This window comes from Saccharopolyspora sp. 7B (assembly GCF_020177435.1).
In the GTDB taxonomy this organism is placed as follows: domain Bacteria; phylum Actinomycetota; class Actinomycetes; order Mycobacteriales; family Pseudonocardiaceae; genus Saccharopolyspora_C; species Saccharopolyspora_C gregorii.
The window spans coordinates 1-56,646 of sequence record NZ_JAIUKC010000070.1 but is presented as its reverse complement, the minus strand read 5'-3'; the positions used below and the strand labels follow the sequence as shown (position 1 = coordinate 56,646).

Annotated in this window: 51 protein-coding genes (1 of these 51 only partly in view); 36 read left to right on the top strand and 15 right to left on the bottom strand. The window is 73.5% G+C overall.

What is annotated here, in order from left to right:
* The 5 genes in view from LCD33_RS13065 to LCD33_RS13045 are tightly spaced (at most 35 nt apart) and all read left to right on the top strand, a layout consistent with a single transcriptional unit that may run on beyond the window.
* Window positions 1–429, top strand: partial view of a ParA family protein gene (locus LCD33_RS13065; protein ID WP_224958163.1) — the final stretch only. It extends 513 nt beyond the left edge of the window; the window shows 429 of its 942 coding nt (coding positions 514–942); its start codon lies off the left edge, out of view; it ends in the stop codon at window positions 427–429.
* Between the two features lie 34 nt (window positions 430–463).
* Complete coding sequence (locus tag LCD33_RS13060; RefSeq protein WP_224958164.1) at window positions 464–850, top strand: hypothetical protein; 387 nt, start codon at window positions 464–466, stop codon at window positions 848–850.
* Window positions 851–885: 35 nt separating this feature from the next.
* Complete coding sequence (locus LCD33_RS13055) at window positions 886–1,746, top strand: ScpA family protein (RefSeq protein ID WP_374108079.1); 861 nt, start codon at window positions 886–888, stop codon at window positions 1,744–1,746.
* Window positions 1,743–2,963: an SMC-Scp complex subunit ScpB gene (gene scpB / locus LCD33_RS13050; protein ID WP_374201773.1), complete on the top strand. Its 1,221-nt coding sequence runs from the start codon at window positions 1,743–1,745 to the stop codon at window positions 2,961–2,963. The genes LCD33_RS13055 and scpB overlap by 4 nt, the downstream gene beginning before the upstream one ends.
* The gene (locus tag LCD33_RS13045; protein ID WP_224958165.1) at window positions 2,956–3,729 is read left to right on the top strand and encodes a pseudouridine synthase; all 774 of its coding nucleotides are present in this window, start codon (window positions 2,956–2,958) and stop codon (window positions 3,727–3,729) included. The genes scpB and LCD33_RS13045 overlap by 8 nt, the downstream gene beginning before the upstream one ends.
* Before the next feature lie 241 nt (window positions 3,730–3,970).
* Here the strand turns inward: LCD33_RS13045 and LCD33_RS13040 are convergent, their stop codons facing one another.
* Window positions 3,971–5,149 carry a cation:proton antiporter gene (locus tag LCD33_RS13040; protein ID WP_224958167.1) on the bottom strand — a complete coding sequence of 393 codons (1,179 nt, stop codon included), beginning with the start codon at window positions 5,147–5,149 and terminating at the stop codon, window positions 3,971–3,973.
* Between the two features lie 135 nt (window positions 5,150–5,284).
* Window positions 5,285–5,767 carry a cation:proton antiporter regulatory subunit gene (locus LCD33_RS13035; protein ID WP_224958169.1) on the bottom strand — a complete coding sequence of 161 codons (483 nt, stop codon included), beginning with the start codon at window positions 5,765–5,767 and terminating at the stop codon, window positions 5,285–5,287.
* Between the two features lie 199 nt (window positions 5,768–5,966).
* On the opposite strand from LCD33_RS13035, the gene cmk reads away from it, so the two are divergent.
* From cmk to LCD33_RS13010, 5 genes are all read left to right on the top strand, one after another.
* The gene (gene cmk / locus LCD33_RS13030; protein ID WP_224968397.1) at window positions 5,967–6,689 is read left to right on the top strand and encodes a (d)CMP kinase; all 723 of its coding nucleotides are present in this window, start codon (window positions 5,967–5,969) and stop codon (window positions 6,687–6,689) included.
* The gene (locus LCD33_RS13025; protein ID WP_224977899.1) at window positions 6,686–7,375 is read left to right on the top strand and encodes a 1-acyl-sn-glycerol-3-phosphate acyltransferase; all 690 of its coding nucleotides are present in this window, start codon (window positions 6,686–6,688) and stop codon (window positions 7,373–7,375) included. The genes cmk and LCD33_RS13025 overlap by 4 nt, the downstream gene beginning before the upstream one ends.
* Complete coding sequence (der, locus tag LCD33_RS13020) at window positions 7,372–8,838, top strand: ribosome biogenesis GTPase Der (RefSeq protein WP_224958175.1); 1,467 nt, start codon at window positions 7,372–7,374, stop codon at window positions 8,836–8,838. The genes LCD33_RS13025 and der overlap by 4 nt, the downstream gene beginning before the upstream one ends.
* A 144-nt stretch (window positions 8,839–8,982) precedes the next feature.
* Window positions 8,983–9,627: a response regulator transcription factor gene (locus LCD33_RS13015; RefSeq protein WP_255614961.1), complete on the top strand. Its 645-nt coding sequence runs from the start codon at window positions 8,983–8,985 to the stop codon at window positions 9,625–9,627.
* The gene (locus LCD33_RS13010; protein ID WP_224977898.1) at window positions 9,624–10,772 is read left to right on the top strand and encodes a sensor histidine kinase; all 1,149 of its coding nucleotides are present in this window, start codon (window positions 9,624–9,626) and stop codon (window positions 10,770–10,772) included. Before LCD33_RS13015 ends, LCD33_RS13010 begins: the two co-directional genes overlap by 4 nt.
* A gap of 166 nt (window positions 10,773–10,938) precedes the next feature.
* Here LCD33_RS13010 and LCD33_RS13005 read toward each other — a convergent pair whose 3' ends face one another.
* Both LCD33_RS13005 and LCD33_RS13000 read right to left on the bottom strand, forming a co-directional pair.
* Window positions 10,939–11,580, bottom strand: coding sequence for a class I SAM-dependent methyltransferase (locus LCD33_RS13005; protein ID WP_308011272.1), 642 nt, complete (start codon window positions 11,578–11,580; stop codon window positions 10,939–10,941).
* Window positions 11,581–11,988: 408 nt separating this feature from the next.
* Window positions 11,989–14,085: a prolyl oligopeptidase family serine peptidase gene (locus tag LCD33_RS13000; protein ID WP_224958181.1), complete on the bottom strand. Its 2,097-nt coding sequence runs from the start codon at window positions 14,083–14,085 to the stop codon at window positions 11,989–11,991.
* Window positions 14,086–14,223: 138 nt separating this feature from the next.
* On the opposite strand from LCD33_RS13000, the gene LCD33_RS12995 reads away from it, so the two are divergent.
* Window positions 14,224–16,290, top strand: coding sequence for a glycoside hydrolase family 43 protein (locus LCD33_RS12995; RefSeq protein WP_224977897.1), 2,067 nt, complete (start codon window positions 14,224–14,226; stop codon window positions 16,288–16,290).
* Window positions 16,291–16,365: 75 nt separating this feature from the next.
* On the opposite strand, the gene LCD33_RS12990 is transcribed toward LCD33_RS12995, so the two are convergent.
* Window positions 16,366–17,154 carry a DeoR/GlpR family DNA-binding transcription regulator gene (locus LCD33_RS12990; RefSeq protein ID WP_224958185.1) on the bottom strand — a complete coding sequence of 263 codons (789 nt, stop codon included), beginning with the start codon at window positions 17,152–17,154 and terminating at the stop codon, window positions 16,366–16,368.
* A 140-nt stretch (window positions 17,155–17,294) separates the two neighbouring features.
* Between LCD33_RS12990 and LCD33_RS12985 the strand changes: the two genes are divergently transcribed.
* The 6 genes from LCD33_RS12985 to LCD33_RS12960 are packed head-to-tail and all read left to right on the top strand — an operon-like array spanning window position 17,295 to window position 23,410.
* On the top strand, window positions 17,295–17,993 hold the full coding sequence (locus tag LCD33_RS12985) for an HAD family phosphatase (RefSeq protein WP_224958188.1): 699 nt from the start codon (window positions 17,295–17,297) through the stop codon (window positions 17,991–17,993).
* 27 nt (window positions 17,994–18,020) lie between these two features.
* Window positions 18,021–19,079 (top strand): NAD(P)-dependent oxidoreductase, encoded by a 1,059-nt coding sequence (locus tag LCD33_RS12980; RefSeq protein WP_224958189.1) that lies wholly within the window; start codon window positions 18,021–18,023, stop codon window positions 19,077–19,079.
* Window positions 19,076–20,542, top strand: a complete 1,467-nt coding sequence (locus tag LCD33_RS12975; RefSeq protein ID WP_224958190.1) for an FGGY-family carbohydrate kinase — start codon at window positions 19,076–19,078, stop codon at window positions 20,540–20,542. Before LCD33_RS12980 ends, LCD33_RS12975 begins: the two co-directional genes overlap by 4 nt.
* On the top strand, window positions 20,539–22,293 hold the full coding sequence (locus LCD33_RS12970) for a dihydroxyacetone kinase family protein (protein WP_224977896.1): 1,755 nt from the start codon (window positions 20,539–20,541) through the stop codon (window positions 22,291–22,293). Before LCD33_RS12975 ends, LCD33_RS12970 begins: the two co-directional genes overlap by 4 nt.
* Window positions 22,294–22,295: 2 nt before the next feature.
* Complete coding sequence (locus LCD33_RS12965) at window positions 22,296–22,775, top strand: ribose-5-phosphate isomerase (protein WP_224958192.1); 480 nt, start codon at window positions 22,296–22,298, stop codon at window positions 22,773–22,775.
* A complete protein-coding gene (locus LCD33_RS12960) occupies window positions 22,769–23,410 on the top strand; it encodes a class II aldolase/adducin family protein (RefSeq protein ID WP_224958193.1) in 642 nt (213 codons plus the stop codon). Before LCD33_RS12965 ends, LCD33_RS12960 begins: the two co-directional genes overlap by 7 nt.
* Window positions 23,411–23,477: 67 nt before the next feature.
* On the opposite strand, the gene LCD33_RS12955 is transcribed toward LCD33_RS12960, so the two are convergent.
* Window positions 23,478–24,332, bottom strand: coding sequence for an NAD(P)-dependent oxidoreductase (locus tag LCD33_RS12955; protein ID WP_224958194.1), 855 nt, complete (start codon window positions 24,330–24,332; stop codon window positions 23,478–23,480).
* A 210-nt stretch (window positions 24,333–24,542) separates the two neighbouring features.
* Between LCD33_RS12955 and LCD33_RS12950 the strand changes: the two genes are divergently transcribed.
* Window positions 24,543–24,740, top strand: a complete 198-nt coding sequence (locus LCD33_RS12950) for a hypothetical protein (RefSeq protein WP_224967234.1) — start codon at window positions 24,543–24,545, stop codon at window positions 24,738–24,740.
* Between the two features lie 250 nt (window positions 24,741–24,990).
* Window positions 24,991–25,824: an alpha/beta fold hydrolase gene (locus LCD33_RS12945; RefSeq protein WP_224958196.1), complete on the top strand. Its 834-nt coding sequence runs from the start codon at window positions 24,991–24,993 to the stop codon at window positions 25,822–25,824.
* A 19-nt stretch (window positions 25,825–25,843) separates the two neighbouring features.
* On the opposite strand, the gene LCD33_RS12940 is transcribed toward LCD33_RS12945, so the two are convergent.
* The gene (locus LCD33_RS12940) at window positions 25,844–26,857 is read right to left on the bottom strand and encodes a helix-turn-helix domain-containing protein (RefSeq protein WP_224967232.1); all 1,014 of its coding nucleotides are present in this window, start codon (window positions 26,855–26,857) and stop codon (window positions 25,844–25,846) included.
* 106 nt (window positions 26,858–26,963) lie between these two features.
* Here LCD33_RS12940 and LCD33_RS12935 point away from each other — a divergent pair, with 106 nt between their 5' ends.
* Window positions 26,964–28,268, top strand: coding sequence for a GNAT family N-acetyltransferase (locus LCD33_RS12935; protein WP_224977895.1), 1,305 nt, complete (start codon window positions 26,964–26,966; stop codon window positions 28,266–28,268).
* 113 nt (window positions 28,269–28,381) lie between these two features.
* Window positions 28,382–28,714, top strand: coding sequence for a glyoxalase superfamily protein (locus LCD33_RS12930; RefSeq protein WP_224958202.1), 333 nt, complete (start codon window positions 28,382–28,384; stop codon window positions 28,712–28,714).
* A gap of 129 nt (window positions 28,715–28,843) precedes the next feature.
* Here LCD33_RS12930 and LCD33_RS12925 read toward each other — a convergent pair whose 3' ends face one another.
* Together LCD33_RS12925 and LCD33_RS12920 are read right to left on the bottom strand one after the other, a co-directional pair.
* The gene (locus LCD33_RS12925) at window positions 28,844–29,950 is read right to left on the bottom strand and encodes a polyprenyl synthetase family protein (protein ID WP_224958204.1); all 1,107 of its coding nucleotides are present in this window, start codon (window positions 29,948–29,950) and stop codon (window positions 28,844–28,846) included.
* 159 nt (window positions 29,951–30,109) lie between these two features.
* Window positions 30,110–30,811: a TetR/AcrR family transcriptional regulator gene (locus tag LCD33_RS12920; protein ID WP_224958206.1), complete on the bottom strand. Its 702-nt coding sequence runs from the start codon at window positions 30,809–30,811 to the stop codon at window positions 30,110–30,112.
* 77 nt (window positions 30,812–30,888) lie between these two features.
* On the opposite strand from LCD33_RS12920, the gene LCD33_RS12915 reads away from it, so the two are divergent.
* Complete coding sequence (locus tag LCD33_RS12915) at window positions 30,889–32,370, top strand: FAD-dependent monooxygenase (protein ID WP_224958209.1); 1,482 nt, start codon at window positions 30,889–30,891, stop codon at window positions 32,368–32,370.
* Here LCD33_RS12915 and LCD33_RS12910 read toward each other — a convergent pair.
* Window positions 32,367–33,743, bottom strand: coding sequence for a NupC/NupG family nucleoside CNT transporter (locus LCD33_RS12910; protein WP_224977894.1), 1,377 nt, complete (start codon window positions 33,741–33,743; stop codon window positions 32,367–32,369). The genes LCD33_RS12915 and LCD33_RS12910 overlap by 4 nt on opposite strands.
* Before the next feature lie 764 nt (window positions 33,744–34,507).
* Window positions 34,508–34,825 carry a hypothetical protein gene (locus tag LCD33_RS12905; protein WP_224958213.1) on the bottom strand — a complete coding sequence of 106 codons (318 nt, stop codon included), beginning with the start codon at window positions 34,823–34,825 and terminating at the stop codon, window positions 34,508–34,510.
* A 164-nt stretch (window positions 34,826–34,989) separates the two neighbouring features.
* On the opposite strand from LCD33_RS12905, the gene LCD33_RS12900 reads away from it, so the two are divergent.
* From LCD33_RS12900 to LCD33_RS12880, 5 genes are all read left to right on the top strand, one after another.
* Window positions 34,990–36,192, top strand: coding sequence for a helix-turn-helix domain-containing protein (locus tag LCD33_RS12900; RefSeq protein WP_224977893.1), 1,203 nt, complete (start codon window positions 34,990–34,992; stop codon window positions 36,190–36,192).
* Between the two features lie 98 nt (window positions 36,193–36,290).
* Entirely contained in the window at window positions 36,291–37,022 is a 732-nt protein-coding gene (locus LCD33_RS12895) for an SDR family oxidoreductase (RefSeq protein WP_224958217.1), read from the top strand.
* A 152-nt stretch (window positions 37,023–37,174) separates the two neighbouring features.
* Complete coding sequence (locus LCD33_RS12890) at window positions 37,175–38,185, top strand: LacI family DNA-binding transcriptional regulator (protein WP_224967229.1); 1,011 nt, start codon at window positions 37,175–37,177, stop codon at window positions 38,183–38,185.
* A gap of 347 nt (window positions 38,186–38,532) precedes the next feature.
* A complete protein-coding gene (locus tag LCD33_RS12885) occupies window positions 38,533–39,879 on the top strand; it encodes an MFS transporter (RefSeq protein ID WP_224958221.1) in 1,347 nt (448 codons plus the stop codon).
* 187 nt (window positions 39,880–40,066) lie between these two features.
* On the top strand, window positions 40,067–40,867 hold the full coding sequence (locus LCD33_RS12880; protein WP_224958223.1) for an SGNH/GDSL hydrolase family protein: 801 nt from the start codon (window positions 40,067–40,069) through the stop codon (window positions 40,865–40,867).
* Between the two features lie 187 nt (window positions 40,868–41,054).
* Here the strand turns inward: LCD33_RS12880 and LCD33_RS12875 are convergent, their stop codons facing one another.
* The 3 genes from LCD33_RS12875 to LCD33_RS12865 all read right to left on the bottom strand — a co-directional run bounded on the left by LCD33_RS12875 (window position 41,055) and on the right by LCD33_RS12865 (window position 45,224).
* Window positions 41,055–42,896, bottom strand: a complete 1,842-nt coding sequence (locus LCD33_RS12875; protein WP_224958225.1) for an alkaline phosphatase D family protein — start codon at window positions 42,894–42,896, stop codon at window positions 41,055–41,057.
* A 147-nt stretch (window positions 42,897–43,043) separates the two neighbouring features.
* Entirely contained in the window at window positions 43,044–44,444 is a 1,401-nt protein-coding gene (locus LCD33_RS12870; RefSeq protein WP_224958228.1) for a sugar porter family MFS transporter, read from the bottom strand.
* A 597-nt stretch (window positions 44,445–45,041) separates the two neighbouring features.
* A complete protein-coding gene (locus LCD33_RS12865; RefSeq protein WP_224958229.1) occupies window positions 45,042–45,224 on the bottom strand; it encodes a PspC domain-containing protein in 183 nt (60 codons plus the stop codon).
* Window positions 45,225–45,305: 81 nt separating this feature from the next.
* On the opposite strand from LCD33_RS12865, the gene LCD33_RS12860 reads away from it, so the two are divergent.
* From LCD33_RS12860 to LCD33_RS12835, 6 genes are all read left to right on the top strand, one after another.
* Window positions 45,306–46,799, top strand: coding sequence for a hypothetical protein (locus tag LCD33_RS12860; protein WP_224977892.1), 1,494 nt, complete (start codon window positions 45,306–45,308; stop codon window positions 46,797–46,799).
* A 214-nt stretch (window positions 46,800–47,013) separates the two neighbouring features.
* Window positions 47,014–48,018: a lysylphosphatidylglycerol synthase transmembrane domain-containing protein gene (locus tag LCD33_RS12855; RefSeq protein WP_224977891.1), complete on the top strand. Its 1,005-nt coding sequence runs from the start codon at window positions 47,014–47,016 to the stop codon at window positions 48,016–48,018.
* A 118-nt stretch (window positions 48,019–48,136) separates the two neighbouring features.
* A complete protein-coding gene (locus LCD33_RS12850) occupies window positions 48,137–49,267 on the top strand; it encodes a DnaJ domain-containing protein (protein ID WP_224958232.1) in 1,131 nt (376 codons plus the stop codon).
* A gap of 136 nt (window positions 49,268–49,403) precedes the next feature.
* Window positions 49,404–50,348, top strand: coding sequence for an acyl-CoA desaturase (locus LCD33_RS12845; RefSeq protein ID WP_224958233.1), 945 nt, complete (start codon window positions 49,404–49,406; stop codon window positions 50,346–50,348).
* 296 nt (window positions 50,349–50,644) lie between these two features.
* A complete protein-coding gene (gene ssuE / locus LCD33_RS12840; protein WP_224958234.1) occupies window positions 50,645–51,205 on the top strand; it encodes an NADPH-dependent FMN reductase in 561 nt (186 codons plus the stop codon).
* 76 nt (window positions 51,206–51,281) lie between these two features.
* Complete coding sequence (locus tag LCD33_RS12835) at window positions 51,282–52,919, top strand: ABC-F family ATP-binding cassette domain-containing protein (protein WP_224958235.1); 1,638 nt, start codon at window positions 51,282–51,284, stop codon at window positions 52,917–52,919.
* A 236-nt stretch (window positions 52,920–53,155) separates the two neighbouring features.
* On the opposite strand, the gene LCD33_RS12830 is transcribed toward LCD33_RS12835, so the two are convergent.
* On the bottom strand, window positions 53,156–53,767 hold the full coding sequence (locus LCD33_RS12830) for a TetR/AcrR family transcriptional regulator (protein ID WP_224958236.1): 612 nt from the start codon (window positions 53,765–53,767) through the stop codon (window positions 53,156–53,158).
* Between the two features lie 193 nt (window positions 53,768–53,960).
* Here LCD33_RS12830 and LCD33_RS12825 point away from each other — a divergent pair, with 193 nt between their 5' ends.
* From LCD33_RS12825 to LCD33_RS12815, 3 genes are read left to right on the top strand one after another with little or no spacing between them, the layout of a single operon-like run.
* The gene (locus LCD33_RS12825) at window positions 53,961–54,560 is read left to right on the top strand and encodes an NADPH-dependent F420 reductase (protein ID WP_224958237.1); all 600 of its coding nucleotides are present in this window, start codon (window positions 53,961–53,963) and stop codon (window positions 54,558–54,560) included.
* Between the two features lie 10 nt (window positions 54,561–54,570).
* Window positions 54,571–55,560: an alcohol dehydrogenase catalytic domain-containing protein gene (locus LCD33_RS12820; protein ID WP_224967953.1), complete on the top strand. Its 990-nt coding sequence runs from the start codon at window positions 54,571–54,573 to the stop codon at window positions 55,558–55,560.
* A 60-nt stretch (window positions 55,561–55,620) separates the two neighbouring features.
* Window positions 55,621–56,526, top strand: coding sequence for an SDR family oxidoreductase (locus LCD33_RS12815; protein WP_224967952.1), 906 nt, complete (start codon window positions 55,621–55,623; stop codon window positions 56,524–56,526).
* Window positions 56,527–56,646 lie beyond the last annotated feature (120 nt).

Below are 56,646 nucleotides of genomic sequence, written 5' to 3'. Positions count from 1 at the left end.
GTGCTGTTCCCGGCGATGAAGGAGTACGACTTCATCCTGGTGGACTGCCAGCCGTCGCTGGGCCTGCTGACGGTGAACGCGCTCGCCGCCGCGGACGGCGTGATCATCCCGTTGGAGTGCGAGTTCTTCAGCCTGCGCGGGGTGGCCCTGCTGATCGACACGATCGAGAAGGTGCAGGAGCGGCTGAACCCGAAGCTGGAGATCAGCGGCATCCTGGCGACCATGTTCGACCCGCGGACGTTGCACTCCCGCGAGGTGATGGCGCGCGTGGTCGAGGCGTTCGGCGACGTCGTCTTCGACAGCGTGATCAACCGGACGGTGCGCTTCCCGGAGACGACGGTCGCCGGGGAGCCGATCACCCGCTGGGCGCCGCGTTCCGCAGGCGCGCAGGCCTACCGCTCGCTGGCGCGCGAGGTGATCGCGCGGTGACGGTTCCCGTGCGATCCGCTGTCGGGGAGGGCGCGTGAGGCGTCGTGCCGAGCTGCCCGGTGCGTCCGAGCTGTTCCGGACCACGGCGCGCGCCTCCGAACCGCCGGAACCACCTGCCGAGCCCCGGGTCGAGCCCGCCCCCGGCGCCGGTGCACGTGCGGCCGAGCCGGGCTCCGGCGGATCGCGGGGCAGGTCGGGGTCGGGACGCCGCAAGCACGATGCGAAAATCACCGTGTACGTCTCCGATGAGGAGTTGCTGGCGTTGGAACAGGCCCGGCTCGCGCTGCGCGCTGAGCACGGCATCGCGGTGGATCGCGGCAGGGTCGTGCGTGAAGGGGTGGCGATGCTGCTCGCTGATCTTGAGGCGCGGGGTGCGGATTCGGTGCTGGTGCGCGAATTGCGGCGGGAGCCCGGCGAGTGACCGACTCCGTTCCCGGCGGGGTCGATGCTGTTGAGGTGCAGGACGAGGCCGACGCCGAGGCTCCGGGCGTGGCCGCCGCGGAGGAAACCACCTCGACCGGGCGGTTCACGGTGCGGCTGGACAACTTCGAGGGCCCGTTCGACCTCTTGCTGCAGTTGATCTCGCAGCACCAGCTGGACGTCACCGAGGTGGCGCTGCACAAGGTCACCGACGAGTTCATCGCCTACACCAAGGCGTTGGGCGAGCACTGGAACCTCGACGAGACGACCGAGTTCCTGGTCGTGGCCGCGACGCTGCTGGATCTGAAGGCGGCCCGGTTGCTGCCCGCCGCCGACGTGGAGGACGAGGACGACCTGGCGCTGCTGGAGGCGCGGGACCTGCTGTTCGCGCGGTTGCTGCAGTACCGCGCGTACAAGCAGGTCGCGGCGCTGTTCAGCGAGCTGGAAGCGGGGGCGCTGCGCCGCTACCCGCGGTCGGTGGCGGTGGAGCCGCGCTACGAGAACCTGCTGCCCGAGGTGATGATCGGGGTCGGACCGCAGCGGCTCGCGGAGATCGCGGCCGCGGTGTTCCGGCCGAAGCCGCCGCCGTCGGTGTCGCTGGACCACATCCACCAGCACCAGGTGTCGGTGCGCGAGCACGCCGCGCTGCTGCGGGTGCGGCTGGCCGAGTGGGGCGCGGCGGACTTCTCGGCGCTGGTCGCGGACTGCGAGCACACGGTGGAGATCGTCGCCCGCTTCCTGGCGCTGCTGGAGCTGTTCCGGGAGAAGGTGCTGGCGTTCGAGCAGGAGGATCCGCTGGGCGACCTGGTGGTGCGCTGGGTCGGCGGCAGCCTGGAGGACGCGCGGCTGGCGGCCGAGGCCGACCGGCGCAGCGCGAACGAAGAGGAATACGGGTGAGCGCAGTGCACGACGAAGCTTCCGGTGCGGACGAGGCCGAGCAGGCCGCGGATGCGGCGGTGGCGCCGGAGACCGTGCCGGGGGGACGGGCTCGGCCCGCCGAGCCGGGTGACGGCCGGGCCGGTGCCGAGCCGTCGACCGGATCCCGCGTGGTGAGCGGTGAACCGGACGCGGGCACGTCCGTCGGCGGCTCGCCCATCGACGGTGAACCCGTCGGCGACGAGCTCCTCGCGGCCGAGCCCGCCGGTGCCGAGTCCGCTGCGGACGAGATCTCCGCCGCCGAGCCGGGCGCGGAACCGGCCGCCGACACCGACGACGCCGAGCCGGGCACTGCTGGACCGAGGGCTGCCGGATCGAGGGCTGCTGAGCCGGGGGCTGCCGAGTCGGACGACGCCGGACTGGACACGGCTGAGCCGGCAGCCGCCGAGCCGGACGACGCCGAGCCGACCACCGCCGACGAGTCCGCGACCGGAGGGCCGTCCGCCGACGAGCAGTCCGGAACCGACGCCATCGACACCCCGCCCACCGGAGCCGACGGCCCGGCGGCAGACCCGGCCGAGCTAGCGCCCGGAACCGGCCAGGCCGAGGACGGGCGCCCCGCGGGCTCCGAACCCGAGGACGACGCCCCGGCCCGGTCCGACGCGGCCGTCGCGGTGTCCCGCACCCCGCCGGACCTGACCGAGGACGACGCCCTCGACTCCGCGCTGGAGGCCCTGCTGCTGGTGGTCGACGTCCCGGCGGGGGAGGCGTTGCTGGCCGACACCCTGGACCAGCCCGTCGCCCGCATCCGCACCGCGCTGCAGCGGCTGGCCAGCGGCTACGAGGAGGCCGGGCGGGGCATCGACCTGCGCCGGGTCGGCGAGGGATGGCGGTTCTACACCAGGGAGACCTACGCGCCGTACGTGGAGCGCTACCTGCTCGACGGGCAGCGCGCGAAGCTGACCAGGGCCGCGTTGGAGACGCTCGCGGTCATCTCCTACCGGCAGCCGGTGACCCGGGCGCGGGTGGCGGCGGTACGCGGTGTCAACGTCGATGGCGTCATCCGTACCCTGGTGGGGCGCGGCCTTGTCGAGGAGGCCGGTACCGACCCGGAGACCGGCGGGTTCCTGTACTGCACGACGGAGCTGTTCCTGGAACGGCTCGGCCTGTCGTCGCTGAAGGACCTTCCGCCGCTGGCTCCCCTGCTGCCTGAAGTGGATACGATCGACGATGTCTGAACACCGTGCCCCGGCTTCTTCCTCCGCCGCGGATGCGCAGCCGGAGGGAATCCGCCTGCAGAAGGTGCTGTCCCGAGCGGGGGTGGCTTCGCGCCGCGCCGCCGAGGGGATGATCACCGAGGGCCGCATCGAGGTGGACGGCGAGGTCGTCACCGAGCTCGGCAGGCGGGTGGACCCGGAGAACTCGGTGATCCACGTGGACGGCACCCGGGTCGTCGTGAACGAGGACGTGCAGCACCTGCTGCTGAACAAGCCCAAGGGCATCCTCTGCTCGATGTCCGACGACCAGGGGCGGCCGTGCATCGGCGACTACCTGCGGGAGCGGGACGGCAAGCTGTTCCACGTGGGGCGGCTGGACGTGGACACCGAAGGCCTGCTCCTGATCACGAACGACGGTGAGCTGGCGCACCGGTTGATGCACCCGTCGTACCAGGTCCTCAAGACCTACCTGGCCGAGGTGCCGGGGCCGATCGCGAAGGACCTGGGCAAGCGGTTGCGCGCCGGGGTCACCCTGGACGACGGTCCGGTGAAGCTGGACAAGTTCCGGCTGGTCGACGTGAACGAGGGGCGCGCGCTGGTCGAGGTCGTGCTGCACGAGGGCCGCAAGCACGTCGTCCGCCGGGTGCTGGAGCACGTGGGCCACCCGGTGAAGCGGCTGGTGCGCACCGCGATCGACGAGGTCCGGCTGGGCAACGAGCGTCCCGGCGCGATCCGCAAGCTGGACCGCAAGGAGGTCGGCGCGCTCTACCGGGCCGTCGGCATGTGATCTTCCCGGAGGACCCGCCCCGCTCGGCGAGGCGGGTTCTTCTTCGCCTGACGCGTTCGGAATCTGCGATCGTCTCAGTGTCGGGTGAAATCAATCCGCCGGAGACCCGGAAACGAAGCAGGCCGGGGAGGCGCGGCGACCTGGTGGTCGTCCGGCGTCCCCGGCCTGGACCGGTCCGGCGGCGCTCGGCCGCGCGGGAGACCTCAGCGGGTAGGTGGAAGATCCTCGTCGTGCCGCGGGTTCACGCCTTCGCGGCCTGCTTCCGCGAGACCAGCCTGCGCGCCACCGGCTCCACCACGCGCGCCGCGACCGGCCCGAGGATCGCCATCAGCAGCACGTAAGCGGTGGCCAGCGCGGCCAGCTCGCCCGAGACGGCGCCCGAGGCGACCGCGAGGCCGGCGATGACGATGGAGAACTCACCACGGGCCACCAGCGCCGCACCGGCGCGCGCCCGGCCCATCTTGCCGATTCCCTGGGAATGGGCGGCGAACCAGCCCGTGCCGATCTTCGTGATCGCGGTGACCACCGCCAGCAGCAGCGCGAAGCCCAGCACCGGCGGGATCTTCGAAGGATCCGTGTTCAAGCCGAACACCACGAAGAACACCGCGGCGAACAGGTCGCGCAGCGGCTCCAGCATCCGCGTCGCGTTCTGCGCCGTGGAACCGGAGATCGCGATGCCCAGCAGGAACGATCCCACCGCCGCCGAAACCTGCAGCTCCGAGGCGATCCCGGCGACCAGCAGGGCCGAACCCAGCAGCCGCAGCAGGAACACCTCGGGGTCGGGGCTGTCGATCAGCGCCGAGACGTAGCGCCCGAACTTCAGCGCCACCACCAGCACGACCGAGATGACGATCAGCGAGACGCCGACGGCGGTCAACCCGCCCAGCAGGCTCACCCCGCCGAGCACCGCGGTGAGGATCGGCAAGTACAGCGCCATCGCCAGGTCTTCGAAGACCAGGATCGACAGCACCACCGGTGTTTCGCGGTTGCCGAGCCTGCCCAGGTCACCGAGGACCTTCGCGATGATGCCGGAGGAGGAGATGTAGGTGACGCCTGCCATCGTCAGCGCGCCGATCGGGCCCCACCCCAGCAGCAGCGCGACGATCGCGCCGGGGGCCGCGTTGAGCACCAGGTCCACCAGACCTGCCAGCCAGGAACGCCGGAGCCCCGTGACGAGTTCGCCAGCCGAGTACTCCAGCCCGAGTAGGAGCAAGAGCAGCACCACGCCTATTTCGGAGGCTAGATGCGTGAACGGCTCGATACCGTGCAGCGGTATTAAGCCGCCGGTTCCGAAAGCGATTCCGCCGATGAGGTAAAGCGGGATCGGTGAGATGCCGATCTTCCAGGCGAGGCGGCCGAGAACTCCGAGACCGAAGAACACCGCTCCCAGTTCGATGAGGGAGATCGCCGTGTCGTGCACCAGTGTTTCCTCTCGCCCTGTCCGAGTACCTGTTCAGTTGTCCCGTGCCCAGAGCGCACGGGGTTCCCGCCCGAGAGCGCGGTGCTCCCGGGCGGTGCGGACGACCATCACCTCGCGGCGTTCGGCGCGGAGCGCCTAGCCGCGTTCGAGGATCTCGCCTGCGGCCCGCAGGCCGTCGGCGGTGCCGACCACGACCACGAGGTCGCCGGCACTGAATTCGAAATCGGGACGCGGTGACGGGTGCACGGTTCCGCCGCGCACCACGGCGACGATCGACGCCGAGGTGCGGGTGCGCATCTCGGTCTCGCCGAGAGTGCGCCCGTCGTAGGGAGAGCCTTGATCGACAGGGAGCTGCCAGGTGTTGATCCCGGCCACCTCGCGCTGCTGCTCGCTCAGGCGGGCCACCAGCTGGGGGGCGCCGAGCAAGTTGGCGAGGGTGTTGGTCTCCTCGGCGGTCAGACCTGCCGAGGCGGCTACCTTGTCCGGGTCGTCGTGACCGGAGACGATCAGCTCGAAGCGTCCGTCGCGATACGTGATCACACCGATCCTGTGCCCGGAACGAGTAACGAAGTCCTGCTGGGTCCCGAGTCCCGGAAGCGGGGTCACTGTGACGTCCACGTGTTCGATCCTAGTACAGGAACCCGAGCGCACGTGCGTGCCCCGCGCGGAACCGGGGCGGAACGGGCAGCGCGAACGGGTGGTGGGGGCGGCGCGCGCCGGATCCGGACGCGAGTGGGGAACCGCTCGGACCAGCGGGCACAATGGGCTGTTGGTCCGGCGTTTCCTCGGCCGGCGGTGATGAAGGAGGAGACTCGACGTGGCACACGCCGAGCTTCGTGGGGTGGTGGCCCTCGACGGTCCCTCGGGCACTGGGAAATCCACGGTGGCCCGGAAGCTGGCCGCGGCGCTGTCGGCGTCGTACCTCGACACGGGCGCGATGTACCGGGCGGTGACGCTCGCCGTGCTGCGCGCCGGGGTCCCGGTCGCGGACGCGGACGCGGTGGCGGAGGTCGCGGCGGCCTCGCTGCCCGAGATGGGCTCCGACCCCCGGGACCCGGCGGTCTCGATGGCCGGGGAGGACGTGGCGCTGGAGATCCGGGGGCCGGAGGTCACCGGTGCGGTCTCCGCGGTGTCGGCGGTGGCGCGGGTGCGCGAGCTGCTGGTCGCCGAGCAGCGCCGGATCATCGCCGATGCGCTGGCCTCGCCGGGCGGCGTGGTCGTGGAAGGCCGCGACATCGGCACGGTGGTCGCGCGGGACGCGGGGCTGAAGGTGTACCTCACCGCGTCCGCGCAGGCGCGGGCGCGCCGCCGCAGCGACCAGGACGTGGCGGCCGGGCGGCTCGCCGACCTGGAGCGCACCCACGCGGACGTGCAGCGGCGGGACGCGTTCGACTCCGGGCGCGCGGTGTCGCCGCTGCGGATGGCCGAGGACGCGGTGGAGCTGGACACGACGGACCTGGACGTGGCCGGGGTGCTGGACCGGCTGCTGGGGTTGGCGGAGGCCCGCGGGCTGTTCGCCGGAGTGGGGACGATCCGATGAGCGAGCCCGGCGAAGGCGATCTGCCGGAAGGCGCGTCGCGTCGCATGCACCGGTTCGGGCGATGGATCGGCCGGACCTTCGTGCGGTTGCCGTACCGCACGCACGTCCACCACCTGGACCGGGTGCCGCGGACGGGGCCGCTGGTGCTGGTGGCGAACCACAGCTCGCTGATCGACGGTCCGCTGCTGTTCGGAATGCTGCCGCGCGAAGCGGTGTTCCTGGTCAAGCACGAGATGTTCAAGGGCCCGCTGGGCTGGTTCCTCCGCCGCATCGGGCAGATCCCGGTGCGCCGCGGAGAACCGGACCGCACCCCGCTGCTGGCGGCGGTGCGGGTGCTGCGCGCGGGCGGGCTCGTCGCGGTGTTCCCGGAGGGGACCCGCAGCGGCGGTGGCGACGTGGCCAAAGCCGAGCACGGGGCGGCGTGGCTGGCGCGGACCTCCGGGGCGCGGATGCTGCCGGTGGCCTGCCGGGGCACGCGCCGTCCGGAGGGACGGGGCCGTAGGCTGCTGCCCAGGGTGGATGTGCTGTTCGGCGAGCCGGTGACGTTGCCGGTCGCCAAGGGGCGCGCCGGGTTGACGGCTGCGACCGAGCAGGTCCGCGACGAACTGGTCGGGCTGATCGCCGAATTGGACGGGCTGATCGCCGGGACCTCCGAAAGCGACGATGCGAGAGGGAAACAAGCGTGACCGAAGAGTCGGTGGGCGGCCCGGAAGACGTGGGTGCGCCGCTCGACGGCGGCCTGGACGGGACGTGGTCGGACGAGGCCGAGTGGGCCGAGTTCGACGGTGTCGAAGGCGCCGAGGAGGACGCCGAAGGTGGTCCGCAGCCGGTGCTGGCGGTGGTCGGCAGGCCCAACGTGGGCAAGTCGACGCTGGTGAACCGGTTGCTGGGCCGCCGCGAGGCGGTGGTGCAGGACAAGCCGGGCGTGACCAGGGACCGGGTGGCCTACGACGCGTTGTGGAACGGCAGGCGCTTCACCGTGGTCGACACGGGCGGCTGGGAGCCGGGCGCGAAGGGCTTGCAGGCCGCGGTGGCCCAGCAGGCCGAGATGGCGATGTCCACGGCGGACGCGGTGCTGCTCGTGGTGGACGCCCAGGTCGGGGCGACCGCGACGGAGGAGGCGGTGGCGCGGGTGCTGCGCCGCTCGAAGCGTCCGGTGCTGGTGGCTGCGAACAAGGTCGACGACGAGCGGACCGCGGCGGACGCCGCGGCGCTGTGGTCGCTGGGCCTGGGTGAGCCGCGGCCGATCAGCGGGTTGCACGGGCGCGGTTCCGGTGACCTGCTGGACGCGATCCTGGACGTGTTCCCGGAGGTGCCGCACGAGCAGTTCGGCGCCAGCGGTGGTCCGCGCCGGGTCGCGCTGGTGGGCAAGCCGAACGTGGGCAAGTCGAGCCTGCTGAACCGGCTCACCGGTGAGCAGCGCGCGGTCGTCGACGACGTCGCGGGCACCACGGTGGACCCGGTGGACTCGCTGGTGCAGCTGGACGGCGAGGTGTGGCGGTTCGTCGATACCGCCGGGCTGCGCAAGCGGGTCCGCACCGCCAGCGGCACCGAGTACTACGCGTCGCTGCGCACCAAGGCCGCGATCGAGGCGGCGGAGGTGGCGGTCGTGCTGATCGACGCCTCGGAGCCGCTGACCGAGCAGGACCTGCGGGTGATCGGCATGGTCATCGAGGCAGGCCGGGCGCTGGTGCTGGTGTGCAACAAGTGGGACCTGGTCGACGAGGACCGCAGGCATCGGCTGGACAAGGAGCTGGACCGCGAGATGGTGCGCGCCCGCTGGGCGGAGCGCGTGAACGTCTCGGCGGAGACGGGGCGTTCGGTGGCGAAGCTGGCGCCGGCGCTGCGCACGGCGCTGGAGTCCTGGGACACCCGGATCCCGACCGGGCGGCTCAACTCGTGGCTGTCGGACCTGGTGGCGGCGAGCCCGCCGCCGGTGCGCGGTGGCAAGCAGCCGAAGATCCTGTTCGCGACGCAGGCGCACCCGCGCCCGCCGACACTGGTGCTGTTCACCACCGGCTTCTTGGAGGCCGGTTACCGCCGGTTCGTGGAGCGCAGGTTCCGCGAGGAGTTCGGGTTCACCGGCAGTCCCGTCCGGATCTCGGTGCGGGTGCGCGAGCGCAAGGACGGGCGCAAGGCACGCGGCTGATCGGACCAACGGCCGGGTACTGCACGCAGACCAAGATTGCCTTGCCGATAACCTTCGGTCGGCCCTTTGTACAGGGGGAGGTGACCCAGGGTGCGTGCTGACTCCGCTGCGGAAGGTTCCGCGGTGCGGCCGATCCGCTTGGTCTTGGCCGATGACGAGGTGATGCTGCGGCGCGGCCTGCGGGTCCTGCTGGAGCACGACGGCCTGATCCGGGTCGTCGCCGAGGCCGGTACCGGTGAGGAGCTGCTGTCGGTGGTGCGCACGCACCAGCCGGACGTGGCGCTGATCGACGTGCAGATGCCGGGCAAGGACGGGCTGGCGGCGTTGCGGGAGCTGCGTGGCCTGCCCCGTCCTCCGGTGTGTGCGATGTTGACCACCTTCGACCTGGACGACTACGTGTCGGAGGCGTTGCGCCTGGGGGCGCACGGGTTCCTGCTCAAGGACGCGGAACCGGGCGCGCTGGTGCGGGCGGTGCAGGACCTGGCCGCGGGTGGTGCGGTGCTGGATCCGCGGATCGTGGTGCGGTTGCTGCCGCGGTTCCGCTCGATGGGCGATTCGACGCACGAGGTGCGGTTGGTGCGGAGCCTGTCCGCGCGGGAGCGGCAGGTGCTGGAGCTGCTCGGCGCCGGTCGGTCCAACGCGCACATCGGTGACCGGTTGGGGTTGACCGAGGCGACGGTGAAGAGCTACGTCTCGACGGTGTTGAGCAAGCTGGGTGCGGAGAACCGGGTGCAGGCGGCGTTGATCGCGCAGCGCGTCGCGGGGACGGGTGAGGGCGAGCTGCGTTGAGCGGGCCGGCCGGGTTCGGTCGCGAGCGCCTGCTGCTGGACGTGCTCGCGGTGCTGGTGCCGGTGGTGGTGGTGCTGCTGTCGGAGACCGACCAGGCGTGGGCCCTGCCCGCGGCGCTGGTCGCGTGCGCCGGTCTGGTGCTGCGGCACCGGTGTCCGCTGTTGTCGTTGCTGCTGTGCCTGCCCGGCTTGGTCGGTGGGCTCGCGTGGGCGCCGACGTGCGTGGCGCTGTTCCGGTTGGGCCGGGCGTGGTCGAACACGTGGTGGCTGCTCTGCTGGGCGCTGCTGGCGGCGTCGTCCGCGTTCCTGCCGGTGGCGGTCCAGCAGTGGCGGCTGTTGTCCGCGGCGAGCCTGACGATGGCGGCGGTGACGGCGCTGGTCTGCGCGGGCGTGCCGACGGCGATGGGCACGCTGCTGGCGACGCGGGCGCAGTTGACGGCGAGCCTGGACCGGTTGCGGGCGGCGACCGAGTCGGAGCTGCTCGCGAAGGAGGGTGCTGCGCGCGCGGAGGAGCGGTCCCGGATCGCCCGCGAGATCCACGATGCGGTCGGGCACCACGTCACGTTGATCGCGGTGGAGGCGGCGGCGCTGCACGCGAGCAGCGAGCAGGCCGAGGTTCGCGCCTCGGCGACCCGGGTGCGGGAGCTGGCGAAGGAGGCGTTGGGCGAGATGCGTTCGACGCTGGGCCTGGCGGCCGATCAGTGGGACTCGACGAGCGCGCGGGCCATTCCGGAGCTGGTGGCGCGGGCCCGGCGGTCGGGGATCCGGGTGACGCTCAGCGATGAGTGCTCGCAGGCGGTGCAGTTGTCGCCCGGGGTGAGCCGGGCCGTGTACCGGGTGGTGCAGGAGGCGCTGACGAACGTCTCGAAGCACGCGCCGGGCGCGGCGGTCGTGGTGGAGCTGACCGGGGACGACGAGCTGCTGCGGGTCGTGGTGCGCAACGGTGCTCCGGTGCTGGGCGCTCGCGCGGGGGTGCTGGGCGCTCGCGCGGGGGCGGTGGGCGACGCGCCGGACGTGGGGTGCGGCGGTTCGGGGCTGGCCGGGTTGTCGGAGCGGGTGCGGATGCTGGGCGGCACGCTGGACGCGGTGCCTTCGGACGAGGGGTTCGAACTGCGGGCGGAGATTCCGCTCTCGCCGGCGGCGTGAGCTGCTCCGGTTCGATGTCCGGAGCTCGTGGTGCCGCGTCGTTCCGCCCGTTGCGGGGCCGCCGGCGGGCGGTCGTCGTCGTGGGAGGAGCGCTGCGGACGCGCCGGTGATCATGTGCCCGGGCGGGTCCGGCTCGTCGCGTTCCGGTTGGTCGTGCCGGGATCGTTCAATTCTTGCGCGCTCGCGATTCGATCGCGCTGGGGAACCGGATCAGCGCCGCGGTGGAACGGTCGCCCCCGTGATCCAGCTCCCGGGTTTCGACGAGCTGTGCGCCCGGCATCAGTGCGAGGTAGTCGTCGGCGGAACGCAGTCGGGACCATTCGCTGACCGGGATCGCCGCCTCCGCGTATTCCACGAGCACGAAGTAGTGGCAGGATCGCGAGATCGATCGGCAGATCCGGGTCAGCGCCTCTTCGTCGAGCACGTGCATGAGAACCCACACGGAAACGGCGACGTCGAACTTCCGGCCGTTCCACGGGAGGTTCTCGGCCCGGGCCAGCTCGAAATCCACGTTGGTCAGATCGGCGCACGATTCGCGTGCCGCCTCCAGCATTCCGGGGGTCATGTCGAGCGCGGTGATGTGGTCCGCGTGCGCGGCCAACGTCGGGGTCAGGCGGCCGATGCCGCAGCCGACCTCCAATGCGGTGGCGAGCGGGCGGCTCAGCTCTCGGGCCGCGGTCCGCAGGCCCTCCGCCACCGCTTTCCGGGTCCGTTCCGTCGTGTCCGCGTTGTGCTCGGCGGGCTGGGAGGCGCGCATGACGCGGGCCAGCCCGTCCCGGCGGGCCCGCTGCCGCCACTCCTCCGTCACTTCGTCGGTGGAAGCGAGGTGCGTGTTGTTCTGCACGGGAGGATCCCCTCGGGGTCGGAGTTCGCCGCGGATTCCGCTTCGGCCCGGCGCACGGCCGGCGGGCGTGCGGTGCCGAATGGTGGAGTGCGGTGCCGGTGGTCGCGATGGAGTGCGACCCGATTCGTGGCCGGGACTCTAACCGGGGAGGGAACGGGAGCGGAAGTCATCGATAATCGGGGAGGATCATGTTCACTCATTCTGATGAAGCGTGAAATGGTGCCGTTCGTCGGCGGTGGTCGAGAACCGGATCCGCGACGGAAACCAATTCGTCGGCAGCCGGAAGCGGCAACGCGGAAGAATTGTTGAGTTCGCAAAAAGGGCCTTCGCGGGACAGCCCGCGAAGCCCCTTTCCGGACGACCGGTTCGGGGTCAGGGTTGGGCGCGGCGATCTCCGCCGAGAGCGGCGCGGAGGAATTCGACCTGGATGAGCAGCAGGTTCTCCGAGGTGGTCTCGTCGGTCGGCATGTGGCTGACGCCGGGCAGCGACAGCATGGTGTGCGGTCGGGCCGCTGCCTGCAGCGCCGCGGACAGCCGCAGCGAGTGCGCGGGGAACACGTTGTCGTCGACGGTGCCGTGCAGCAGCAGCAGGGGCCTGCGCAGGCCGGCGGCGTCGTCGGCGAGCGAGCTCGCCGCGTAGGCCTCCGGGTTGCGCGCCGGGTCGCCGAGGTACCGCTCGGTGTAGTGGGTGTCGTACAACCGCCAGTCGGTGACGGGTGCGCCGGCGATGGCGGCGTGGAACACGTCGGGGCGGCGGAGCACCGCGAGCGCGGCGAGGTAGCCGCCGAAGGACCAGCCGCGGATCGCGACGCGGCCCAGGTCGATCTCGGGGTGCTGCTCGGCGAGCGCGTGCAGCGCGTCCACCTGGTCCTGCAGCGGTGGCTCGGCGAGGTCGCCGCTGATCGCGCGGTCCCAGGACGGGCCGCGGCCGGTCATGCCGCGGCCGTCGACGACGACCACCGCGTACCCCTGGTCGGCGAACCACTGCGAGGTGAGGAAGCCCTGGCGCCGGGCGAGGACGCGCTGCGCCTGCGGGCCGCCGTAGGGGTCGAGCAGCACCGGCAGCGGGCCGTCGTCGGGGGTGTGGTCGCGGGGGAGCAGCAGCGCGGTGCGCAACCGGCGTTCGCCGAGCCGCAGCAGCCGCACGTTCGGCACGATCGACGGGTCCTCCGGGTGGGAGGAGATCTCGCCGAGGGCGCGGTGGCCGTCGGTGACCTGGAACCGGGTGTGCTGGGAGTCGAGTCCGGAGTGCGCGTGCAGCAGGGTGCCGCCGGCGCGGGTGGCGCCGTGCACGCCGGGTTCGGTGCTGAGGCGTTCGGCGCCGTCGGCGTCGCACCGGTAGAGGTGGATCTCGGCGGGGTCGTCGGCGGAGGCGGTGATGAGCACGTCCTCGCCGATGTCGACGATGGAACGCACCTGCAGGCCCTCGGGGGTCCACGGGGCGTCGCCGACGAACAGCCGGTAGCTGTCGCCGTCGACGCCGATGCGCACCAGGTCGCCGCCGGGGTGCCAGGCGGGCCAGCCGGGCTTGATCTCGATCCAGTGCTCGTCGGTGTCGCGGTGCACTTCGCGGGTGCCGCCGGTGGCGGGGTCGACGGCGAGCACCAGCTGTTCGCGCTGGTCCCGGCTCTGCACCGCGATCAGCGGCGGACCGTGGTGCGTCCAGTGCGCGGTGACCAGGTAGGGGTGGCTGCCGCGGTCCCACCGGACTTCGACGGGTGCGGTGTCGACGCCGAGCACGGCGAGCCCGACCTCGGCGTTCGCGGTGCCCGCGGCGGGGTAGCGCAGTTCGCGCGGTGGTCTCGCCGGGTCGGCGGGGTCGGCGAGGTACCAGTGCTGAACGGGTTCTTCGTCGACGTGGGCGGCGAGCACGGCGGTGCCTTCGGGCGACCACCAGTAGCCGCGGTAGCGGGCCATCTCCTCGGCGGCGATGAATTCGGCGGCGCCCCAGGTGGTGGTGGCGTTGCCGGGTTCGGCGAGCGCCCGGTCCCCGCTGCCGTCGGTACCGATCAGCCGCAGCGCGCCGCCGGAGAGGTAGGCGATCCAGCGCCCGTGCGGGTCGGGTCGAGGGTCGGCGGCGGGTTCGCGCGCGGGCAGCTGCTGGACGGCGCCGGTGCCGAGGTCGGCGTGGAAGAGCTTGCCGGAGAGGGTGAACGCGAGGTGGGTGCCGGTGGCGTCGGTGGCGTAGCCGGTGATGCCGGTGGCGCGTTCCCGGGACCGCTCCCGCCGGGCCTGCTCCTCGTCGGAGACCTCGTCGTCGACCAGCAGCGCGCCCGGGTCGGCGACCTGGGTCTCGGCGCCGGTCGTGACGTCCCAGCGCCACAGGGCGTTGCTGCGGTCGGTTCCGCTGGCGGAACGCAGGAACAGCACGGTCCGGCCATCGGGGGTGATGGTGAACGTGCGCGGCACGCCGAGGGTGAAGCCCTGGGTGCGCGCGCTGTGGCGGGGGAACGAGGGAACGGTGGGCATACCTGCACTTTGCCAGCTTTCGGGGCGTGCTCGGCAGCCAGGTGGTGCGGGCGTGTCGGCCCTTGACAACTCGTGTTGATCAGGGGAAGTGTCACCGCTGGTGCCCGGCTGGGTTCGGTGCGTGACGAGGAGGACCGAGTGTCGGTCAGGTGGTCGCGAGTGCGCGGGGTCCTGTTCGCGTTGCCGATCCTGCTGGCGTCGGCGGCGCACGGCGCGGTCGCCCAGCCGCGCCCGGCGAGCGATGCGACCTACTTCAACGATGCGGCGTTGCCTGCGGCCGATCCGTTCGTGCTGCGCGATCCGGGCAGCGGCGACTACTTCGCCTACTCCACCGACGGCGCCGACCCGGGGTACGCGTTCGCGATCTACCGCTCGCCGGATCTCGTGACGTGGCAGCGGATTCCGGGCGGGGCGCTGGACATGGGCGACGGGACGCAGTGGGGCCGGGACTGGTTCTGGGCGCCGGAGGTCTACCACAACCCGGCAACGGGCCGGTACTTCCTGTTCTACTCGGCGCGGTTGCGGGACGGGATCGCCGAGCAGTTCGGGTACGCGGACTTCGAGGAACCGAGCAAGGTCGGGGTGGCGGTGTCGGATTCGCCCGCCGGGCCGTTCCGCAACATCCAACCGGGTCCGATCGACTACCACCCGTACGACCCGGACTACCACGACGTGAACCTGCTGATGGACGCCGAGCAGAAGAAGCCGCCGGAGACGTTGGAGGAGGGGATGACGGCGCCGCTGGGCACCTACATCCCGTTCATCGATCCGAACGTGTTCTTCGACGACGGGCGGATCGTCCTGTACTTCTCCCGCAACGCCTACCGGAACTGGGTGTGGGACCACGGCCTCGGCAAGTACGTGGAGGAGTCGAACGTCCTCGCGGTGGAGCTGACCTCGGAGTGGTGGGACGACCCGGCGGGAGCCACGATGCCGCGGATCGCGCCGGAGCACGTCGACGCCAACCGGGATCCGGCCGATCCGCCGGGGGTGCGCAAGGACGGCTACGTCCCGATCATCGATTACGCCTCCGACCCGCAGCAGTGGGAGAACGCGCACGTAGACGACTACGCGGAGACCGGTGGCGCGGAGAAGGACCGGCGGTGGTCGGAGGGGTCGACGGTGGTGCGCGCGACGGCCCGGGACGGTCGGGCGCGGTACTTCCTGACGTACTCGGCGAACAACTTCGCGAACTCGTTCTACGGGGTCGGTTACGCGGTGGCGGACGATCCGCTGGGGCCGTGGCGCAAGAGCCCGGCGAACCCGGTGCTCGCGCAGGACGCGGGGCAGGGGTTGTACTCGACCGGGCACGGCAGCGTGATCGCGTCGCCGGATTCGACCGAGCTGTACTACGTGCACCACGGGCGGCCGTCGGCGGAGGTCGACCGCAGGCTCTACACCTCGCGGCTGCGCATCGACCCGGACCGGGACGAGCTGCGCATCGACGGGACCACCGAGGACCGGCCGGTGCCGTCCGGGGTGGCGCCGTACGCGGTGCGCGCGGACCGGCCGGTGGTGGAGGTGCGCGACGGCGAGGGGGAGGTCGGCTGGCGGGTCGGCACCGCGTCGGGTTCGCCGATGCCGTTGGGGAATCCGCTGAACCGGGTGCTGCCGCGGCTGGATCCGGGCAGCGCGCTGGAGGTGGTGGCTGCCGCCGACGGCGCGGTGCTGCGCGGGACGCCGCGCGGGGTGGAGGCGCTGCGGCTGACCTACCAGCGGGCGCGTTCCGGCGGGGGCCAGGTGGACGTGCACCAGGGCGGTGCTCCGGTGGAGGTGGTGCTGCCGGTGGCGGCGTGCGGTTCCGCGGTGACGGGGCGGCACGACGAGCTGGTGGTGCCGGAGGGCGTGACCTGCCTGCGGGGCGCGGAGGTGCGCGGTTCGGTGCGGGTCGAGCCCGGGGCCTCGCTGCTGGTGCTGGATTCGACCGTCGGGGGTTCGGTGCTGGCGGACTCGCCGGGTTCGGTGTGGGTGTCCGGCGGCCGGATCGGCGGTTCGGTGCGGGTGCGCGGCGCGACCGGTCCGGTGCGGCTGGACGGGACCGAGGCCGGCGCGTCGGTGGTGCTGGTCGACGGCGACTCGCCGGTGGTGGCGGGGCCGTCGCTCGGTGGCGGGGTGCGGTGCCGGGGGAACGCGTCGGCGCCGGTGGACGAGGGGCGGCCGAACTCGGTCGCCGGGTCGCGGGCGGGGGAGTGCGGCGCGGTGTAGCCCAGGTCGGCAGCACCGGTGTTATCAGCTCTGGTGTTAAACCGACCAGGGAGCGTGTGATGCCCGCCGGGGTGGTCAGCCGACCGGGACCAGCCGCACCTCGGAGTGCTCCCGCATGGAGTCGACGAGCGCGGCGTCGAGCTCTCCGGCCAGCAGCGCGTGGTCGAAGTCGGCGACCGGGGCCAGCCGGTGCAGCGCGGCGCGCCCGACCTTGCTGGCGTCCATCATGAGCACCCGGGTCGTCGCGCAGCGGATCATCGCGCGCTTCACCAGCACGATCTCCTGCTCCTGGTGGAAGGTCATCTGCGCGTTCATCGCCGAGGTGGACAGGAACATCAGGTCCACCGACAGCCCGCTGATCATCTCCTGGCAGGGCAGGCCGATGTAGGAGTCGTGGGTGCGGGAGTACTCGCCGCCGATGCTGATCAGCCGCACGTCCGGCGCCTCGCGCAGCACCTCGTGCACCTGCCGGTAGTTGCTGACCACGGTCAGCGGTCCGACGTCGGGCAGCAGCCGGGCGAGGGCGAGCGCGGTGGTCGAGTCGTCGAGCAGCACCGACATGCCGGGGCTGATCAGCGGCAGCGCGGCGGCGGCCAGCGCCTCCTTCTCCCGGGTGTGGGTGTGCAGCCGGAAGTCGGAGCTGCTCTCGAACACTGTGGACGGTTGTGCGGAGACGCCGCCGTGGAACTTGCGCAGCAGTCCGCGCCCGGCGAGGTCGTCGATGTCGCGGTGCACCGTCATGAGGCTGACGCCGGTGAGCGTGGCGAGTTCCGCTGCGCTGGCGAAGCCGCCCTGCACGACGTGGTCGATGATCCGCTGCTGGCGCAGGAGCCGGGGGGACTGCTTCTTCGGTGCGGACGCCATGGCCGACATCTTGCCTCCTGGAGGTGCGCGCCCGAGCGCGGCGGGGCCGGAACGGAGCACTTCATATCACCGCGCTGGTGACATTTAACTATCTCACTGTTAATTTGAACGTCAACGTTGAGCGGGTGGGAGGTAGGCCGATGACGCAGCCCGACGGTTCGCCGGGGGTGCACCGCGCCGTCGTGTTCGACATGGACGGGGTCCTGGTCGAGAGCGAACACCTGTGGGAGCGGATGTGGGCGCGGTTCGCGGCCGCCCGCGGCCGCGGCTGGACCGCGGCGGAGACCGCCCAGGTGCAGGGCATGAGCGCCCCCGAGTGGGCCGCGTTCCTCGCCGCGCACACCGGCGGCCCGGAACCGGTCGCCGAGGTCGAGCGGATCGTCGTCGACGACATGATCGCCGCCCTCGACGCGGACGAGGTCGCGATGCTGCCCGGCGCCGAGCGGATGGTGCTGGAGGTCTCGGCCCGCGCCCCCATCGCGCTGGCCTCCTCCGCGCCGCGCCGGGTCATCGACGCCGTGCTCGACCGGCACGCGCTCGTCGAGCACTTCTCCGCCACCGTCTCCAGCGCCGAGGTGCCGCGCGGCAAGCCCGGCCCGGACGTGTACCTGGCGGCAGCGCGCGGGCTGGCGGTCGACCCGGTGGCCTGCCTGGCGGTGGAGGACTCCAGCAACGGCCTGCGCGCCGCGGCGGCCGCCGGGATGACCGTGCTGGCCATCCCCAGCCCCGACTACCCGCCGGCCGCGGACGCGCTGGCCGCGGCGTCCTTCGTGGCATCGGACCTCGACGAGGTGCGGGTCCGGCTGCTCGAATCGTTGACGACGCCCGTAGCGGGCTGATCGCATCGGACAAAGGAGTCTGCAGCAATGACCGAGGTCCTGGCCGCGGGGGACCGCTTCGTCGGCCCGCAGCTGTTCGTCGACGCGCTGACCGAGCAGGCGCCCGGGCACGAGTTGAGCTTCCGGACCCTGGCCACCGGCTGGCCGGTGGAACCGTTCGGCCCGGTCGGCGGGGTGCGGGAGGCCAGCGGGACCGAGCAGCAGCTGCTCGACGCCCTCGGCGGCGCCGAGGTCCTGCTGACCCAGATGGCGCCGGTGACGGCCGGCGTGCTGGCGAAGAGCCCCGGCCTGCGGTTCGTCGGCGTCGCCCGCGGCGGCCCGGTGAACGTCGACTTGGCCGCCGCCACCGAGGCCGGGGTGGTCGTCGGCTTCACCCCGGCCCGCAACGCGGCCGCCGCCGCCGAGTTCGCCGTCGGGCTGGTCCTGGCTTCGCTGCGCCGCATCGTCGACTCGGACGCCGAGCTGAAGGGCGGCCACTGGCGCGGCGACTACTACGCCCACGAGAACGCGGGGCTCGAACTGGAGGGGGCGACCGCGGGCCTGGTCGGCTACGGCGCGATCGGGCGCAGGGTGGCGCGGGTGCTGTCCGCGTTCGGCGCGGAGGTGCTGGTCGCCGATCCGTTCGCGGACCCGGAGCAGGTGGCCGCGGACGGCGTGCGGCTCGTCGAGCTCGACGAGCTGCTGCGCGCCAGCTCGGTGGTGAGCCTGCACGCCCGGCTCACCCCGGAGACCGAGCACCTGCTCAACGCGGAGAACCTGGCGCTGCTGCCGAAGGGCGCGGTGCTGGTGAACTCGGCGCGCGGCGGGTTGCTGGACTACGCGCCGCTGCCGGAGATGCTGCGCTCGGGGCACCTGGGCGGACTGGCGCTGGACGTCTACGACGTGGAGCCGCCGCCGCGCGACTGGCCGCTGTTCGACGCCCCCAACGTGATCACCACGCCGCACCTGGCCGGGGCGACCCGGCAGACCGCGGACCGCGCGGCGGCGATCGTGGCCGCCGACGCGGCGCGCTACCTCGCGGGCAGGCGGCCGCGGCACGTGGCGAACCCGGAGGTGCTGGGGCGGCTGGAGGACCTGCGACCATGATCGTCGGAGTCGATGTCGGCACCTCGGTGACGAAGGCGTCGCTGCTGGGCCGGGACGGCTCCGCGCGAGTCACCCGCAGCACGCGCAGCACCCTGCACCGCTCGCCCGGCGGGCGGGTGGAGCAGGACCTCGACGAGGTCGTGGATTCGGTGATCAGCGTGGTGCGCTCGGTCGCCGCCGAAGCGGACGTCCCGGTGCAAGCGCTGGCGATCACCGGGCAGGGCGACGGGTTGTGGCTGCGCGACGCGGCCGGGCGGCAGGTCGGGCCGGGACTGTCCTGGTTGGACGCGCGGGCGGCGCCGGTGCTGGACCGCTGGGAAGCGCGGGGCGTGCTGCGCGAGGTGCACGCCCTGACCGGTTCGGGCATGTTCCCGGGTTCGGCGGCGCCGCTGCTGGCGCACGTGGCCGAGCACGAGCCGGAGCGGCTGGCCCGCGCGGAGGTCGCCGGCTACTGCGTGGACGCGATAGTGCAACGGCTCACCGGGCGGATCACGGTGGACGCCTCGGACGCTTCGCAACCGTTCTTGGACGTGCCGACCCGCACCTACAGCACGGCGGCGCTGCGGGCGTGCGGCCTCGCCGAGTTCCGCGGGCTGCTGGCCGAACCGGCGCCGCCGGGTGAGCTGTTCGCGCTGGACGCGCGCAGCGCCGCGCAGCTCGGCCTGCCCGCGGGCCTGCCGGTGTCGGCGGGCCCGTTCGACCTGCCCGCCTGCGCCTTCGGGTCCGGCACGCGCGACCTGGGCGACGGGGCGCTGGTGATCGGCACGACGCTGGGCTGCCAGGTGCTGGGCGACCAGGTCACGATCGACCCGGCCGGGGACGCCGCGGGCATGTGGCTCGCCACGCCCAGCCCGGACCGGGTGCTGCGGGTGATGCCGGCGATGGTGGGCACCGCGAACCTGGACTGGGGGCTGCGGATGGTCGGGGCGAGCGTCGCCGACCTGGAGGGCCTGCTGGCGGCGAGCCCGCCGGGTGCCGGTGGGGTCGCCGCGCTGTCCTTCCTGTCGTCCTCCGGCGAGCGGGCCCCGTTCGTGGAGCCGCGGGCCAGCGGCCAGTTCACCGGGCTGTCGCTGGACACCTCGCCCGCGGACCTGGTGCGGGCGCTGTGCGAGGCGGTGGCCTACGCGGCGCGGCACAACCTGGAGGCGGCCGGGCTGACCGGTGAGGTCGCGGCCTGCGGCGGCGGGGCGCGGTCGGCGTCCTGGAGCCGGATCTTCGCGAGCGTGCTCGGCAGGCCGCTGCACGTCCCGAAGGAGGAGGGCGTCGGCGCGCGGGGCGCGGCGATGACGGCGTGGGATTCGCTGGGCGAACCGGTGGATCGCGAGGAGTGGGCCACCGCCCGGCACGTGGTCGAGCCGGATCCGGCGGTGGCGGAGTTCTACGAGCGCGGATATCGCGCATACCTGGAATCGATAGAGCGGGCCCGGCCGGTGTGGCGGTCGGGGGGAGGAGTGACCCGATGACTCGTCTGTACGACGATCCGGCGACGTTCACCGAGGACGCGGTGGCGGGGTTCGTCGCCGCGAACCCCGGTTACGTGCGCGAGGTGCGCGGCGGGGTGGTGCGGGCGCGCCGGGCTCGCCGCGGCAAGGTCGCGGTGGTCACCGGTGGCGGATCCGGGCATTACCCGGCGTTCTGCGGCGTGGTGGGGCCGGGTTTCGCCGACGGCGCGGTGGTGGGCAACATCTTCACCTCGCCGTCCGCCGAGGACGCCTACTCGGTGGCGAAGGCCGCCGACACCGGTGCCGGTGTGGTGTTCTCGTTCGGCAACTACGCCGGGGACAACATGAACTTCGGCCTGGCCGTGGAGCGGCTGCGGCGGGAGGGGATCTCGGCGCACAACGTGGTGGTCACCGATGACGTGGCCAGCGCCCCGGCCGACGAGGCGGGAAAGCGGCGCGGGGTGGTGGGCGACTTCGTGGTGTTCAAGGTCGCCTCGGCCGCCGCGGAGGAGGGCTACTCGTTCGACGAGGTGGTGCGGGTCGCCGAGCACGCCAACGCCCGCACCCGCAGCCTCGGGGTGGCCTTCGCGGGCTGCACACTGCCGGGCAGCGGACAGCCGCTGTTCGAGGTGCCCGCGGGCCGGATGGGCCTGGGGCTGGGCATCCACGGCGAACCGGGTGTGTCCGAAGTGGACATGCCCTCGGCGTCGGAGCTGGCGCGCGAGCTCGTCGAGGGCGTGCTCGCCGAAGCTCCCGAGTCGACCGGGGAGAAGCCGCGGGTCGCGGCGATCCTCAACGGGCTCGGCGCCACCAAGTACGAAGAGCTGTTCGTGGTGTGGAAGACCGCGTCCCGGCTGCTGGCCGAGGCTGGCGTGGAGGTCGTGGAGCCGGAGGTCGGTGAACTGGTCACCAGCCTCGACATGGCCGGGTGCTCGCTCACCCTGACCTGGCTGGACCCGGAGCTGGAGCGGCTCTGGCACGCCCCGGCCGATTCCCCCGCCTACCGCAAGGGAAGCATCGTCGAGTCCGATGTGGACGACGACGTCGTGGCCGAGGCGACCGAGGTCGTCGAAGCGGCGACCGCGGTCGCCCCGCAGGCCGGGCAGGACACCGCGGCGCTCGTGGTGCGGGGGCTGCGCGCGATCAGCGACCTGCTGCACGAGCACGAGGACGAGCTGGGCAGGCTCGACGCGGTGGCCGGCGACGGCGACCACGGCCGCGGCATGTCCCGGGGCAGCGGGGCCGCGATCGAGGCGGCGGAGGTGGCCGCCGCCGACGGCGCCGGACCGGCCGCGGTGCTGGTCGCCGCCGGGGACGAGTGGGCGGCGAAGGCCGGGGGCACCTCCGGCGCGCTGTGGGGCGCGGGCCTGCGCTCCTTCGGTGACCTGCTGCCCGACGACCGGGAGCCCACCGCGGAGGACCTGCTGGCGGGTGCCCGCGCCGCCCTCGACTCGGTGCAGCGCTTGGGCCGCGCCGAAGCGGGCGACAAGACGCTGGTGGACGCGCTGATCCCGTTCGTCGACGAATTCGCGGCGGCGGTCGGCGACGGTGCCGGCCCCGCCGACGCGGTGGGCCGCGCGGCCCGGGAGGCCACGGCCGCCGCCGCGCGCACCGCCGAGCTGACCCCGCGGACCGGGCGGGCGCGCCCGCTGGCCGAGCGCAGCGTCGGCACCCCCGACCCGGGGGCGACCTCGCTGGCGATGGCGCTGAACAGGGCGCTGGAAGTCCTCAGTGGACGTGAAGTGGAACTCGACGCGACAGAGGTGAAGTGACGATGACCGAGAACGCGACCGGCTGGCGCATCGTCGTCGGTTCCGACGACGCAGGGCTGGACTACAAGGACGTGCTCAAGGCCGACCTGGAGCAGGACCCGCGGGTCGCCTCCGTGGTCGACGTCGGGGTCGGGTCCGACGAGCACACCGACTACCCGCACGTGGCGGTGAACGCGGCCCGCAAGGTCGCCGCGGGCGAGGCGGACCGGGCGCTGCTGGTGTGCGGCACCGGGCTCGGCGTGGCGATCAGTGCGAACAAGGTGCCGGGCGTGCGGGCGGTGACCGCGCATGACAGCTACTCGGTGCAGCGGTCGGTGCTGAGCAACGACGCGCAGGTGCTGTGCTTCGGGCAGCGCGTCGTCGGGCTGGAGCTGGCGCGGCTGCTGGCCGGGCAGTGGCTCGACCTGCGCTTCGACGAGACCTCGGCGTCGGCGAAGAAGGTCGCCGCCATCGGGGAGTACGAGTCCGGGACGGCGTGTTGAGCCCTGTCCTCGAAGCGGAGCGCGCGGAGGTCATCCGCATCGCGCGGAAGATGGTCGACGACGGTCTGGTCGTGGGTACCTCGGGCAACGTGTCGCTGCGCAGCGGTGAGCTGGTCGCGGTGACACCGTCCGGAGTGGACTACGACGTGCTGACCGTCGCCGACGTCCCGGTGGTGCGGCTGGACGGTGCGGTCGTGGACGGCGAACGGGCTCCGAGCTCCGAGCTGCCCATGCACCTGACCGCCTACGCCGATCACGGCGCCGACGCGGTGGTGCACACGCACTCGTTGCACGCCACCGCGTTGTCGCTGCTGCGCGACGACGTGCCCGCGGTGCACTACCAGCTCGCCGAGATGGGCGGGGCGGTGCGCGTCGCCGAGTACGCGACGTTCGGCACCGACCGGCTGGCCGCGAACATGTCGGCCGCGCTGGAAGGGCGCGGGGCGTGCGTGCTGCGCAACCACGGGACGGTCGCGATCGGCTCGACGCCGGCTGCTGCCTACAACCGGGCCCGGCAGCTGGAGTGGCTGTGCCGGTTGTGGCTCACCGCGCAGCAGGCCGGGCGGCCGCGGTTGCTGGACGACGAGGAGCTGGATCGCTGCGCGGCCCAGTTCGGGCACGTCGCGAGGCGCTGAAACCCGTTCTCCCGCACGACGAACGGCCCGTTCGACCCGGTTCCCGGGCGAGCGGGCCGTTCGGCCGTCAGCCGCGGAAGGACGCGTAGTAGGCGGCGGCCATGTCCTGGGAACCGTGCCCGGCCTCGGCGGCGCGGGTGAAGCGGGCGCGGACCGCTTCGGCGACGTCCAGGCGGAGTTCGCCCGCGGCTTCGGCGATCAGCCCGGCGTCCTTGCGGGCACCGTCCACTGTGAACGCCGGGGTGAAATCACCGTCGAGGATGGCGGAACCCTTCAGGTGCGCGTAGGGCGAATCGACCGCGCCGCCCTCGATGGCCTCCAGGAACCGGTGCGGGTCCACGCCCAGCGCCTCGGCGAGCGCGATCGACTCGCCGACCGCGTTCGTCAGCGACAGCACCCAGTTGTTGGCCGCGAGCTTCACCCGCGTCCCGTCGCCGCGCACCGCGTCGGTGCCCAGCCACAGGGTGCGTCCGCCGACCGCGTCGAACACCGGCCGCACCCGGTCCCGCACCTCTTCGGGGGCCGCGGCGAGCACGGTCAGCGTGCCCTGCTCGGCGGGGGCGCGGGTGCCGAGCACCGGCGCGTCCACGAGCGTCGTGCCGCCCGCGACGGCGGCGACCTTCGCCAGCCCCTCCAGGCCGATCGTGGCCATCTGCACCCACGGCGTCCCGGCCGGGAGCGCGGCCGCGGCGGCACCGCCCGCCTCCACGGTGGCGTCCGCGTCCAGCAGCATCGTCACCAGCAGGTCCGCGCCGTCGGCCGCTTCGGCGGGGGTGTCGGTGACGGTGGCGCCCTCGGCGGCGAGCTCGTCCGCGCGGGCGCGGGTGCGGTTCCACGCGCGCACCGCGAAGCCGTGCGCGAGCAGGTTGCGCGCCATCGGTGCGCCCATCGTGCCGGTTCCGAGGAAGGCCACGGTCGTCATCGCTGCATCCCAACATGTCGCGGATCGTCGGAGGGGCGGTCGAGCCCGCCCGGCGCCGATTCTGCCCGCCGATGCCGCCGCCGTCCGCGCGGGCGGCACGGCCTGTGGCGGAATCTTGTCGAGATGTGGCGCTACCGCCACTCGAACCGGCGGGTGCCGCGCAGCATGCTGGTGGCAACCCACCGATCAGGACTCGACAAGGAGCCCGTCATGCGCGCTTTCCTCCTCGCCTGCTGGAACATCGCCCGCGACGTCGCCTGCGGTGTCGACGCCGCGCACGCCATCGAGCACGGCGCGACCCCGGCGCCGCAGCCCGCGCCGCTGGTGGTGCGCGACCGCCGTCCGCGCCTCGTCGTCCGCCCCCGGGTGCGCCGCCCGGTCGGTGGCGGGCTGAGCATGGCCCGCTGATCCGGACGGCTCGCGGAATGGTCCGCGTGGAGATGAACGACATCGGCGGGATCGTGCTGCGCACCGCGGAACCCGTGCCCGTCGACGGCCTACGCGGCTTCGCGGGCGACCGGGTCGCTGCTGCTGATCGACCCCGGCGACGGGGCGACGCGCACCGCGGCGATGGCGCTGCCGTGATCCGGGGTTCCCGCTCGCGCGCGGCCCTCCGATCGAAGCTGAGTCGATCAAGACGAATCGAGAGGGAGCCTCCGTGCAGGAGTGGGAACTCGGTCGAGTCCACCGCAGCAGCGCCGGTGACGTCCGCTGGGACGTGCTGGGCGAGGAGGGGGCGGAACCGGTCGTGCTGCTGCACGGCACGCCCTTCTCCTCCTTCGTCTGGCGGGGCGTCGCCAGAGCGCTCGCCCCGCACTACCGGGTGCACGTCTGGGACATGCCGGGGTACGGGACGTCGGAGAAGTGCGACGGGCAGGACGTGTCGCTCGCCGCGCAGGGCCGGGTCTTCGCCGAACTGCTGGAGCACTGGGGGCTGGAGCGGCCCGCGGTCGTCGCGCACGACTTCGGCGGCGCCGTCGCGCTGCGCGCGCACCTGCTGCACGGCGCCGAGTACGAGCGGCTCGCCGTCGTCGACCCGGTCGCGCTGGCCCCGTGGGGGTCGCCGTTCTTCCGGCTGGTCGGGGAGAACGTCCCGGTCTTCGAGCAGCTGCCGCCCGCGATGCACCGGGCGCTGGTGCGCGAGTACATCCGCTCCGCCGGCCACCGCGGGCTGGACGACCCGCTGGTGGACGCGCTCGCCGAACCGTGGCTCGGCGAGCACGGGCAGCCCGCGTTCTACCGGCAGATCGCGCAGGCCGACCAGCGCTTCACCGACGAGGTGCAGGGTTGCTACGACCGGCTGCGGATGCCGACGCTGGTGTGCTGGGGCGCCGAGGACACCTGGATCCCGGTGGGCAAGGCGCACGAGCTCGCCGGCCTGATCCCCGGCTCGGAGCTGCGGCTGATCCCCGGCGCCGGCCACCTGGTGCAGGAGGACGCCCCGGCGGAACTCGCCGCGGCGCTGTTCGCCTTCCTGCAGCAGGCGGACTGATCGCGGGCGCGTCCCGGGCCTATCCGGTCCGGGGCGCGAGCGCGCCGGCCGGAGCCGCGGCGGGCGCGCGGTGGAACAACCTGCGGTAGGCCGTCGGCGAGGTCCGCATGATGCGGCTGAAGTGGTACCGGTAGGTCACGACCGACTCGAACCCGACCGCCTCGGCGACCTCGTCCACCGGGTCCTTCGTCTTCTCCAGCAGCGCCAGGCTCGCCCCGATCCGCTGCGCCGCCAGCCAGCGCATCGGCGAACTTCCCGTCGCGCGGGCGAAGTGGCGCAGGTAGCTGCGCTCGGACATGTGCGCGGCACCGGCCAGCACCTCGACGGTCAGCGGTTCGGCGAGGTGCGCCAGCGCCCACTCCATGCTGCGCGCCACCCCGTCGTCCTCGGACGATCCGGCGACCGGCGTCTCCACGTACTGGGCCTGCCCGCCTTCGCGGTGCGGCGGGATCACCAGCCGGCGCGCCACCGTGTTCGCCAGCGCCGGACCGAGGTCCTTGCGCACCAGGTGCAGGCACAGGTCCAGGCTCGCCGCGCTGCCCGCGCCGGTCAGCACGTCGCCTTCGTCGATGTACAGCGGCGCCGGGTCGACCTCGACCCGCGAGTACCGGGTGCGCAGCAGGTCGGCGTAGCGCCAGTGCGTGGTGGCCCGGCGCTCGTCGAGCACCCCGGCGGCGGCGAGGGCGAACGCGCCGGTGCAGGTGGACACCAGCCGCGCGCCGCGCGCCCCGGCTTCGCGCAGCGCCGCGACGAGCTCCGCGGACGGCGGCTCGTGCGGGTCGGCCCGGCTGGTGACGATCACCGTGTCCGCGGTGGCGAGTTCGGCGAGCCCGTGCGGGGTGCTCATCACCGCCCCGCCCGCGAGCGGCACGGCGGCGGACCCCTCCGCGCACACCGCGAGGTCGTAGTGGCGGGGGATCAGGTCCGGCAGGTAGTGCCCGAACACCGCCGAGATCACGCCCAGCTCGAAGGGCGCGGTGCCGGTGGTCGGCAGCACGGCAACCCGGTGCGCGGACGCGCTCCCAGTCGTCATGGCGTGACCTTATCGACGTGCCGGGTTCCCGCCAGGGCTGTTCGGGTTAACGGCGTCGTCACGCCGCCGCGGGCCGGGGGAAACATCTCGCGGGCAGGGTCGGGGCATGACCCAGCACCGCGGAACTCCGGCAGCGGCCCCGACCCGGGGCGGCTGGACGCGCGACGTCGTCGAGCTCGCCTTGCTGTGCGCGGCGGCGGGCACCGCCCACCTGCTCGCCACCGGGGCGCCGACCACGGCGTCGGTGCTGCTCCTCGCGTTCGGCGCGCTGCTCGCGGCGGGTGCCGCGGTGCGGTGCGCCCGGGTGCGGCGCCCGGCCCCCGCCGCGGAGGTCGTGGCGGAACCGGACCTCGGTGAGCTCGCCGAACCCCGCGCGCTGTGGCGGCTGCGCGCCTCGGTGACCGACGACCCGGGCCGCCTCGCCGGGATCGCCGCCGGGCTCGCCGGTCTCGGCGGCGACATCCGCACCGTGCACGTGCACCCGGTCGCCGGCGGCGCGGTGGACGAGGTGCTGGTGCACGTCCCCACCTCCGCGAGGGAAACGGACCTGGTGCGGGCCGTGGTCGACGCGGGCGGGCGCGAGGTCACCGCTCGCCCCGCGGACGTGCGGGAGCTCGACGACGTGCCGACCCGGACGCTGCACCTCGCCGCCGACCTGGTGCGCGGGCGCGGCGACCTGGTGCGGGCGCTGCGCGGCACCCTCGGCCCGGTCGAGGTGCGCTGGCAGGAGGACGCGACCGGACCCGATGGCGCCGACGGCCGGTGGCTGCGGCTGACCGCCCCCGGTGGTGGCGCGCTGGTGCTGGAACGGGCGGGCGCGGCGTTCACCCCGGCCGAGTTCGCGCGGGCGCGGGCGATGGTGGACCTGGCTGCGACCTGCCGGGAGCGGCTGCGCCCCGACGTGCGGGAGCTCGTCACCACCGGAGGGGAGGCGCTGACCCTGCGCGCCGCCGACCGCGCCGACCTGGAGCTCGTCGCCGAGTTCCACGCCCGCTGCTCGGCGGCCACCCGCTACCGCCGCTACTCCAGCCCCGGCCCGGCCGGTGGGGAACGCGGCCTGCTGCGGTTGCTGACCCCGGCGCTGGGCCGCTCGCTGCTGGTGCTGGACGCCGACGGGCAGGTCGTGGCGATGGGGAACCTGATGCGCGACGGCACGACCGCGGAGCTCGCGCTGCTGGTGCGCGACGACCGGCAGCGCGGCGGCATCGGCACCCGGCTCGCCGCGGAACTCGTCGCGCAGGCCGAGGCCGACGGGACGACCGCGGTGTGGGCGCACACCCGCGTGGACGACACCGCGATCGCCCGCACCCTGCGCGCGGCGGGCCTCAAGCTGGTGGGCGTCCCCGAACCGGGGGAGTGGAGCTGGTCCCGCACCCTCCGGCCTGCCGCCGGCCGGACCGCCGCCGCGTAGTGGCCGGGGCGGAACCGCTCCGCCCGCCCCGCGACCACCGGCCTCCCGCGTCCGCCGGTCCGCCGCCGTCCGCGACCACCGCGGCCCGGCCGGAGCGGTGCGATGCTGGGGCGATGGACGAGGACGTCATCCCGGTGCTGCGCGTGGAGGCCGCCGACGTGGCCGTGAAGTGGTACCGCCTGCTGGGTTTCACCCCGCAGTGGGAGCACCGGTTCGAGCCGCACCTGCCCGCGTTCGTGGAGGTGGTGCGCGGGCAGGTGCGCCTGTTCCTGTCCGAGCACGAGGCCGACGCCCGCCCCGGCTCGCTCATCTACCTGCGGATGGAGGACGTGGACGCGATCGCCGCCGAGTTCGGCATGCGGCCGGAGACGACGCCGTGGGCGCGGGAGGTCGAACTGCGCGACCCGGACGGCAACCGGCTGCGCATCGGGACTCCGCTGGCGTAGCGCTCAGCGGCCGGTCTCGCGGCCGCCGCAGTGCTCGGGACCGGCGCAGCGCTCCTCGGGATCGGCGCAGCGCTCCTCGGGACCGGTGCGGCGTTCGGAACCGGCGCAGCGCTCCGGCACCGCCCGGGTTCACCGGTTCCGGTCGGTGGCGGCGGTGAGCAGTTCGGTGAGCGTGCTTCGGACGTGCTCCGGCACCCGCATCCCCGCCAGCGCCCGGTGCGCGGATGCCGCGCGGGTGCCGATGAGGCGCTCGACCTCGGCCAGCGCCCCGCACTCCACGATGATCGACTGCACCCGCCGCACCCGCTCGTCGTCGAGGTCCCCGGCGGCGAAGGCCCGGTCGAGCTCGGCGAGCTCGGCGGTCCCGGCGCGGCGCCGGGCGGCGGCCAGCAGCACGGTCGGCTTCCGGGTGCGCAGGTCGTCCCCGACGGGTTTGCCGGTGACCGCGGGATCGCCGAACGCGCCGAGCACGTCGTCGCGCAGCTGGTACGCCTCGCCCAACGGCAGCGCGTAGGCCGTGTAGGAGTCGAGCAGGTCCGAGTCGGCCCCGGCGAGCAGCCCGCCCAGGTGCAGCGGTCGTTCGACGGTGTACTTCGCGGTCTTGTAGTGGATGATCGTGCAGGCCCGCTCCACCGAGTGCGTGGCGAGGGCTTGCTCGGTGACGTCGAGGTACTGGCCGAGCACCAGTTCGGCGAACGACTGCGCCACCAGCGGCTGCACGGCGGCGAGCCGCTGCGGGGGAAGTCCGCTGGCGCCGAGCAGCTCGTGGAACCACGCCAGGCACAGGTCCCCGAGCAGCAGCGCCACCGAGGTCCCGAACAGCTCGGAGGATCCCCGCATCCGCTGGTGCTGGTGCAGGTCGGTGTGCTGGCGGTGCAGCGACGGCGCGCCGCGGCGGGTGTCGCTGCCGTCGATGATGTCGTCGTGGATCAGCGCGAACGCGTGCAGCAGTTCCAGCGCGGCGGCCGCGGCGATGATGCCCTCGTCGTCCGGGTCGCCGCCCGCGCCGCGCCAGCCCCAGAAGCAGAACGCGGGCCGCAGCCGCTTGCCGCCGGCGAGGAACGTGCGCAGCGTGTCGATCGCCGCCGCCCACTGGGCGCGTCCCGCTTCGTCGGCGGTCATCCCCCGGTACCGGTCCTCCTGCACGTCGAGGAACCGGGACAGGGCCGCGTCGACCCGCTCGCGGACCCCGTCGGCGTCCACGGGGTGGCTCGGAACGGGGAACGTGGTGGTCATCTGGGCTCCCTGGGGCGGGGAACCGCGCGTGGTTCCCGGTGCTGGACTGGTTCCCACGCTAGGGACCGCGCCGCGTGCGGGCATCGGCCGTTCCGCCCGAGATGATCTCCGCCGAACGGCCGGGGTCGCCCGGGTTTTCCCGACCGTTCGGCCGAGGGGTCAGATCCCGTGGCGGGCGGCGGCGCCGTCGAGCAGCGCGGCGAGGCCGTCGGCGAAGCGCTGCCGCGCGCTGGTCGTGCCGGTGAGCCGGGCCCAGGCGGTGCTCGGGTCGCCGTCGCCGACGAGGGCGCGCAGCTGCGGCAGGTCGCCGCCTTCGAGCTGCTCGCGGACGAACCGGGCGGTGTCGGCGCTGAGCCCGCCGTGCTGCGGGTCGTCGGTGCGCAGCACGTTGCCCTGCACGTAGTCGTCGACCGCACCGAGCAGGGCGATCTTCGCTTCGACGTCGAGCGGGGTGTGCGCGAGGGCGGCGAAGGACTGGTCGGCGTGCCGCAGCGCGTTGGGGCCGAGCCGCGCGCCGCGCAGCGCCTGCATCGACCACGGGTGGCGCAGCAGCACGTCGCGGGTGCGGTGCGCGATGGCGGTGAGCGCGGCCCGCCACTCGGTGGGCAGCTCGTCGGCGGGCAGCAGCCCTTCGGCCATGACGGCGTCGTCCATGAGCGCGACGAGGTCGTCCTTGGTGCGCACGTAGTGGTAGAGGGTCATCGTCCCGGCGCCGAGCTCGGCGGCGACCCGGCGCATGGAGACGGCGTCGAACCCCTCGGCGTCGGCGAGGGCGAGCGCGGCCGCGGCGATCTGCTCGCGGGTGAAGCGCGGTTTGCGGGTTCCGGGGGCGGGCGCGGCCCAGATCGGCTCGGTTGCCATGTGGTACACCGTACCGCTAACGTTGTTCGTGCGGCGTACGAACATGGGGTACGCCGTACTGACAGAGGGAGGTGGGCATGAGCGCCCAGCACGACACCGACGTCCTCATCGCCGGAGCCGGACCGACCGGACTGGTCCTGGCCTGCGAACTCGCCCGGCGCGGCATCGCGTTCCGGCTCGTCGACAAGGCCACCGAGCACTTCGGCGGCTCCCGCGGCGACGGCATCCACCCGCGCACCCAGGAGGTCTTCGCCGACCTCGGCGTGCTCGACGACCTGCACGCCGCGGGCGACGGCGGCATCCCGATGCGCAAGTACGAAGCCGGACGGCTCGTCTGGGAGGGCCACCCCGGCGAACCGGTGCCCGCCACACCCGGCGTCCCGTACCCGAACGCCTGGTTCGTCCCGCAGTTCCGCACCGAGGAGGTCCTGCGCAAAGCGCTCGCCGGGTACGGCGGCCAGGTCGAGCTCGGCGTCGAGCTCCGCGCGCTGCGCCAGGACGACCGGCAGGTCACCGCGCGGCTCGCCGACGGCACCGAGATCCGCGCCCGGTACCTAGTCGGCGCCGACGGCGGGCGCAGCACCGTGCGCCGCACGCTCGGCATCGAGTTCCGCGGCGAGACCGACGAGACGACCAAGGCGCTCATCGCCGATGTCCGGCTCAGCGGCCTCGGCCGGGACCGGGCGCTGGCCTGGTCCCGCGACGGCGAGCTCGCCTCGGTGCAGCCGCTGGCAGGAACCGACCTGTTCACCGTCACCGCGTCCCGCGACGACGTGGAACCCACCCCGGACGGGCTGGGGGAGTGGCTGAACCGGCTGAGCGGGCTCGACCTGCGGGTGCACGAGGTGCACTGGAACTCGGTGTGGCGGGCCAACGCGCGCCTCGCCGAGCGCTACCGCGACGGCCGGGTGCTGCTCGCGGGCGACGCGGCGCACGTCTGCCCGCCCACCGGCGGCCAGGGCATGAACACCGGGGTGCAGGACGCGCACAACCTCGGCTGGAAGCTCGCCGCCGTGCTGCGCGGTGCGGACGAGGCGCTGCTCGACAGCTACGAGGCCGAGCGGTACCCGGTGGCGGAAGGGGTGCTGCGGCTCAGCGGACGGCTGCTGGACCTGCTGCGCGAGGACGATCCCGAGGCGCACGTGCGCGGACCGGAGCTCAACCAGCTCGGACTGCACTACCGCGGCGGGCCGCTGGCCGAAGAGCGCCGCGCCGAACCCGCGGCGGTGCGCGCCGGCGACCGGGCCCCGGACGCCCCGGTCCTGCTCGACGGGGCGGAGGTGCGGTTGTTCGAGCTGTTCGCCGGGCCGCACTGGACGCTGCTGGACTTCGGCGGCACGAGCGCCGGCCTCGCCCTGCCCGGGCTCGACGCGCACGCCGTGCTCCGGGAACCGCGTCCCGGCGCGGTGCACGACGTGCACGGCCACGCGCACGACGGTTACGGCGTCGACCGGCCCGCGCTGCTGCTGGTCCGGCCGGACGGCTACCTCGGCTGGGCGGGTGCGCCCGGAGATCTCGCGGACCTCCGGGCCTACCTGCTGCCGAAGCTGGGGAGCTAGACGAGCATCCCGGCGATGGCGGCGCTCATCAGGTTCGCCAGCGTTCCGCCCGCGATCGCCCGCATCCCGAGCTCGGCGATCAGCGACCGCCGCGACGGCACCAGCCCGCCGAGCCCGCCGAGCAGGATCGCCAGCGAGGAGAAGTTCGCGAACCCGGTCAGCGCGAAGGTGATGATGATGGCGGTGTGCGGCGAGAACGACGCCGCCTGCGGGCCGAAGTCGGTGAACGCGACGAACTCGTTGAGCACCAGCTTCTGGCCGACGAAACCGCCCGCGGTCACCGCGTCCTCCCACGGCACGCCGATCACCCACATCACCGGTGCGAAGACGTAGCCGATGATCTGCTCGAAGGTGATGCCGTCGAGGCCGACCAGGCCGCCGACGGCGCCGAGGACCAGGTTCAGCAGCGCGATCAGCGAGACGAACGCGAACAGCATGGCGCCGACGTTGAGCGCCAGCTTCAGCCCGTCCGAGGCACCGGTCGCGGCCGCGTCGATCACGTTGCGCGGCTTGGTCTCCAGCGCCTCGTCGTCGTCCACCGCGGTGGTGGTGCCCGCCTTCTCCGGTTCGGCGCTGTCGGTCCCGTCCTCGTCCGCGGCGGCCGCCGGTTCCGGGGTCGTCGTGGCCGCGGGCTTCTTCGCGAACCACGCGAGCACGCCGCGCCGCCCGCCCTCGGACTCGGCGGCCTTCGCGGCGTGCTCGGCGTCGCCGGTGACCGCCTCGGTCTCCGGCACGATGATCTTCGCCATCATCAGGCCGGCGGGCGCGGCCATGAAGCTCGCCGCGATGAGGTGGTCGAGGCTCGCGCCCAGCATCGCGTACCCCACCATCACCGAACCGGCCACGGTGGACAGACCGCCGACCATGACGGCGAAGAACTCCGAGCGGGTCATGCCCGCCAGGTACGGCCGCACCACCAGCGGCGCCTCGGTCTGCCCGAGGAAGATGTTGGCCGTGGCGTTCAGCGACTCCGCGCGCGTGGTCCCCAGCACCTTGCGCAGCCCGCCGCCGACGATCCGCACCACCCACTGCAGCACGTTCCAGTGGTAGAGCACCGCGGTCAGCGACGCCACGAACACGATGATCGGCAGCACCTGGAAGGCGACGACCGTCGCCCCGTTCGTCGGCATCACCGGGCCGAGCAGGAAGTCGATGCCCTCCTTCGAGGAGTCGATCACCCGCTGCACCCCGGCGGAGACGGCGCTCAGCGCGGCCTTGCCCGCGTCCCAGCGCAGCACCACGAAGGCGAACACCAGCTGCAGCGCCAGCGCGCCCAGCACGGTGCGCGGCCGGATCGCCCGGCGGTCGGTGGACAACGCGAACGCGATCAGCAGCAGCACGACCATCCCCGCCGCGCCCCAGAGCACCTGCACGTGATCCACCTTCCCTCGATGCGACTCGCGGAATGCTCGCATCCCCGCGGCCCGGGCGTGCGCTCGGCCTCACCACGGGAAAGGTGGTGAAACGGGACTCCGCGACCGGCTCGCGGCGGGCTTCGGCCGAAAGGCGGGCCGGATTCCGCCGAAACGCGGCATCGGCGTGAGCACGCCTCGCCGGCCTGGGCGCTCCGAGGTCACGCGCGGGGGTCGCACGGGCACGCGGAGCAGCCGGGCCTACTTCGGCGCCCCGCGCGAGGTGGCCTGAGCGCGGGGGCGCCGGACGTCGATCTGGTCGTCGACGGGAGGGCGGAGACGCGGGCCGCGCAGCGCACCGACGGCCAGTTGCGGCTCAGCGGTCTCGGTGGCCACTACGCGGCGGTCCGCCGGTGGGGGACCGCTGGAAGCACCCGGACCCGGTCGTCCGCATCGGTGCGGGGAAGTGCGGGAGGGACGACGCCGTGGGGTCGGTGCGCTGTCCGGAACCGGGGCCCCGGACGAGATCCCCGTCCACATCGGAACGGGAACGGCGAACTCCCCGCGGTCGCTGGGGATTCCGCTCGGAGCGCGGGACGGGACCGACGAACGCGGACTGGACGTCGACTCCGCCGATCCGCAGGACGGGGCGCTGGTGGTGACGTCGTTCGGCCGCGGAGCGGGCGATCCGGACGACGGCCCCGGCCTGCTCGTCACCGATCGCTTCCGCTGCAACGGGAACACCTTCGACCGAGGAGGACGAGATGTCGAACCCGGGTGGTGGATCAGCCTTCGAGGCCGCGCTGTTCGTCGTCTTCGCGGGCGCGGCGGGCGGCGATGCGGATGCAGCGCATGCACGGCATCCCGGTGGACTCCTCGACGAGCGACGGGTCGAGCGGCATGCCGCACAACGTGATCAGCACATCGCGCGGGGTCCAGGTCGCGGCGTGCACGACGCGGGCCCGTTCGCCGACGATTCCCGCGCGGTAGCGGACGTTGAGCACCGCGGGCTCCTCGGGCGGTGGCGGGAGGGGGACGGCGTCGATCACCTCGGGAAGCGGCGCCGTGCCGGGCTCGGAGTGGCAGTCGTGGAAAGCAGGCATGGTTCTCACCTGACTAGCTAGCGGTGGGTGAGCGCTTGTCCTGTCAAGTTACGACCGCGCCGCGTGGCGGAGTGACAGCCATGTGACAGTGCGACAACAAGCTGCTCGCACCAACGTGTGTCACCTAGTCTGGTGGTTCCATGGCCCTACGTGGAAGGAGCCCCGTGCCACGGCCTGAACAGGGATCGGCCCTCGGCGAACGCGTCGCGATGGCTCGAAAAGTCGCGGGACTCAACCAACAGGCCCTGGCGCAGCGCGCCAATTACAGCATCAGCATGCTCCGAGCGGTCGAACAGGGACGGGAACCCGGCTCGCCCGCGTTCGTCGCGGCCGTCGCCCGCGCGCTCGGCATCGAAGCCGAAGAGCTCTACGGGCAGCCGTACCGCGAAACCCTCGACGACGACGGCGGAATCCCGCCCGGCCTCACCGAACTCCGCACCCTGTTCGCCGAGGGCCGCTACGCCGCCGCGCTCGAACCCGGTGCCACCGAGGAGATCGAGGCCGACCTCGCCAAGGTGCGCGACCTGCGGCACTCCGACCGCGCCCGGCAAGCCATCGAACTGACGCCGGTGCTGCTCCGCCGGATGGCGGGCGCGATCCGCCAGGCGAGCACCGACTCCGCGCGCGAACGGGGGTACCGCTACCTCGCCCAGGCCTACGGCAACACCGCGCAACTGGTCTACCGCTTCGGCTGGATACCGCTCGCCACCCAGGCCGTCGACCGGATGGAGATGGCCGCCGAGCGCAGCGACGATCCGCTGCTCGCCGCGCACGCCGTGCAGCACCGCGCGCTCATCCTGATGTCCTGCGCGTCCTACGACACCGGCACCCGGCTGGTGCAGCACTCGCTGGACCTGCTGGAGTCCAGACCGGACAGCGAAGAGGTGCTGGCGCTGCGCGGTTCGGCGCACCTGCGCGGCGCGATGATCGACGCGCGCGCGTGCGAACTGGACCGGGCTCGCGAGCACATCGCCGAAGCCAGGGCGATCGGCGCCCGGCTCGGCCGCTCCTCCGCCGCCTACGACACGAACTTCGGGCCCGGCAACGTCGAGATCCACGACGTCGCCGTCTCCCTCGAAGGCGGAGACCCCGGCCGCGCCGCCCGGGACGGTTCCGAACTGCGGTTGCCCGACGACATGCGGGCCAACCGCGTCGGCCACCACTGGCAGGACGTCGCCCGCGCCTGGGTGCTCGCCGGCGACCACGCCAACGCGCTGCGCGCCCTGAACAACGCGCGCCGCGTCGCCCCACAGCAGACCCGCTACCACCCGCAGGTGCGGGAGACCGCGCGCGCCATCGCGATGGCCGAACGCCGCAAGTCCGACAGCATCGCCCACTTCACCAACTGGCTCGGCCTCAAGGTCTGACCGCGCGATTCCTAGGTGTGCCGCGGCCTGGGTCGGTGGCGTCCGAGCGCGCAGAGTCGTCCTCGACGGCCCGCAGGGGGCCGGGTTCGGGAGGACCAGTGGCGAACGGCAAGACCATCTTGATCACGGGCGCGAGCAGCGGCATCGGCGAAGCGGCCGCCCGCGTGCTCGCCCGGCGCGGGCACCGGGTGTTCCTCGGGGCCCGCCGCACCGAACGGCTCGAAGCGCTCACCGCCGAGATCACCGCCGCCGGTGGCACCGCCGCGCACCGCAGGCTCGACGTCACCGACGCCGCCGACGTGCACGCCTTCACCGCCGCCGCCCGCGCCGAGTTCGGCCGGGTCGACGTCGTCGTCAACAACGCCGGTGTGATGCCGCTGTCCCCGATGGCGGCGCTCAAGGTGGACGAGTGGGACCGGATGATCGACGTCAACGTGCGCGGCGTGCTGCACGGCATCGCCGCCGCGCTGCCCATCATGCGCGAGCAGGGCGGCGGGCAGTTTGTGAACGTGGCCTCCGTCGGCGGCTTCGTGGTCAGCCCCACCGCCGCCGTGTACTGCGCCACCAAGTTCGCCGTGCGCGCGATCTCCGAAGGGCTGCGCCAGGAATCCGACGGCGGCATCCGGGTCAGCGTCGTCTCGCCCGGTGTCGTCGAATCCGAGCTCGCCGGGACCATCACCGACGAATCCGCGCGGGAGGTGATGCGCAGCTTCCGGTCCATCAGCATCCCGGCGTCCGCGGTCGCCGACTCCATCGCGTTCGCCGTCGAGCAACCGGCGGAGGTCGACGTCAGCGAGATCGTGGTGCGGCCCGCGGCCGGGGCGCTCTGACCGCACGGCCGTCCCCGCCGGGAGCGGGTGACTCCCGCCCCGGTGCGGCCGCCGGTCGCCGCGATCGCACCGCCCGCGCGCGGCGGCCGCCGGGGATCGGTGGCGATGAGGCCACTTCGGTGCGCGGCGGCCGCACCGGGCACCCTGGAGGCATGGTCAGCATCAAGGACGTTGCCGAACGCGCCGGAGTTTCGGTGGCCACCGTGTCCAACTCGCTCAACCGGCCGGACCGGGTCTCGGTCACCACCAGGGCCCGGGTGCTGTCGGTGATCGACGAACTCGGCTACGTCCGCAGCGAATCCGCCCGGCAGCTCCGCGCCGGGCACAGCCGCATCCTCGCGCTGCTGGTGCTGGACATGGGGAATCCGTTCTTCGTCGACGTGGCGCGCGGCGTGGAGGCCGCCGCCCGCGATGAGGGGCTCGGCGTGATGCTGTGCAACTCCGGGCAGGACCCGGAAGCCGAAGCGTTGTACCTGTCGCTGTTCGCCGAGCAGCGGGTCCGCGGCGTGCTCGTCACCCCGTCCGACGTCAGCGGCGCCAACCTCGATTCGCTGCGGCGGCAGGGGATTCCGTCGGTGCTGGTGGACCGCAAGGTCGACAGCGGGCAGGCGTGCTCGGTCGCGGTGGACGACGTGGCGGGCGGAGCGCTCGCCGTGCGCCACCTGCTGGAGCGCGGGCACCGCAGCATCGGCTTCGTCACCGGGCCCGGTTCGCTGACCCAGTGCCTCGACCGGCGCACCGGCGCGCGCACCGCGCTGCACGAGCACGGGCTCGACGACGACGCGCTCAGCGTGCTGGAGGTGCCCGCGCTGGACGTGGCCTCCGGCCGGGACGCGGGCGCCCGGCTGCTCGGCCTGCCGACCCGGCCGAGCGCGGTGTTCTGCGCCAACGACCTGCTCGCCCTCGGCCTGCTGCAAGCCCTGTTCGCCGCCGGGGTGCGGGTGCCGGAGGACATCGCGCTGGTCGGCTACGACGACATCGAGTTCGCCGCCGCGGCCGCCGTACCGCTGACCTCGGTGCGCCAGCCCGCGTTCCGCATCGGGCGCAAAGCGGCCGAACTGGTGCTCGCCGAATCCGACCCGGGCGCCGAGCACGCCCACCAGCAGGTGATCTACGAACCCGAACTCGTGGTGCGCAGGTCCAGCCTCCCCGAAGCCCGCTGAGCCGCCCTGCTCCTGTCGGGGTGGCGCGACCTCAGCGGTGCTGCCCGCCTTCCCGGGGCGGCCGCGATCGCCGATGCACCGGTCCGTGCACGGCGGATCTCGCGGGGGAACCGCTGAGCACCCGCGGGTGGTCCGGCCGCTCAGCGGCTGTGCCGCTGACGAGGAACCGGCACGACCGGCCGGCGGGTTCCTGGACGGGCCGGGCGGGTGCTTCGTCCGGATCGGACGTCGCGGGTGCGCGGAACCGCACGGACGGAGGTTCCCCGCCGCCCGGCCGGTTCGGTAGACCGTGCGGCACCGGTGCCCGCCCGGCGGGGCGCGGGCACCGGCGGCGGACGGGGAGTGCCATGGAGACCACCGGGGCGGGACTCGATCCGGACGCGGCGGAACCGACTCGCAGGCAGTGGAAGTGGGCGGTGCTCGCGTCCATGGCGTCCTACATCGACGCCGGGTCCATCGTGGCCGCCGCGGCCGGGCTCCCGCTGTGGGAAGCGTTCCTCGGGCTCGACTCCACCACCGTCGGACTGCTCACCGCGTTCAGCTCCAACGCGATCTCCGCGGCCGTCGGCGCGCTCATCGGCGGCAGGCTCGGCGACCGGTTCGGCCGCAAGCGGATCTACGCGTGGGACCTGCTCGTGTTCGCCTTCGGCGTGCTGTGGATCGTGTGCGCCGTCAACCTGCCGATGCTGTTCCTCGGCTACGTCCTCGTCGGGCTCGCCGTCGGCGCCGACCTGCCGACCTCGCTGGCGCTGGTCGCCGAGTTCGCCCCCGGCCGGTCCCGCGGCAGGCTGATCGGGCTGACCCAGGTGGCGTGGTGCCTCGGGCCGCTGGTCACGTTGCTGCTGGCGTTCGCGCTCGCCCCGCTCGGGGTGCTGGGCGTGCGGATCGTGTTCGCGCACCTGGCCGTCGTCGCCCTCGTCACCTGGTACCTGCGCCGCGGCATGGTCGAATCGGCGCGCTGGACGCGGGCCCGGCGCGCGGCCCGCGACGGCGGGAACCCGCTCGCCGCCGGGCGGCTGCGGGACCTGATCACCGGGCGGAACCTGCGGGCGCTGCTGTTCACCGGCGGGCTCTACGCGCTGTGGAACACCGTCGCGGGGACCAACGGCGCGTTCCTGCCGTACCTGCTGGTCCACGCCGGTGGTGTGGACCGGGCGACCAGCGTGGCCATCCAGGCGTTCAACTCGCTGGTGACGCTGCTCGCCGTGGTGCTGGTGTTCATGCCGCTGGCCGACGGCGCCCGGCGGAGACCGCTGTTCGCGATCGGCGCCGTGCTGCAGATCGCCGCGTTCGGCTGCTTCGCGGTGCTGCCGATCGGAGTCGGGGTGGCGGTCGCGAACGTGGCGCTGTTCGGCGTCGGCGCCGTGCTCGCCGGGGAATCGTTCTACAAGCTCTGGTCGCAGGAGATGTTCCCGACGATGCTGCGCGCCACCGCGCAGGGCGTCACGTTCGCGTTCGCCCGCATCGTCCTCGGGGTCTGGAGCTTCGTGGTCCCCGCCATGATCGAATCCGATTTCGGGGTGCCGGGAATGGCCGTGATCATGATGGTCCTGCTGGTGCTGTTCGCCGTCATCGGGCTGGTCGGCATGCCGGATTCCGCGGGCAGATCGCTCGATTCGCTGGAGCAGGTTCCGCCTGATTCGGGCACCGCCGGAAGAGTCGATCGCGATCCGGGTTTCGGCGGCGCTGAGTAGTCGAAATTCCGGTGATTGCTCCTGATCGGGGAAGCGTCCGCCAATATCGGGTGAGATCCGAATGATTCGGCCGGAATTCGCGTGGCGTCAATTCGCCAACGCGGCGCATGTGGTCCATTCGGGACGTTCAATCGATCTCGGCCGGGACATTCGCGTTCTGGGGTCGAGGACTTCGTTCGGAGGATCCATGCGTCACATTCGGGGAGTCGCGCGTGCCGTCGCAGCGACCGTCGTCATCGGAACGTCTCTCACCGCCGGGACGGCGCACGCCGCGCAAGCGGACGAGAACTACGCGGCGCTCGGCGACTCGTTCGCCTCCGGCACCGGGACCAGGGACTACTTCGAGGACAGCGGGGACTGCCTGCGCAGCCCCAAGGCCTACCCGCAGCTGTGGGCCGACGCGCACGGCGCGGCCACCTTCAGCTTCGACGCCTGCTCCGGAGCGACCACCGACGACCTCAACGCCGACCAGCTCGGCTCGCTGAGCGCCGACACCACCCTGGTCACGGTGCAGATCGGCGGCAACGACATCGGGTTCGCCGACGTGATCCAAGGCTGCCTGCTCGGCACCGACGAGAACTGCGACTCCGCCGTCGGCGACGGGGAGGCCGCCACCCGCGACGAACTGCCCGCCAAGCTCGACGCCACCTACGAGGGCATCCGCGCCGCCGCGCCCAACGCCGAGATCGTGGTCGTCGGCTACCCGCGCATCAACTCGACCGGCGACTGCGGCATCCCCGGGTTCACCGAGACCAAGCGCGAGCGCATCAACAAGGGCGCCGACGTGCTCGCCGAGGTCATCTCCGAACGGGCCGAAGCCGCCGGGTTCACCTACGCCGACCCGCGCAGCGCCTTCGACGGCCACGGCGTCTGCGGCGACCCGGAGTGGATCAACGGGCCGAGCACGCCGTTGCAGGAATCCTTCCACCCCAACGTGACCGGGCACGCGGAGGGTTATCTGCCGGTCGTCGAATCCGCGATCGGCTGAGTTTCGCTCCGGCGGTCTAGCGCGGAACCTCGGCTCCGCCGCGGGACCTCTCCGTCGGCTCCGCGGCGGGGGAGAGCGCTTCCCCCACGAGGAGACCGCGGAGGACCCGCGGCGGTCCGCTGCCCGGGTGGGCCGCCGCTCGCCGGTTCCCGGCGGGCCCGCCACCCGGAGCGGATCCGGGGTGCGGTCAGGACAGGCGGGAGCGGTGGATCGTGGTGAGGCCGCCGTCCTCGTCGGCGCGCTGCAACGCCACCACCGCGTGCTCGCCGTCGGCGTCGAGCACGCCGACCGCGTTGCCGAAGTACGGTCCCGCCGTCTTCCGCCAGGTCAGCGGCAGCGGCGGCACTCCGAGCCGCCTGCCCAACGCGCGGAACAGCGCGGCCAACGGCCGCGCCCACGCCATCCGCAGCGGTGCCACCAGGTGCGGGGGAGCGGCGTTGTGCAGCGGGGAGCACGTCACCTGCACGACCCGGGACCGGGTCGCCGGGGCGTACGCCGCTTCGGCGACGTAGCTGTGGTGCACGTCCCCGGACAGCACGGACACCGAGGCGGAGCCGGGCCGGTCCGCGGCGGCCCGCAGCAGCTCGGCGAGCCGGTCGAAGGACTCGCCGAACGCGGCCCAGTGCTCCAGGTCGCCCGCCTGCCGCGCCCGTTCGGCGAGCTTCGGCCACCGGCCGCGATCGGTGCACGCGGCCTCGTTCCACGCCTGCAGGTGGTGCACCGCGTGCGGGAGCAGCCAGGGCAACGAGGAGGCGATCACGACGTGTTCCGATGGCTCCGCGGCCCGCCCGGAGGCGTTCGCCCCGCCGCCGCGCCGGGACTCGTCGGCCGGGCCGGGTCCGTCCCGCCGGGTGTCGAGGCCGTGCGTCGATCCCGCACCGCTCGCCGTCGCGGCACCGCCCCCGATCGCCGCCGGGCCGCCGCTCCCGGTGGCGCGGGCGTGCTCCGGTCGCGAGCCGTGCGCCGGATCGAGCCGCAACTGGGTGCGCAGCCAGTCGAAGTCGACGTCCGAGAGCATCGCCCGGCTGCCGCCCTCCAGGATCCGGCCCGCCCGGGTGTCCAGCACGATCAGCCGCAGCGCGCCCAGGTCTCGCCGGTAGCTCCACCGCACGTCCTTGTACCGGCCGCGCGGACCGCCGACCTCGTCCGCGGTGCCCGGGGTGCGCAGCTCGGTGTCGGCGGCCGCGGCGAACTCGCGCAGCACCGGTAGCGCGTCCCCGGCGCGACCCGCGGCGAGCACCGCCCGGTAGGTGGGGTCCGCGTCCAGGTCGTCCGGGGAGAGGTTGCCGATGTGCTGGTACACCCAGTAGCCGACGAGGGCGCCGAGCAGGCGTTCCCGCCACCAGGGCTGCGCGGCCATCGCGGTGCGCCACTCCAGCGAGGTGTTCCAGTCGTCCCGGACGTCGTGATCGTCGAAGATCATCATGCTGGGCACGGTGGACAGCAGCCAGCGCACCAGCGGATCGCCCCAGGCGTGCCGGTACAGGACCGCGTACTCCTGGAAGTCGACGATCTCCTCGCCGGGCGGCTCGGTGAGGTCGCGGTGCGCCGCGATCTCCCGCTGCACCTGCGGTGCGGTCTGGTCGGCGTACACCTGGTCGCCGAGGAACAGCATCGCGTGCGGCCAGTCCCGCTCCGGGGTGTCCATCAGCCTGCGGGCGCAGGACTCCAGCGCGTCCGGCCCCAGTGCTCGGCGGCGGCCCGCGTCCTCGGTCGGGCCGAACCGGCAGGAGCCGAACAGCAGCCGCGCCTTGGCGGCGGGCGGCACCGTGCGGATCCTGCTCGGCGGATGGGTGTCGCCCGCGGCGGGCCACAGCACGGCACCGCCCACCCGCACGTCGTAGGGGGTCGAGGTGCCCGGCCGCAGCCCGCGCACCGCGACCAGCGCGTAGTGGTGCCCGCCGACCTGGAACGTCGCGGCCGTGGTGCCGAGCACCTCGACCGTGCAGGCCTCGTCCAGTTCCAGCCACACCGTCGCCGAGGTGTCATCGGTGTAGCGGAGGATCGGCCCCAGCACCACATTCGTCACGCGCCCTGCATACCGCACGGGGCGGCCCGGTGAAAGCGGTCGTGCGCCGGGAGTTCCGCGCTGATCGCCGAACGACGTGCCCGCGGCCGCGAACCACGCCACCGGGCCGTCCGGCCGGGCTCGCGGCGGTGCGCCGGCACCGCCCGATCAGCCGCGGGCCCCCGCCGCGGTCGCCGGGCGCCGCAGGTCCGTTTCGAGCTCCTCCAGGCTGCGCCCCCTGGTCTCCGGGACCAGCCGCACGCTGAACACCAGCGCGCCGACGTTGAGCGCGGCGAACACCCAGAACGTGGCGCTGCCCCCGATCGCCGCCACCATCGGCGGGAACACCAGCGCCACCGCGAAGTTCGTCAGCCACAGCACCAGGACCGCCACGCCCATCGCGAAGCCGCGGATCCGCAGCGGGAACAGCTCGGTGATCATCAGCCAGGTCACCGTGCTCACGCTGCTCTGCTGGAAGGCCATGTACACCACCATGATCGCCAAGATCGCGTAGCCCGCGCGGTTGCCGCCGGCCGGGAGCAGGAACGCCAGGCCCAGCAGCACCAGGCAGCTCGTCACCCCGGCCTGCCCGGTGATCAGCAGCGGTCGCCGACCGACCCGGTCCATCAGCAGCAGCCCGACCACCGCCGCCAGCACCGAGATCACGCCGATCGAGATGGTCGCCGCGATGGAGGCGACCTCGCCCAGCCCGGTCCGGGCCAGCAGCATCGGCGCGAAGTAGACGATCGTGTTGACGCCGGTGATCTGCTGCAGCACCGCCAGCCCGATGCCGATGAAGAACACCCGGCGCAGCCACTTCGAGCGCAGCTCGCGCCAGCCCCGGCCGGTCGCCCGCTGCTCGTGGGCGGCGGTGATCTGCGCGAGCTCCCGCTCGGCCTCCTCGGGCGACCGGCCGCGGTGCAGCACGGCGCGGGCCTGCTCCAGCCGCTGCTGGCCCGCGTACCACCGCGGGCTGTCCGGCAGGAACAGCATGCCCACGCCCAGCAGCACCGCGGGGATGGTCGCGAGCCCGAGCATCCAGCGCCACGCCCCGGCTTCCGCCAGCAGCGCGTTCACCACGTACGCCAGCAGCTGCCCGGTCACGATCATCAGGCCGTTGAACGTGACCAGCCTGCCCCGCACGCGCGCCGGAGCCATCTCGGAGATGTACAGCGGCACCACCACCGAGGCCGCACCGACCGCCAGCCCCAGCACCACGCGGGAGAGCACCAGCACCGGCACGTCCGGGGTCAGCGCCGAACCGAGCGTGCCCACCACGAACACCACGGCCGACCCGATCAGCATCGGCCGCCGACCGGCCCGGTCCGCGATCCGGCCGCCGGCCAGCGCGCCCGCGGCGGCGCCCAGCAGCAGCGCGCTGGTCACCAGGCCTTCCAGGAACGGCGTCAGACCGAAGTGCGGGGTCATGAACAGCAGCGCCCCGGAGATCACCCCGGTGTCGTAGCCGAACAGCGCGCCGCCGAGCGCCGAGACGGCCGCCACCAGCAGGACGAACCGCTTCGCCCTGCGCGTCCCGGCGAGTTCCGCCTGCTCGTCGTCCGGAACCATCGCTCTCCGTCCTCACCGTCGGGCCGAGTGCTCGGCGGCCTTCCTCCCCACGAACACCGAGGATCCGCGGGCTCTCGTGCTCGCCCTCGCGAACACGGTCATGGTGCCGTTGAAGCCTTGGTCGCGGAGCGCGGCCCGCCGATCGTGCTGCCGACGTCCCGGTGCCGGTGCGCCCGGGATGGGTTGACGGGGCGGCCCGGGCCGGCGGCCCGGCACGGCACGGTGCGGGCTCCCGCACGCGCGGCGAGGTCGGCACCGCCCCGCCGACCCGGTGCGAGCGCCGGAGCGGCCCGGGAGGATCCCGCGGAGCACCCGATTTCCGCGGAACGTCCGGTTCCGGTGCGGTGAAGTGCCGCGAGTCCTGGGCTTTCGTCACCCGTAGCGGTTACCGTGGACGGCAGCACGGTGCGCCGGCGATGAGCTGGCCGTGCCGGTCCCAGGGCGCCACCTAGGCCGAGCACGGCTGTTCCGGATGGCCACAAGGGAGGGGCGGTTCGCCGCCTCGGCCATCCGCGTGGAAAGGCCCGCTGACTCCAGAGTCAGCGGGTTTTTCGCGTTCCGGGCCAGGTCACCGGTGGTGCCCGGACCGCGGGTTGCTCATTGCTTGGGCATCACGACCCACAGCGCCACGTAGATCAAGAACTGTGGTCCGGGCAGGATGCAGGAGACCACGAACAGCAGCCGGACCAGACCGACGTTCCAGCCGAAGCGCTGCGCGATCCCCGCGCACACCCCGGCGATGAGAGCCCCGTTCCGGGGACGTTGCAGAGCGGTCGTCATACCGGTGGGGTTCCCCGTCGGGCCCGGCACCACGCCTCGGGTTCGGGTGCGCGTCGGCGGGACGCGTGCTGGGCTGGGCTGATGGCCGGTGAGCAGGTGTCCGAGGAGCTGCTGCAGGAGCTCTACCAGGGGGATCCGGCGGAGTTCGTGGCTGTTCGCAACGAGCGGGTGCGGGCCGCCCGGGAGGCCGGTGACGAGGAGCTCGCTCGGTCGATCGGTGGGTTGCGCAAGCCGACGACCGCGGCGTGGGCGGTGAACCGGGTGGCCGCCGAGCACCCGCGTCGCGTCGCGGAACTGGTCGAGCTGGGCGACGAGTTGCGCGCGGCGCAACGCGAACTGCGGGGGGAGGAGATCCGGCGCCTGGGCCGGCGGCGCGCGGACCTCGTCGCGGACCTGACGGCGCGCTCGGCGCAGGTGGTGGAGCGCGGCGGCAAGCAGCTGGCGGAACAGGCCCGCAGGCAGGTGGAGAGCACGTTCGCGGCGGCCGTCGCCGAACCGGAGTCGGCGCGCCGGGTCCGGGCGGGCACGCTCAGCGGCGCACTGGAGCACAGCGGGTTCGGCTTGGACGAGCTGTCCGTGGCGGCGATGCGCAGCACCACGGCACGGCACCGAGGCGGAACCGGTCCGCGACGCGGCGGTGCGCAGCGCGCCGCCGACCGCCAGGGGACCGCGGGTGCCCCGCGCCGGACCGAGGGGCGGTCCGGTTCGGGAGGAGCGCGGGACGCGGCGGCGGATCGGCCGGACGCCCGCACCGCGGACCGCGCGGCCGGTGATCAGGACCGGACGACGGGCACCCGGAAGAGGCGGGGCGGCGCGGCGCAGGACCGCCCGGCGGAGGAACCCGCGCCGAAGCGCGGCGGCCGGACGGGGCGCCGGGCGAAGGGCGTTCCGGCGGAGGAGACCACCCCGGAGCGCGGCGCGGCGGAGGGCGGCACGAAGCGGCCGGCCTCGAAGCGCGCACCATCGCGGGGCGGATCGGCCGAGGCCGTCCCCGCGGATTCCGCGGCGGAGGCCGGCCGCGACGACGTCGACGCTGCCCCCGAGGAACGCGCCGCGCCACGCCACCGCGGACGCCGTACGGGACCGAGCCGGACTCCGCGGGTCGAGCACCGCGCCCGGGGCGGCTCCGCGAACCGGCCGTCCTCCGGCGCGGACACCGGCACCACGGCGGATCGGGAGGAAGCCGGTGGTACCGGTTCGGAACGTGCCTCGCGCCCGCAGCGGCGGGCGTCCGACCGGGCGACTTCGACGCGGAGCACGGCGGACCCGGCCGACCCGACGCGGCAGGCCGGGCAGGACCAGCGCCGGTCCGAGGACGACAAGCGCCGGTCCGGGGACGAGCAGCGCCGGTCCGGGGAGGACCAGCGCCGGTCCGAGGACGAGCAGCGCTGGGCCGAGGACGACCTCCGCCGGGCCGAGCAGGACCGGGACCGGCTGGAACGCCGCCGGGACGAGCTCCGCGCCGAGCTGGAGGAGCTGACGGACCGCCTGCGCGACACCAAGCGGCGGGTGACCCGCGCTCGGCGGAAGCGGGACGCGACACGCCGACGCGGCGCCGCGCACCGAGATCGCTGAACAGGGGCAGTGGTTTCACCGGGACGGTGGGGGAACCGCGCGATGCCCGACACGTTTCGTGATCGTTCCGGGCGCCTCGCCCGGGCATCGCGACGCCCCTCGTCCCGAGCTCCGCGCCCATCGCGTCGCGGGCACCTCGGTGCCGGGTTGAGGTGGACGCCGCGCACGTTCCGGTCGTTCGGCACCCGACCGGCGCTGCTGACACCCTGACCCGGTGCCTTCCCGTCGGCTCCGGGTCGCGGCGGCGCTGCTGGTGGTGGCGGCGGTCGCCGCGCTGGTGTGGGCGAACCGCCACGAGCTGCCCGCGGCCGGCCGGGCGTTGCGGGACGCGGACCCGCGGTGGCTGGCGGTCGGTGCGGGAGTGCTGCTGGTGTGGATCGCGAACTGGGTACTGCTGCACGTGGCGGCGCGGCGCGTCACGGGGGCGGGCGGCTACCACGAGTTCGCGGGGCTGCTGCCGGTGACGGTGGCGTCGATCGCGCTGAACCTGGCGGTGAAGTCGGGGAACGTGGCGGGTGTGGCGGCGTTCTCGTTGCACGCCCGCGGGCGCGGGACGGGCGACCAGGGGCGCGTCACGGGTGCCTACCTGGCGGCCGCGCAGACCGCCGAGGTGGGTTTCGTGGTGACGCTGGCGGCGGGCCTGGCGGTGGTGTGCTGGGACGGCAGGCTGGAGCGCGCGGAGGTCGTCGCCACCGTGCTGTTCTCCGCCGGGCTGCTGGCCAGGGTGGTGGCGCTGGTGGCGGCGGTGCGCAGCCGGGAGGTGCTGCGCCGGGTGTGGGCGTGGCCGGGGCGGTTGCTGGACCGGGTGCTGCGCCGCGAGCCCCGGGCGCGGGACACCGAGGCCGCGGACGACTTCTACGCGGCGGTGGCGGCGATCCGCGCCCGGCCGTGGACGGCGCTGCCCGCGGTGTGCTTCGCGGTGCTGATCGACGTGCTGGGCGCGGCGGTGCTGTGGGCGTCGATGGTGGCGGTGGGCGCCGGGGACCGGCCGCTGGTGGCGCTGGTCGCGTACGCGGTGTCGACGTTGTTCGGGATCGTCGGCGTGCTGCCGGGCGGGGTGGGGTTCGTGGAGGTCGGCGCGGCCGCGGCGCTGGCGTCGTACGGGATCCCGGTGGGCGTGTCGGCGGCGGCGGTGCTGGTGTTCCGGGTGTTCGTGTTCTGGTTGCCGTTGGCGCTGGGCGGGGTGCTGGCGTGGCGGCTGCGGTCGTCACCCGGTTAGCCGAACCGGTCGCGCAACGCGGCCCGGAGGGGCCGACTGGCTGATCTTGAACGGGCCCGTGCACTTATCATGTCCGCGCGGTCGTGGCCGGCCGATCGCTTACGGTGGACGGAGTTTCGTGCGCGGGGTCGACTACTACGAGCTGCTGGGCGTGGAGCGCTCGGCGTCCAGCGCCGAGATCAAATCCGCGTACCGGACGTTGGCGCGGACCATGCACCCGGACGTCGGCGGCACCGCGGGCACCTTCCGGTTGTTGCAGCAGGCGTACGAGACGCTCAACGACCCGGTGCGCCGCGCCGACTACGACGGCGGTGGTGACGGCGAGGAGGAGCAGCAGGAGCCGCGGCCGGGACCCAAGCGCACGCCGTCCCGGCGCTGGGTGTACCGGCCGGGGCAGCGCCGCGACTTCGGCGACGACCCGGACTTCGCCCCGGCCGCCCCGGACCTCAGTCCCGCGGACATCCCGTGGTGGGACGAGGTGGACCCGGCGGAGCGGGTGGTGTACCTGCCGGTCACCGCGCCGGACCGGACGGCGGCGCTGGCGATGGCGGGCGGCTGGGTGCTGCTGGCGGCGGCCGGCCTGCTGGTGGGGCTGAGCGGGGTGTTGCTGGGCGTGTGGCTGGCGCTGCTGGTCTCGGCTGGGGTGGTGGTGCTGGTGCTGCTGCGCCGCCTGCTGGAGGCGCACCGCACGGACCGGTTGTTCGAGGCGGAGAACCGGGGCCGGGTGTTCGGCGGCACCGCCGAGGAGGAGGTCGCCGCGGACGCGGTGGTCAAGCAGCGGTCCGCGGAGTTGCTGGCCGACCACCTCACGCGGCTGCCGGGGGCGCGGATCTTCCACGGCGTGGCCTGGCCGGGTTCGGTGTTCGCGGACGTCGACCACGCGGTGCTCTGCGGCAGGCGGCTGGTGCTGGTCGAGTCGAAGCGGTGGCTGCCCGGCCACTACGAGGTGGACGAGGACGGCGAGGTGTGGCGCAACGGCCACGTGTTCCGCGGCGGCACCACCCGGCTCGGCGAGGGCGTCGCGGCGTTCGAGGCGCTGCTGCCGGAGGTCGAGGTGCGCGGCGTGCTGCTGCTGTACCCGAACCGGGCCGGCGAGGTGAGCGTCGGCGAGTCGGACGCGGAGGCGCCGGTGGAGCCGCTGACCCCGGAGGGCTTCGTCCGCGAGATCGGGGAGTGGCTGGCGGCGGAACCGGCCGCGGTGGACCGGGACGCGTTCGCGATGGTCCTCGCCCAGGTGGTGACGCGCTGAACCCCACCGCCCCGGATTCGCCCTGATCAGGCGAAGTTCATCGCGGCGTGGGGTGCGGTTCGTTGCCGGGCGGCGCGGGTACCTGGAACGTGGAGCGCACGGTCCCAGCTCCCGCCAGATTCGAGGTTCTCGCGCGATGGTCACCACCGAATCCACCGCCCACCAGGAACGGGCTCCGCTGCTGGCCGGGCGCCGGGGTTGGGCGCCGCAGCTGTCGGTGTACGTGTTCATCCTGCTGCCGTTCCTGGCGCTGCTGGCCGCGGTGCCGCTGGCGTGGGGCTGGGGGCTGAGCTGGTGGGACGTGGGGTTGGCGGCCGGCTTCTACGTGTTCACGATCCTCGGGGTGACGGTGGGCTTCCACCGGTACTTCACGCACGGCGCGTTCCGGGCGAAGCGCTGGCTGCGGGTCGCGCTGGCGGTGGCGGGCAGCATGTCGGTGCAGGGCCCGGTGATGCACTGGGTGGCGGACCACCGCAGGCACCACGCGTTCTCGGACCGGGAGGGCGATCCGCATTCGCCGTGGGCGTTCGGCACGTCGCCGTGGGCGTTGGCGCGCGGGTTCTGGCACGCGCACATGGGGTGGCTCTTCGAGCGGGATCTGACGAACCGGGAGCGGTTCGCGCCGGACTTGATGGCCGACCGGGACATCGTGCTGGTGCACCGGTTGTTCGGGCCGCTGACGCTGCTGACGTTGCTGCTGCCCGCGGTGCTGGGCGGCGCGGTGACGGGCACCTGGTGGGGGGCGTGGACGGCGTTCTTCTGGGCTGGGCTGGTGCGGGTGGCGTTCCTGCACCACGTGACGTGGTCGGTGAACTCGATCTGCCACCTGATCGGGGAGCGACCGTTCAAGAGCCGGGACAAGGCGGCGAACTTCTGGCCGCTGGCGCTGCTGAGCATGGGTGAGTCGTGGCACAACCTGCACCACGCGGATCCGACGTGCGCGCGGCACGGCGTGCAGCGCGGGCAGATCGACGTCTCGGCCCGGGTGATCTGGTTGTTCGAGCGGTTCGGCTGGGCGTCGCACGTGAAGTGGCCGACGCCGCGGCGGCTGGCCCGGCTGAGCCGGGGCGCGGCGGACTGATCGACTGCCCGGCCGGAGGGCGTGCCGGGCGGCGGCATTCCCGGTTCCGCGAGTTGGGATTCCCGTCCCGGCTGGTTGACACCCCGTTCGAGCCGGTGTTGCGATGGTTCCGTGCTCCCGGCCCTGTTCACCAAGCGACGCCACGTGGATCTGCTGCGTGTCGCGGCGCAGGGGTGTCGTTCCCGCAGCTGAGCCGGTCGTGGCGCCCCACCGCGGATGACTGATCACTCCACTGTGGACTGCCCCGGCTCGATTCCCACCTCGAATCACCGGTCACTTCCGTGAGGAGAACGCGCGTGTCCACCGTCCTGGTCATTTCCGGCAGCCCCTCGAAGACCTCCAAGACCGAACGCGTCGCCGAGCACCTGGCCCGCAGGCTCACCGCGTCGGGACGCCGCGCCGAGCACCTGCGGCTGCGCACCCTGCCCGCCGAGGCGCTGCTGAGCGCGGACACCGCCCACCCGGAGATCGCGGAAGCGGTGGCGAAGGTCGGCCGCGTCGACGGCATCGTGCTCGCGACGCCGACGTACAAGGCCGCCTACTCCGGGCTGCTCAAGGTGTTCCTGGACCTGCTGCCGCAGTTCGGGTTCACCGGCAAGGCGGTGCTGCCGCTGGCCACCGGCGGCAGCCTGGCGCACGTGCTGGCGCTGGACTACGGGCTGCGCCCGGTGGTGAGCTCGCTGGGCGCGCGGCACGTGGTGCAGAGCTTCTTCCTCATCGACAAGCACCTGACCGTCACCGGCGACGACCTGGCGATCCACGAGGACAGCTCCGGCCCGCTGGCCGACGTCCTGGAGCAGTTCGAGAAGGCGCTCGACGGCGTCCCCCACGGCACCGTCCTCGGCCGGACCGCGTAGTCCCGCCCGGCGGTGGGGCCCTGCGCGGGGCGAGGGCGCGGACCCCCGATGAGCGGGGATTAGGATCGCAGTCCTTATGAGCGCCACACTCGTCGCGAAGGGGCTCGCCGCAGGTCACGGCGAGCGCGTCCTGTTCTCCGGCCTGGATCTGGTCGTCGCCCCTGGCGACGTGGTGGGCCTGGTCGGGGTGAACGGCGCGGGCAAGTCGACGCTGCTGCGGATGCTGGCCGGACTGGCGCCCGCGACGGACGGCTCGGTGCGGCTGAGCCCGCCGACGGCGACGATCGGCTACCTGCCGCAGGAACCGGACCGGAACCCCGGCGAGTCGGTGCAGGCGTTCCTGGCGCGGCGCACCGGGGTGGCGGCCGCGCAGCGCGAGCTGGACGCGGCGACGGAGGCGCTCACCGAGGGCGCGGCGGGTTCGGACGACGCCTACAGCACCGCGCTGGACCGCTGGCTGGCGCTGGGCGGCGCCGACCTCGCCGAGCGCGCCGAGGACGTGGTCACCGAGATCGGCTTGGACGCGGCGCTGGAACAGCCGATGACGAGCCTGTCCGGCGGCCAGGCGGCCCGCGCGGGCATGGCGTCGCTGTTGCTGAGCCGCTACGACGTGTTCCTGCTCGACGAGCCGACGAACGACCTGGACCTGGGCGGCCTGGAACGGCTGGAGCGCTTCGTCGCCGAGCTGCGCGCGGGAACGGTGCTGGTCAGCCACGACCGCGAGTTCCTGGCGCGCACCGTCACCCGGGTTGTGGAGCTGGACCTGGCGCAGCAGCAGGTGCGCTCGTTCGGCGGCGGTTACGCGGCCTACCTGGAGGAGCGCGAGGTCGCGCGCAGGCACGCCCGCGAGCAGTACGACGAGTACGCCGACACCCGCGCCGCGCTGGAGTCCCGGGCCCGCTCGCAGCGCTCGTGGATGGAGAAGGGCGTGAAGAACGCCCGCCGCAAGGCCTCCGACAACGACAAGGTGGGCCGCAAGTTCCGCAGCGAGGCCACCGAGAAGCAGGCGGCGAAGGCGCGGCAGACCGAGCGCCTGATCGAACGCCTCGACGTGGTGGAGGAACCCCGCAAGGAGTGGGAGCTGCGGATGAGCATCGCCGCCGCGCCCCGCTCCGGCTCGGTGGTGGCGACCCTGCACGGCGCGGTGCTGCGCCGCGGCCCGTGGTCGCTGGGGCCGGTGGACCTGCAGGTCGACTGGGCGGACCGGGTGGCGATCACCGGCGCGAACGGCGCCGGGAAGTCCACGTTGCTGGCCGCGCTGCTGGGCCGGGTGGCGCCGGACGAGGGCCGTGCCGCGCTGGGCTCCGGCGTGGTGGTCGGCGAGGTGGACCAGGCGCGCGGGCTGTTCTTCGGCGGCGAGGCGCTGCTGGACGCGTTCGCCGCGCAGGTGCCGGACTGGCCGACGGCCGAGGTGCGCACGCTGCTGGCGAAGTTCGGGCTGGTCGCCGCGCACGTGCTGCGTCCGGCGGACACCCTCTCGCCGGGGGAGCGGACGCGGGCGGCGCTGGCGCTGCTGCAGGCGCGCGGGGTGAACCTGCTGGTGCTGGACGAGCCGACGAACCACCTGGACCTGCCCGCGATCGAGCAGCTGGAGTCGGCGCTGGCGTCGTACACCGGCACCCTGCTGCTGGTCACGCACGACCGCCGGATGCTGGACGCGGTGCACGTGACGCGGCGGTTGCAGGTTGACGATGGTCGAGTCGTGGAGCTCTGAGGCGGCGGAACCTCACTGCCAGTCGTTCCACTTCTGCCGTGTAGCACGGGTGTGGCGGAACCTCAGCTGCTTCCTCGCTGCGGGATCGTTTTCACCGGTGGCTCCGCCACAGGAGAAAACGCTGTCCTCGCGAGGAAGCCGCTGAGAACCCGCGGGTGGTCGGGCTGCGTGCGTGGTCGGCGGCTCAGCGGCTGCGCCGCTGACAGGAGAACGACGAGGTCCGCTGCAAGATCAGCTCAGTTCGCGGTGAGCCGGGATCGGTTGGCGGCGAGGACTTCTTCGGAGAGTTCGGGGTCGGCCGCGGCGACGGCGCGGGAGACGACCAGGGCGCCGACGAGCTGGCAGAACAGGGCGACCGCCTGCTCGCGGGATTCCGCCGGGTCCGGTTCGGTGCCGGCCTCGTGCGCGGATTCGCGGACCAGGTCGGTGATGGTGTCGAAGTAGCCCGCGAGTCCTCGCTGGTACTGGGCTTGGGCCGCGGCGCCGTGGCGTCCGGCGTCGGCGGCCAGCGCGGCCGAGGCGCAGCCCGTTTCCGGGTGGTCGCGGTGGTCGGCGGTCAGGTACTGCTCGACCACGGCGTCCAGGGCGGCGCCGGCGGCACCGGGATGGGACTCGCGGATGGCGTCGAGCGCGGCCAGCGAGTCGGTGAAGCCGCGGGCGAAGACCTCCAGCGCGAGGTCCTCCTTCGAGGAGAAGTGGTTGTAGAACGCCCCGTGCGTCATCCCGGCGGCCTTCATCAGCTCGTCGATGCCGATCCCGTCGATGCCGCGCAGCCGGAAACCTTCGCCCGCCGCGCCGACGATCCGTTCGCGGTTGAGCTTCTTCTGCTCCTGCGTGATGCGTGGCACCTGGGCCTCCTCGGCGCGCGGGGCCCGTGTCGCGCGGCCCCGGTCGGCATGTCGCCCGGTCGATGATACCCGTCATCAAAACGAGCTCGACGTGCCTTGACAAGTATTGATGCGGATCGTCATCATTAATTTTGATGGCGATCGTCATCAAAAACTGGTGGGGCCGCACGCCCCACGCGCTCCGGGAGGACTCGTGCACTTCGGAACCATCGGAGCCGGCGCCATCGGGCAGGCCATCGCCGGTCACCTCGTCGCGGCAGGCCATCGCGTCGTCCTCAGCAACGGCCGCGGTCCGGCCTCGCTGCGCGGTGTCGTGGCACGGCTGGGCCCGTCGGCCACCGCGGGCACCGTCGCGGAAGCGGCCGCGGCCGACGTGGTGTTCCTCGCCGTGCGGTGGTCGGACATCCCCGCCGCACTGGCGGAACTGCCCGCGTGGAACGGCCGGATCCTGGTCGACACGACCAACCAGATGACCGGCGTGACGCCCGCTGACCTCGTCGACCTCGGTGCGGACACGGGCAGCGAGTTCGTCGCCCGGCACGCGCCGGGCGCGCGGGTGGTCAAGGCGTTCAACACGCTGTTCGCCGAGCACATCGCTCCCGACCCCCGGCACCCGGAAGGCCGTCGGCTGCTCTTCTACGCCGGGGACGACGCGGCCGCGAAGGCCGATTTCCACGCGGTCGCGGACGAGATCGGGTTCGCGCCGGTGGACATCGGGGCGCTGCGCGACGGCGGCCGGCTGATGCAGGTCGGCGGTCCGCTGTCCGCGCTGCACGCGCTCAAGCAGGGTTGAGGGGGAGCTGATGCAGGCACTCGCCTACCGGCAGGCCCATCCGCTGGACGCGTTCGCGATCGAGCCGGTCGAGGTCGCCGAACCGCGGCTGCGGGACGCGGACCTGCTCGTGGAGGTCCACGCCGTCGGGATCAACCCGGGTGAGGCGGCCGTCCGGCGGACCCGCAGCGCCGAAACCGGTGGACGGCTCGTCCTGGGCTGGGAATTCGCCGGGGTCGTGCGCGCCGTGGGACCGGCCACCGCGGGCTTCGCGGTCGGCGACCGCGTCCTGGGCACCGGGGACATGGCGCGCGACGGCGCCTGGGCGGAACGGGTCGCGGTGGACCACCGGGTGGTGGCGCTGATCCCGGACGAATTGCCCTTCGCCGACGCCGCGTCGCTGCCCATCGCCGGCCTCACGGCGTGGGAGGCGCTGTTCCGCGAGCACGACGACCTGGCAGCGGGAATCGACCGCGTGCTGGTCGTCGGCGGTGCCGGCGGGGTGGGCACGCTGGCGACGCGGCTGCTGAAGAGCAGGACGTCCGCGCTGGTCGCGACCACGGCCTCGCGCCCGGAATCGCGCGAATGGTGCACGGCGATGGGCGCGGACGTGGTCGTCGACCACACCGGGGACGTGCCCGCCCAGCTCCGCGCCGCCGGGATCGACCGCGTCGACCTGGTGCTGTCCACCGCGGGCACCGCGGGCAACCTCGGCTGGATCGCGGAGGTGCTGCGGCCGTTCGGCCACCTCTCCGCCGTCGACCTGACCGGCCCGCTCGACCCGATGCCGCTCGCGGCCAAGTCCCTGTCGCTGCACACCGAGATGGTGTTCAGCCGGATCACGGCCGGACTCGACGGGCAGGGCCGGATCCTCGCCGCGCTGGTGCAGGACGTCGTCGCGGGCCGGTTGCGCCCCATCGCCACCACGGTGCTGGACGGCCGCACCGCGGCGGCGATGCTGCGGGCCCACGAACTGGTCGAGAGCGCGCGGACGGTCGGCAAGACCGTGATCAGGTTCTGAGCTCGGCCCGCGCCGAACGATCACCACCGAACGATCACCACCAAACAGGAGACGGGAACGATGGGAAAGTTGATGGTGACCGGCGCGACCGGCCATCTCGGTCGGGCCGCCCTGCACCAGCTGCTGCGCAGCCAGCCCGCGGAACGGCTGGTCGGGCTCGCCCGCGACCCGTCCCGCGCCGCGGACCTGGCCGAGCGGGGCATCGAGGTGCGCCGCGGCGACTACTTCGACCACGGGTCGCTCGTCCGGGCCTTCGCCGGGGTGGAGCGGCTGCTGCTGGTCTCGGCCGTCGCGCTCAGCGACCGGAACGCGCAGCACTTCAACGCGATCGCCGCGGCGAAGCAGGCCGGGGTCGAGCACGTGGTCTTCACGGCCGTCCAGCGCGACGAAGGCTCGGACGTCCGGCAGCCCGGTGTCACGGACTCGGACGTCTTCGCCGAACAGGCGTTGCAGGCCTCGGGGTTGACCTGGACGGTCCTGCGGCAGCCGATCTTCCTCGACGTGCTGGGCACGAACCTGGGGGCCGACCCCTACCGGAACGGGGTGCGGGTGCCCGACGGCGCGGGCGCGGTGGCGCCGGCCCTGCGGCGCGACCTGGCGGCGGCGAGCGCGGCGGTGCTCACCGAGGACGGCCACGAGAACACGACCTACACGCTCAGCGGCAGCGAATCCGGCTCGTTCCGCGAGATCGCCGCCGCGCTGAGCGAGGTCCACGGCGCGCCCGTGCCGCACGTGCCCGTCGCGCCGGAGGACTACGTCGACGGCTTGATCGCCGAGCTGGGCGTGCCCCGCTCCCTCGCCGAGTTCATGGCGGAGTGGACCGCGGCGATCAACCGCGGTGAGTTCGGGGCGAGCACCGGTGATCTGGAGCGCCTCATCGGCTACCGTCCGACCGGTTACCGCGAGTTCTTCGCGCGGCACTACCCGCTGGTCGTCCCGGACGCCGAGCAGGCGGTCGTGGACTAGCGGCCGCGGGGGGGGGGGGGGGGGGGGGGGGCCGGCGCCCGGGGGGGCCCCCCCCCGGCGGGGGGGGGGGGGGTACGGGGGGCGGAACGGGGCGGCGGGGGGGGGGGTGGGGGTGGGGGG

What these genes read in the sequence shown, in the direction of transcription:
- LCD33_RS13045 (WP_224958165.1), top strand. Translation starts at nt 2,956, where the DNA reads ATGTCTGAACACCGTGCCCCGGCTTCTTCCTCCGCCGCGGATGCGCAG.
- LCD33_RS13025 (WP_224977899.1), top strand. Translation starts at nt 6,686, where the DNA reads ATGAGCGAGCCCGGCGAAGGCGATCTGCCGGAAGGCGCGTCGCGTCGC.
- LCD33_RS13000 (WP_224958181.1), bottom strand. Translation starts at nt 14,085, where the DNA reads ATGCCCACCGTTCCCTCGTTCCCCCGCCACAGCGCGCGCACCCAGGGC.
- LCD33_RS12990 (WP_224958185.1), bottom strand. Translation starts at nt 17,154, where the DNA reads ATGGCGTCCGCACCGAAGAAGCAGTCCCCCCGGCTCCTGCGCCAGCAG.
- LCD33_RS12985 (WP_224958188.1), top strand. Translation starts at nt 17,295, where the DNA reads ATGACGCAGCCCGACGGTTCGCCGGGGGTGCACCGCGCCGTCGTGTTC.
- LCD33_RS12980 (WP_224958189.1), top strand. Translation starts at nt 18,021, where the DNA reads ATGACCGAGGTCCTGGCCGCGGGGGACCGCTTCGTCGGCCCGCAGCTG.
- LCD33_RS12975 (WP_224958190.1), top strand. Translation starts at nt 19,076, where the DNA reads ATGATCGTCGGAGTCGATGTCGGCACCTCGGTGACGAAGGCGTCGCTG.
- LCD33_RS12970 (WP_224977896.1), top strand. Translation starts at nt 20,539, where the DNA reads ATGACTCGTCTGTACGACGATCCGGCGACGTTCACCGAGGACGCGGTG.
- LCD33_RS12965 (WP_224958192.1), top strand. Translation starts at nt 22,296, where the DNA reads ATGACCGAGAACGCGACCGGCTGGCGCATCGTCGTCGGTTCCGACGAC.
- LCD33_RS12955 (WP_224958194.1), bottom strand. Translation starts at nt 24,332, where the DNA reads ATGACGACCGTGGCCTTCCTCGGAACCGGCACGATGGGCGCACCGATG.
- LCD33_RS12950 (WP_224967234.1), top strand. Translation starts at nt 24,543, where the DNA reads ATGCGCGCTTTCCTCCTCGCCTGCTGGAACATCGCCCGCGACGTCGCC.
- LCD33_RS12940 (WP_224967232.1), bottom strand. Translation starts at nt 26,857, where the DNA reads ATGACGACTGGGAGCGCGTCCGCGCACCGGGTTGCCGTGCTGCCGACC.
- LCD33_RS12935 (WP_224977895.1), top strand. Translation starts at nt 26,964, where the DNA reads ATGACCCAGCACCGCGGAACTCCGGCAGCGGCCCCGACCCGGGGCGGC.
- LCD33_RS12930 (WP_224958202.1), top strand. Translation starts at nt 28,382, where the DNA reads ATGGACGAGGACGTCATCCCGGTGCTGCGCGTGGAGGCCGCCGACGTG.
- LCD33_RS12925 (WP_224958204.1), bottom strand. Translation starts at nt 29,950, where the DNA reads ATGACCACCACGTTCCCCGTTCCGAGCCACCCCGTGGACGCCGACGGG.
- LCD33_RS12920 (WP_224958206.1), bottom strand. Translation starts at nt 30,811, where the DNA reads ATGGCAACCGAGCCGATCTGGGCCGCGCCCGCCCCCGGAACCCGCAAA.
- LCD33_RS12915 (WP_224958209.1), top strand. Translation starts at nt 30,889, where the DNA reads ATGAGCGCCCAGCACGACACCGACGTCCTCATCGCCGGAGCCGGACCG.
- LCD33_RS12905 (WP_224958213.1), bottom strand. Translation starts at nt 34,825, where the DNA reads ATGCCTGCTTTCCACGACTGCCACTCCGAGCCCGGCACGGCGCCGCTT.
- LCD33_RS12890 (WP_224967229.1), top strand. Translation starts at nt 37,175, where the DNA reads ATGGTCAGCATCAAGGACGTTGCCGAACGCGCCGGAGTTTCGGTGGCC.
- LCD33_RS12885 (WP_224958221.1), top strand. Translation starts at nt 38,533, where the DNA reads ATGGAGACCACCGGGGCGGGACTCGATCCGGACGCGGCGGAACCGACT.
- LCD33_RS12880 (WP_224958223.1), top strand. Translation starts at nt 40,067, where the DNA reads ATGCGTCACATTCGGGGAGTCGCGCGTGCCGTCGCAGCGACCGTCGTC.
- LCD33_RS12870 (WP_224958228.1), bottom strand. Translation starts at nt 44,444, where the DNA reads ATGGTTCCGGACGACGAGCAGGCGGAACTCGCCGGGACGCGCAGGGCG.
- LCD33_RS12865 (WP_224958229.1), bottom strand. Translation starts at nt 45,224, where the DNA reads ATGACGACCGCTCTGCAACGTCCCCGGAACGGGGCTCTCATCGCCGGG.
- LCD33_RS12860 (WP_224977892.1), top strand. Translation starts at nt 45,306, where the DNA reads ATGGCCGGTGAGCAGGTGTCCGAGGAGCTGCTGCAGGAGCTCTACCAG.
- LCD33_RS12845 (WP_224958233.1), top strand. Translation starts at nt 49,404, where the DNA reads ATGGTCACCACCGAATCCACCGCCCACCAGGAACGGGCTCCGCTGCTG.
- LCD33_RS12835 (WP_224958235.1), top strand. Translation starts at nt 51,282, where the DNA reads ATGAGCGCCACACTCGTCGCGAAGGGGCTCGCCGCAGGTCACGGCGAG.
- LCD33_RS12820 (WP_224967953.1), top strand. Translation starts at nt 54,571, where the DNA reads ATGCAGGCACTCGCCTACCGGCAGGCCCATCCGCTGGACGCGTTCGCG.
- LCD33_RS12815 (WP_224967952.1), top strand. Translation starts at nt 55,621, where the DNA reads ATGGGAAAGTTGATGGTGACCGGCGCGACCGGCCATCTCGGTCGGGCC.